Origin of the sequence: Pedobacter sp. MC2016-24 (genome assembly GCF_015223055.1) — a bacterium.
In the GTDB taxonomy this organism is placed as follows: domain Bacteria; phylum Bacteroidota; class Bacteroidia; order Sphingobacteriales; family Sphingobacteriaceae; genus Pedobacter.
Genome location: NZ_JADFBX010000010.1, coordinates 57,672 through 115,342, shown reverse-complemented (window position 1 = coordinate 115,342; position 57,671 = coordinate 57,672). Strand labels below are relative to the sequence as shown.

Sequence of the window (57,671 nt, the reverse complement as noted above, 5' to 3'; positions counted from 1 at the left end):
ATAGACGATGCTACTTTTCTTGTCGAGAAGGAAACGCCTGAATCTGTGGTCATCAGTTATAAACAGGATCCGGCTTCTCTGCCTGTCGAGGCGCAGTTTATGAAAGACTGCAGGATACACATGACCGTTAATCTGAATACCAAAAGGATGGAAAAACTGCAGTCGCTCAATGAGAAGCCATTGAAAATTAAAATCTTCAATGCTCAGAAGCTGGACCTGGTGGTTAAATTTACCTGGAATGCGCAGGAACAGCGCTACTTTACCCAAAGTGAGGACATGAACCTGATTGTTAAATTCCTCGGGCAACTTTCGCCGATGGAAACCATTTCAGAATATTCAAACTATAAAAAGATCAGGTAACCTCGATATTCAAGATGATTAATAATCATTAACTTGCAGGCATTACGATCATCGTTATGACGCATTTAAATAAAGGCACCTTTTGGCTTAGGCTAACAGGCAGTCCATCTATTTTTTCTTTAGAAAGCAGAATTTTTCATTCCATCAGTATCGGACTGATGTTTCTGGCTGGCATATACGCTCCATATAACCTTTATGCCGGCCTATATATAGGCGCTGTTTCTGCTTTTGTGCTGTCTTTATTTTTCTTTTACCAGTATTATTATTCCCGGTTTCATCAGCGTCAGCACAACAGCACCACATTTGCCCTGGCTGGTATCCTGATTTTTGGCGTCAATTACTTAGCCAATTCCGGAATAGACGGCTCTACCGACCTGATCTGGCCGACTTACCTCTTGCTTGTATTTACAATTTCGCCCTATAGTCAGCATTTGAAATGGCTGATCCTTTACATCCTTTTCTTTTTCATACTGCACCTGATCGAACATGTCTATCCTGAACTGGTAAAACACCCCTTTATTGCGGGCAAGGGACAGTTCATTGATCGGGTAACTGCGTTCCCTATACCTGCATTTGCCGTCTATATCATCATCAGATATCTGAGAAAAAGTTACGATACGGAGCGGAAAGCTGCAGCAGATAAAACCCTTGCGGTAGAGCTAAGCAGTATGGAAAAAAATAAACTGATGTCCATCCTGTCGCATGATCTGCGCAGTCCCTTGTTAAATGTACAGGGTTATCTGGAGATGTTGAATGACCATCAGATAGATGGTGAAGACAGGCGTATATTGGAAAAAGCATTACTCAATTCAACCAATAATGCAATGGATATGCTTTCTAACTTATTGCATTGGTCAAAATCGCAAATGGACGGCAAGTATGTGCAACTGAGAGCAGTAGACCTGCTTACCTCCCTATCGGCTACTCTGGAAATGGAAAAGTCACATGCGCTTAAGAAAGGCATTTCTTTAAGGCATCAGATCCCACCCAATTTGTTAGTGATTGCTGATGTAGACATGTTACAACTGGTGGTACGAAACCTGATTAGTAATGCGGTCAAATTTACACCAGTTGAGGGAACTATCCAGGTTGATGTGCAACTGCTATCGGGCGAATGTAAAATCACGGTGAGTGATAATGGGACGGGTATTCCGGAAGATAAACAGGCGCAGATTTTCTCGATCAGATCTGAACCTTCCATGGGGACAAACAATGAACGTGGTGTGGGTCTGGGCTTGTTTCTGTGTAAAGAATATATTGAATTGCAGCATGGCAGGATTGGCTTTGAAAGCACTTCTGGTCAAGGTTCCAGCTTTTTTATTTTTATTCCTTTGGCTTAATGGTTAGCATATTTGTCCTGCTGTTCCGGATCTGATCCGCGACAGCAGGACAAATGATTTATTTCTGGGTCTCGATTTCAGGGACGCCAATCCACTGCCATTTCCTTTTGGTAAAGCCGGGAGTCAGGTCGCCGTCAATATTAAATCTTCTTAAATCAATTAAGCGGGTTCCCCTCCAGGATAAGAATATTCTGCGGATCGAAATGATATCGTTCAGGGTAAGTGCAAGCAGGGCCGGATAATTGGAAAGCCCTGAAGCATCGTATTTAACTACAACTGAGTTGACCAGACTGGTTGCATTTCCGCTCAGCAATCCACGGATCACCAGCTCAGCCCTGATCAGCTGCATCTCATCGTAATCACTTACCATCAGCGGATCTCTTTCTTTAAACAAAATCAGTGACCAATGTCCTTTAGTGGCTTTTGTTACCTGGTTTCTGGCTTTATCAGCTGTTGTTCTTAAAGCTGCCACCAGGGTTGGATCTACTGCAGCATCTCTCGAATTGATATTCAGGGCATTAAAAAAACCATTACTTACGGTACCAACAGTATTTAAAAAACTGAAGTTTTCTGTAGCATTGAACGATTGATTGATGTTCAGTACAGCAAGCGGATAATTACCCGTATGAATGCCCAGTTTGGCCAGTAAGGAATGTAACAACCGCTTTTCTATTTCGCTGGCAGTTGGGATGGCCTGCTCCCAGTAAGCTTGTGCTTTCGCATAGGCATCGAGGTGGCTTACCTCTTTATGGTCTGCATATACCGAATGACTGGTATTACTTACACTAAAGTAATCGGCCATCAGCATCCAGGCATAACCTGCATGTAAACGTGCATTGACCAAGGCAGCCTGTTTCACTGCCAGTCCGTCTGCATCTGCCGGACTCAGGGATTCTGCATTTGAAATGGCATCCTCAGCACGGGCACGATAGTTCTGAATGTTGGACCAGACGCTAAATAACGAAGTATTGTCCGGCGTCAATTTATCCTCATCCAGTTCTTTGTAAAAAGGTGAGTTTGGCACTGCTGTAGGTACAATTTCATCAGAAATTGCAGATGAGGAAACTAATAAATCAGAAGCCGATGTGGCACCGGCACGCCATACACCGGCGATTACAGGTCCGTAAATATAGGCACCTTTCTCTATCCGTCCCAGCATGGCAATGCTGTTCAACTGAGATTCATCAATGGTATTGTCGGGTAATTTGGTATCATTTACCCATTTATCACAAGAGCAAAGCATCAGTACTGCCGTACATATCATGCCGGCTTTCCAGAAGTTTTTTATTTGAATTGACATCATTCTATTTTTTTTAGTGCTGTTTCCAGAACAGGTTAAAATCCAATATTTAAACTAAATGCATAAGTACGCGGCGCAGGCACGGCTGTCCAGTCGGAGGAAAGATAACTGATCCCCCTGGAGCGTTTACTTCCGCCCTGCGAGTCAATCTGGGGCTCTATACCACCATAATTGGTTGTCAGCCACAGGTTGTTACCCGTAAGTGATACCGTGCAGTTTTTCAAAACTCCATTGGTTTGTTTTTTTGCCCAGCTGCCCAGATCGTAAGAAATGGTCAGATTGCTCAACCTGATAAAGTCGGCCTTTTCAATAAAATTACCACGCGGGCCAGCATATTTAGACAGTTCGTTTGCTGTAGCGATATAGTCGGCGGCACCTGGTGTCTGGGTAGCAAGCAGGGCTTTAAGATCTTCACTTGCTTTAAAATTGGTACCCTGGCTGGCCACATTCCGGTTAGAGATGTTGTAAACTTTTGCGCCTTGCGAATACGTAAACAAGGATTGTACACGCAGGTTACTGATCAGCTGCAGGTTAAAACCAAATGAACCATTATACGTTGGAAAAGGTTTACCCAATACCTGCGGAGCACTTTCTTTAGCACCAGTATATATACCACTACTGCTGAAAACAGCACCTTCAGAAACACCTGTATAGAAAGAAAAAGCAGGCAATCCTTCACGGATCAGGTTAACGGTATTGATGATATCGCGGCCGCCGGAGTTGATTACCTTGTTAGACTGGTTGTTAAAAATCACAAAAAGATCTAAGCTATTTTTCTGATTGCTACTGGTAAATATTCTGCTGTTGTAAGTTACCTCGATACCCTTACCCCTGATTTTACCCACATTTTCCGGATAGTCACCACTTAAGTTGGATGGCCAGCCCAATGAAGGCAGTAAAGTGGTATATACGATTGCATCACGGGTATTTTGCTGGTAATAGGTAAAGCTTAGACGTTGTTTGGCAAAGCTGAGGTCCGTACCAATTTCAAACTCTCCTGTTCTTTCAGGTTTGATGTCCGGGTTTCCTTTTCTAAGCGGCCTTACTAGAGTACAGAATGATGAATTTTCAACCAGGTAAGCCGTTTGTGCATCATTTGGATAGGGCAAACGACCCGATTCACCGTAAGCAGCCCTGATTTTCCACTCGTCAATTTTACCCTGTAAAAAGTCGAATGGTTTCAGGTTATAAGCCACACTTACTGTAGGGTACCAGATGCTGGCTACATTTCTTCCAATCATGTTAGAAACATCCCTTCTCAATCCCGTATTGATAAAAAGCTGATTGTTATAGCTTAAAAATGCTTCACCATAAATACCATGCGTACGTTTTTCAAAGTCCGTATCGGTAGTACCTAAAATTTCAGCTGCTGAAGAGATGTTGCTGATGCCCGGAACGGCAAAATTACGCACACTGATACCGTTTACACGTTCCGTTGCCTGGGTAAGCTGGGAAAGCAGCGATAAGTCAAGTTTCCATTTCGGATCCAGTGCAAAACTGCGGGAAAGTTTCACATCCCAGTTCATATTCTGGTTGCGCCTGTCGCTGATCTGCTTGGCTCCGGTACTGTTGGTACCTTGTAAATAACCATAAGGCAGGTAGTTTAAACCATCAATATAATTGAGGTCTAAACCCACAAGACTTTCCATTTTAATTGCAAAAGGAAAAGTATAGTTGAGTTTTAAGCTACCGGTAAGGCGGTCGTTGGTATAACTTTTCTCGATGGCACGCCAGGTTTCTTCGGTTAAAAATGGCCATGGGGTCTGGTCACGCATGAGGTTCCAGATGGCGTCATCACGTCCGGATGCCGATTGAGGAATGCTGAGTTTACCCTTTACATACCCTGCAGTGAATGCCAGTTTAAAACGGCCTTTCGTTAAATCATAACCTGCACGAAAAGTTTGTCTGTTGTCCTGATTACCAGGAATGGTACCGGAAGTTTTGTTCGAGTTGGCCGAAAAGAAAAGACTGTTGGACTGATCCAACTGTGCAGATAAATTGGCATAGAACTGATTTTGCGCACCGCGGATGAAGAAGTCGTTTAAGGCACTGTTGTTTACATACTGATCGTATTTATTGGCCAGTTCACTAAAACCACCAGTATATTTTGCGTTGATGGAAATTCCTTTTTGTCCGCTTAAACCACGTTTGGTCTGAATGATCACTACACCATTTGCAGCCTCAGCACCATAAGAGGCAGCCGCAGCAGGACCTTTAATGACATCTATAGAAGCAATATCGTTCATGGGCAAATCATTCAGGGCGCTCATTGCTTCCTGGGATGAGTTCACATCAGCGGTGTTGTTGTTGTTGTAACGCACCCCATCAATAAAAATCAGTGGATCACGCTCCATACTAAAGGTCGCAGCAGAACGGATGTCAAAACGGATGGGCATACCTACTTTACCATTGGTATTGTATACCTGTGCTCCGCTGATCCGGCCGTTCAACAGGTCGGCCAATGAAGAAGGGTTACTTTTGGCCACGATATCTGCGGCGTTGATGTGATCTACATTTGTTCCAATGGCTCTTTTGCTCCTGGAGTTGGCCAAACTTGCAGTAACCATCACTTCGTCCAGCACTACACCTGCTTCAAGTCTGATGTCAATTTGCTGACCCTCATGAACTTTTGGATAATGTTTTTGAAATGGGTTATAACCAATCATTTTAACCACTAAAGTTTCCCCTGAATAGAGAACAAGCGCAAATTTCCCATCCGCATCGGCTGTTGCAACAGTTCCCGGACGTTCTTTAATTAAAATACTAGCCCCGGGTATCCCTGTCCCAGAAGCCTTGTCATACACTGTGCCGCGGATGTTTTGTGCGCGCAAGGCAAAAACAGAGAGCATAGCTATTCCTAAAAAAGTAAAAAATTTATGCATATATTATATTTAAGCCCCTTTTCTTATTTAGTTTGAGTCTAAATAGTAGGTTTCGCGCAAAGGTAATAATATCTTTATATTACACAATATGTTGTTTTGGAACTTTTTGACCATGGCCAGTCCGAATGGAAAAATGAACACGAGCATTCCAGCTCTGATGTTGCCCCTGTAGCCAATTCAATGAAGATGTGAAGTTTGGCAGAAGCCATGGTTGAAGCTGGTTTAGGCGCTGTAGTTGAAGTGGCATGCCAGGTATAAGATCACAATTATTGCTTTATTCTTGACAACTACAAAGAGTCTTCAGATTTTAACTCCATATTTATATTATGAAATTTCTAATTGTTGAAGACGAAGAAGGACTGAGCAAAAGTATCAGTCTGTATCTGACAGGCGAAGGAAACATCTGCGACCATGCTGCTACTTATGAACAAGGCTATCAGAAATTATCCCTCTACGATTACGACTGTGTTTTACTAGACCTAACCCTACCTGATGGGGAAGGGCTTCAACTATTAAAATATCTAAAAAAAATCAATAAAACAGATGGCGTGCTGATCATTTCCGCGCGCAATTCCCTGGACCAGAAAATTGAAGGACTGAGCCTCGGCGCTGACGATTACCTGATCAAACCCTTCCACCTGTCTGAGCTTTATGCCAGAATCCAATCCATCGTAAGGCGTCGGCATTTCAACGGAAACAGCATTATTCATTTTAACGAATTAGAAATTGATACCACTGCAAAGGAAACCAAGGTAAACGGAAAAACTGTACACCTAACCAGGAAAGAATTTGACCTCCTATTGTATTTCATCGTGAATAAAAATAAGGTAATTTCTAAGGCTGCCGCGGTAGAGCACATTTGGGGAGATGATGCAGATATGGCTGACAGCTTTGACTTCATCTATACCCACATTAAAAATGTAAGAAAAAAGCTAACAGATTCCGGCTGTAAAGACTATTTCCAATCGGTTTACGGCGTAGGTTATAAATTTGCAGATGTATGAAATTATTCAGCAGCTATAACAGGATTCTGTCCATCATTACACTCACAGGATTACTGGTCATAGGATTTCTTTTCTATCAAACGCTGGGAGGATATATCAATAAACAGATTGATGATCATCTATTTGAGGAACTACTGGAAGTACAGGACTTTGCGCACGTTAAAAACATCCTTCCCTCACCAGACGGTTTTGATGATGTCGTTGTTGAATATAAAAAAATAAACAAACTACAGGACAAACGTAGATTATTTGCGGATACCAATTTCTATAATCCTAAAAAGAAACATCAAGAATCAGCGAGGTACCTCAAAACAGAACTGATTTTAAATGGACAACCCTACGAGGTTATGATTGTTGCCTCCAAATTTGAACGTCAGGAACAAATCAAAAGCATTATTCTCATTATTTTAATACCCGTGATTGTTTTGTTATTGATTTTATGGCTTGTTAACAGAATCCTAATCAAAAGGATGTGGTTACCATTTCGCCAATTGTTAACCAACATCAAAGCCTTCAACATCAACCAGGAGAAAGTATTTGAGCCCATTCAAACCAACATTGAAGAATTCAAAGCCTTAAATAAGGCAGTTCTGGATGTATCGTTAAAGGTCAAATCAGACTATAAAGAGATTAAACTATTTACCGAAAATGCATCTCATGAAATGATGACACCACTTGCGGTAATTAACTCAAAACTCGACACCTTGCTTCAATCCAACACCCTCGGTAAAGAACAAAGCGAAATTCTGGCGGATCTTTATAAAGCCACTTCAAAACTGACCAAATTAAACCAATCTCTTCTACTTCTGGTGAAGATAGACAACAACCAGCTTCAGGATAAAGAAGAAATAGACCTAAGAGCATTAATAGAGGAGAAGCTCAATTACTTCCAGGAATTCATTCAAAAAAGAAACTTGCAAGTGCAAATTAATTTAGATACATTCTCCATTACAGCTAACCGCTCCTTAATAGAAATATTGATTAACAACCTGCTTAGCAACGCAATCAGACACAATTACGATGGCGGTTCCATCCGGATTACTTTAACTTCGGATAAGCTTGTATTTTGCAACACCGGCACTCAAGGAAAATTACATCCTGCCAAGATCTTTGAAAGGTTTTACAAAGACAATACATCTGAAGGAACGGGTCTTGGGCTTGCCATTTTAAAACAGGTATGTCTGAGGCAAAATTACGAACTGATTTACAATTACCATAGAGATTACCACCAATTCAGTATCAACTTTAACAGTCTCTAAAAATAAAATCTGATGACAATGCTTTAACATTTTTTAACAGAGAACTTCATAATGTCTTCAGAATTCGTATTGATCTTAGATTCATAATTCAATAACAAAGATTATGGACAGAAAAGGTTTTTTAGCCAGCATCGGATTATCAGCAGCTACTTTTGCATTAATCAATTGCATCGGTTGTTCTAAAAGTTCCAGTTCTCCATCAAGTGACACCTCAGGACCAACAGGCGTCGATTTCACATTGGATCTTTCCTCATCCGCGAATGCAGCCTTAGCAAGCAATGGAGGATACCTGGTATCTAATGGTGTTATCATCGCCCGAACTGTATCGGGAACTTACGTCGCTGTTCAAAGATCCTGTACCCATGAAAGCTATAGCCTGATTTATCAGGGAAGCGCCAACAGATTTTACTGTGCCAATCATGGAGCTACATTTTCTGAAAGTGGCACGGTTACAAACGGACCGGCTTCCCGATCTTTAACTACTTACCATACGCAACTAACCGGAACCTCATTAAGAATTTATAGCTAACAAGATGAAATTATTACTGATCACATTCTTATCACTGTTGCCTGGTTCATTGATATGGACGGGCAACTTTACCGAGGCACAACAACAAGCAAAGGTGAGTCATCAACAAATCCTGATCAATTTTTCCGGATCCGATTGGTGTGGCCCATGCATTCGCCTGAAAAAAGAAATCCTTGAATCAGAAGTTTTCGAAACTTACGCCAAAGATCATTTGATTTTGGTACGTGCAGATTTTCCACGTCAAAAGAAAAATCAACTGGCTGCTGATCAAGTTAAACAAAATGAAGCCCTGGCAGAAAAATATAATCCTGATGGAAAATTTCCCTTTACCCTACTGGTTGATGAAAACGGGAAAGTTTTAAAATCATGGGACGGCTATCCCAATGAAAGCCCTGAAAAATTTGTGCTACAAATTACCAATACGGTAGCTGGTAAATAATTTATTGAAATGGCAAACGCAGCTTATAACCGGGTCGTAAAACTCATGGGAAACCGCTTTGAATTCACTGTCATTGCGGAGAATAAAGCTTTAGGGGAAAAAGCCATTGGCGCTGCCATAGCAGAAGTTAAGAGAATCGAAAACTTGCTCAGCACTTTCAAGGACAGCAGTCAAACCAGCCTTATTAACCATAACGCTGGGATAAAAGCAGTAAAGGTTGATTCGGAAGTGATTGAACTTATCCAACGTTCAATAAGGATATCAGACATTACACAAGGCGCCTTTGACATCAGTTACGGCTCTATTGATAAAAGCCTCTGGAACTTTGATGTCAACATGACCTCACTTCCGGATTTTGAAACAGCCCTGCAGTCCGTAAGTCTGATCAACTATCAGCATGTTATGATAAATGCTGAAAAATCTACAGTAATGCTGAAACATACAGGGATGCGCATCGGATTTGGTGGGATCGGAAAGGGATATGCGGCTGACAAAGCCAAGAAAATTTTGCAAAACATGGGTATAAAAGCCGGAATTGTTAACGCAGCGGGAGACCTTATTACCTGGGGAATGCAATCAAACGATAGTCCCTGGACTGTTGGGATTGCCGACCCCGACCAAAGTGACCGACCCTTCTCAGCACTCAACATTAGCAATATGGCGATTGCCACATCTGGCAATTATGAAAAATACGCTACCATCAATGGTCGCAGGTACTCACACACCATTGATCCGAAGACCGGCTTACCAGTTAGTGGAATTAAAAGTGTAACCGTCATTTGTCCCAGTGCTGAACTTGCCGATGCATTGGCGACCCCGGTAATCGTTATGGGTGCCACCGTTGGCCTGGATATGATCAATCAATTGCGTCATGTAGCCTGCATAATCATAGATGACCATGACCTTTTGTATACCTCTAATAATATTAATGTAAAACAATGATATGAAAACGTCAATTCCAATACTGCTAGTCCTGGGTGCCTTTGTCCTCAGCTTACTTGGTGCATGTGCAACAGTTAAACCGTATCAGAAAAACAAGCTCAACGATGCTGAAATGACTTTATCATCCCGAACGGCACAGAAATTTGAACAGAGTTTCCAATTATATCGCGAAGGTGGCTCAGGTGCCAATGGCGGAAAAAGTGGTGGTGGCTGTGGCTGTAATTAACTGAAATCATGAGAAAAATTTATCTGCATGTACTCATGCTGTTCCTTGGTGTTTTAGGTGCCCACGGACAAGTTAAAATTAAATCCAATCCTTCCGATACCAGCAATTATCAAAGTAGAAAGCTGAAAATTGACGAAATCAACCTGGTATCGGCTTATTACCAGCAAACTGGTAACAATTCTGCTGTTACAGGTGGTATCGGTACAGAGAAACTAACAGATTTTGCGAATACGATTGATTTACAGCTGTCTAAGTTCAACAAAGCTGGAAATAAAAACACCTTTTTATTTGAACTGGGTGTAGATCATTATACCTCTGCTTCATCAGATAAAATAGATCCAAGTACAATTTCGTCCGCTTCTATGGCAGATACCCGTGTCTATCCATCACTAAACTGGACACATAGCAATGAAAAAACAGGGAATGCCTTTGGTTTTACGGGGTCCTTTTCAACGGAATATGATTATCAATCCTTAGGTGCAGGATTTAACCTTACCCGTTTATCTAAAGACAAAAACACACAGTTTGACCTTAAGTTACAGGCATTTTTAGATACCTGGAAAGTTATTTTACCTATTGAACTGAGATCAGCGGCAAGTCTGGGTAATGGCCACGAATCCAAAAGTGAGGGCTCCAGTCCAAGAAATTCGTTTAGCGCATCATTCTCCCTTTCACAGGTGATTAATCAGAAATTACAGGCACAACTCATTGTTGAACCCGCTTACCAAAAAGGTTTACTGGCCACCAAATATCAACGCGATTACTTTACAGATGGCTCCTTAAGGGCAGAGACTTTACCTGATCAACGTTACAAATTGCCCATCGCCGCAAGGTTAAATTATTTTGCCGCAGATCAGGTGATCATACGAACTTATTATAGATACTTTATGGATAACTGGGGCATCAGGGCGCATACTGCAGAAATAGAAGTACCAGTAAAACTGACATCTTTTATCTCTCTAAGTCCTTTTTACCGATATAACAAACAGACAGGAACCCGGTATTTTGCGCCTTATAGCCAACATGATCCTTCTGCCCAGTATTTTACCAGTGACTATGATTTGTCTACCTTAAACAGTGATTTTTATGGTGCTGGAATCAGACTGGCTCCACCACACGGTGTATTTGGATGGCAGCACCTCAACATGCTGGAACTGAGATATGGTCACTACAGTAGATCTACGGGACTGGTTTCCAATATTATTACCTTAAATTTGAAAGTAAAATAAAATCCCCAGGATTTGGAATATAAAGTTACAGATACATCTAAGAAAAGATAGCCGGGGTAGTGTATCCAATATGATCAAAGAAGGAAAGCATAGTATGGAATTAGAAGAACATTACACCAATAGAAGTGGCTGGTTAAGAGCTGCAGTTTTAGGTGCCAATGATGGCATTTTGTCTACAACCAGTTTGGCTATTGGTATTGCAGCCGCCAGTAGCACTAGAGAACCAATCGTTTTGGCTGCATTGGCCGGACTAGTTGCCGGCGCTTTATCCATGGCTGCAGGCGAATATGTTTCTGTGAGTTCACAATCAGATATCGAGCATGCCGACTTAAAAAGAGAGAAAAGGGAACTCGAAAACATGCCCGAAATTGAATTGCATGAATTAGCCAAACTTTACCAAAAAAGGGGACTGGATGAAAAACTGGCTATTCAAGTAGCTCAACAGCTTACCGATCATGATGCCTTGGGCGCACATGCAAAAGATGAACTGGGCATCAATGAAATTTCCCAGGCAAAGCCTATGCAAGCTGCTATGGCATCAGCAGCCTCGTTTATCACGGGGGGAATGCTTCCGATGCTGGTTTCCATCTTTGCACCCCTAAACCTCATGGTCATTTACCAATATGGTTTTTCTATTATTTTTTTAGCAATTTCAGCGTTTATTGCTGCAAAAGCAGGTGGTTCAAATATACCTAAAGCGGTAATCAGAATTTGTTTTTGGGGTACTGCAGCCATGTTAGCAACAGCACTTGTCGGCTATTTATTTGGGATTAAAACGACATAAATTAATATATCCGGATTGAAATTAATGTTTAAGTTTTAGATGACCTTAAACACGAGAGCCAACAACTCAAACTACACCTTTCTTTTCATACTCATTTTCACATTCAGGTCTACTGAGTTGTATCGTAATATCTCCACAAAAAAAGTCTGTTCAAAACGAATTGAACAGACTTTTAAATAAAATTATATTTTTTCAAATGTGCTTTTCTGCATCCAAATCCTCTAAAAGCTTTTTGAATGATTCTAGTAAGGTCATATAGCGATCCATCCAAATAAACAGTAATTTTTCATCTTCGGGAAGCATGTTGAGGTTAGATCCCACTTCAATTTTCTCAGCAATATGATCAACTTGTGTAAGTTCATGTGAAAAATCATAGTTTATAGCTATGCCGATACCTAAAATAACATTTCTGGCGAGTTTTTTTTTTGCAAACCAGTTGTATAATGTTCTTCGGTCGACATGCATCTTTCTGGATAATGCACTTATACTAATGTGTTGTCGGCGAATCGCTAATTCAACAACTTCACCGGCATTTTTTCCTGCTAACATAACAATAAACTAAGACTAAGTGTCAATGATGATAATCTTTCAATCCGTGTAATAGCTTTTTATAATCCTTAAGCAACTCCATATATTTTTCCATCCAATAGTAGGTCGAATCCGGAGCATATTTTTCCGCATTCAAGGGTGAATCCATTTGACGAACATCATCGTTATGATATCGATGAATTTTAAGTTCATGATGAAAATCTACTGTGAAATCATAATTAATTACAATCCCTATTCTCTGGATCACATCCTCATCTAATTCTTTCTGTTGAAACCAATTGTATAACGTTCTTCGGTTAACATGCATCCGTCTGGACAATTCACTAATATTGATATTTTGCCTCCTTATGGCCAATTCAACAATTTCTCCTGCATTTACAATTTCCATAGTTGTTATTTTTTAAATACATCAATTATTAATTAGGAATTCACGAGTAGGGAGATTTCATTAGAGTTATTGCGGTGAGGATCGAGTTTCAGATAAAAGGATCATAGTAATAACTTCAATAAGATTTGTATTCAAATATATACTATTAGATTAACGCTTTGAACCTACTGATGTTCAAAAAATTGCTGTTGATGCTCAAATTGTTATTGCATTTTACATACATTTATTCAAAACAGGTTAATCTGCCTTTTTAACAAGATACTTTTTAAAGCAGGAAGTGAAATTTGCCGGGTTAGCAAAACCCAGTATTGATGCGATTTCTTTCTTACTGCAACCATTCGCAATGAGGTTTTGCGCAAATTCCATTTGCAAGTTACGGTAATAGGAATAAGGGTTTGCTTTATAGGTACTTTTAAAGCTACGCATAAGTGTAGAGACCGAGAGGTTATGTTCTTCAGCTAAAAAGTCAATTGAAGGAAAATCGTTCAAAATCTGCGATTTTAGATAATCAGCTACCTGATGAATTCTGTTGTGTTGCTCTATGATGTGCTTAATTACACGGCCTCCTTTCAATCCAATAAGTTTTTGATGCTGAATTTTCTCTTCCAGGTTTTTAAAATTATTAATATGGGCAAAAAAACCGTTTGCCTTACCATTTTCAAGGTCAGGATATAAAGTTACCATAACTTTATATTTTGCCTCTGGGCGCAAACGTATAATCGATTCGTAGTTCTGCGACTGCCCGGCAATAGTTTGCTGAATATATGGATAATGCTCATAGTACCTGCGCCCCAATACATCTTTTAGGTTTAAACGACCGATGAGTTCATCCCGTTTTTTATTTAAGAACTTTAGTAACTCATTATTTGCAAATTGACAGATTAAGTCTTTGTCCCAATAAGAAAGTAAAACAGTCTTATCAGATTCATCAACACTTTCAAAAATTGTAAACCTGGTTGCCATAAATTTAGATATTAAGTTATGTTCAAACAACGGAAGAAGAATTAAATATAATGATAATATAAGACATTATGTGATATAAAATTAAGATTCTAAAAATCAATTTAATTGATTAGACGCATTGACATTTAACTCCATAAAACTAGAATTCATGCTGATGTAATCAGGTAAGATCTGTTTCATTTTTTTAACAATTTCACAGTCAGCACCATAATCAGTTAAAGAGATCAACTCGGCAATTTCATTTTGCACATACTGATGAGGATAATGTATCACCTTAGATATCTTAATTTTTTCGTTATACGTTGGAAGCACCAGTTCGGTTTTATTAAGCAACTCCTCATAAAGCTTTTCTCCGGGCCTCAGACCAGTAAATTCAATATCAATATCCTGGTAAGGTAAAAGTCCAGATAGCTTGATCATCTTTATTGCAAGGTCTAGAATCTTGATTGGATTTCCCATATCAAATATAAAAATCTCCCCACCATTTCCCATAACGGATGCCTCCAGAACAAGTTGAACTGCTTCTGGAATAGTCATAAAATAACGTGTTACATCAGGGTGTGTCACAGTTACCGGACCACCGTTTTCAATCTGAACTTTAAACCGGGGAACAACAGAACCATTTGACCCTAAAACATTTCCAAACCTCGTTGTAATGAACTTTGTAGTTTGAAAAACATCGTCCTGAATGGGATGAAGCGATTGGATGTACAGTTCTGCCAGACGTTTTGAAGCACCCATCACATTTGTTGGGCAAACAGCTTTATCTGTAGAAATCATAATAAATTTCTCAGTCCGGTAAGCAATGGCCAGATCAGCAAGATATTTTGTTCCCTGAACATTTGTCAATATCGCTTCCGAAGGATGGCTTTCCATCATCGGTACATGTTTAAGCGCAGCAGCATGAAAGATGATCTGCGGCTGGAAAGTTTCGAACATATCTTTCAACCTGCCCTGGTTTCTTACGCTTGATAAAAAGATATGGCAGTGTTGGTCAGGATACATTTCTCTAACTTCCAATTGCATTTCATGTAATGGTGTTTCAGCCTGATCGCACAAGATCACAAGCTCAGGATTACAACTTAAAACCTGGCGTACAATTTCAGAGCCAATCGACCCCGCAGCTCCAGTGATTAGTATTCTTTTACCACAGAGTTCAGAAATGATGCTTGCTTTCTCCAGACAGATCGGATCGCGCTGCAACAAATCTTCAATTTTAAGATCTGGTAACCTGTTTAACTCTAGCTTGCCTTTAAGCCAATGCGAGGGTGCAGGAACAGAAGTTACCCGTATGCCAAGTTCCATACACTTTTCTACGGCTAGTTTACGTCCCTCTATATCTAAACACTCTTCCATCACAATCATTTTATCCACGCCAAATTTCGCCTTGATAATGGAAATATCAGAAATGGGAAAAACCCTTTTTTGTTCTATATATTTATTAACCTTTCCAGGGTCGTTATCTATAAATCCAATAATTACAAAATTATTTTCCGGATAAGCATCCAAACCTTGTTTAATTAACAATGCAGACCGATCAGCACCAAAAATAAGCAGCACCTCCTTACCTGTATTTTGCAATGTTTTCAGGTCATGATAAATGAGCTTCACGCCAATACGTAAAACAATCAGCATAGATACGGAGATAAAAAAATCGATGATGAGCATGGTAATCAACCACTGTCCGTTCAGCATCCAGTTGGGCAATTTTGCAACATAGACAATGGCGAAAAATAAAATTCCAGATATAAACACAGCTTTAAAAACTCTAAAAAAATCTTCAACATTAGAATACCTGATGATACCAGTATGAATACGCATCATCGTAAACACAATAACAGATACCACGCTGTAAACAAAAAAATAGGGTAGCATGTGCCTATCGAAAATCTCACCGTAATGCGCTTTACTTACAATGACAAGTGTAATGGCAAGGGCAGTAGTAATGATACATTGATCTATAAATAGAATCACCCATCGGGAATAAACTTTTTCACTAAAAAAGAGCTGTTTCATTGCAGAGTTGTTTAGGTTAATAATTATATGTTTTTTGTTTCCAATCGGTATAATGGAAAAAAGTCGACGTCAAGGTTCCGGTCAATATTTTTTTCGCACATTAAGGCATCGTATTGCACTTGATCGGCTACAAACCGCCAGCTTTTATAATTTAATGTCAAGCTGGAGAAATTTCTCTTCCACCTGAATAAGGAATCCTCTTTAAAGCCCAGACCACTACCCAGATTGTAGTAGCTCATCCCCAATTCTCGTCCAAAAACGGTGACTTCATCAATTAACAACTTTGCAGGTGAATCAGACAAATACTCTGTTCTGGTACCCAGCAAATGAGCCTGCATAATTTTGTTGGTACAAACGATCAAAGCACCACTTACCGGATAATTATTCTTATTATATACAAGGAATAAGCGAGCGTCAAACTCTGTTGAATTCAACAGACTCTGAAAATACTTTACATTAAAAAAATAGGATAAGGAAGCATTCAACCGCAGCATATTAGAATTATAAATCGCCGCAAAGTTTTCGACATCCGCTGACGTTTCAGACTCTTTAACATAATATCCCAATTTCCGGAGTTGCTTGATTTTCCTAAGCATTCGTGAGTTGTAACTGGCCCTTTGATTTTCTATAGAAGTTTTTAAATCAATAACCACCACCTTTCCATTGTCAAATACATTACTAAACTCTGTTATCAATGGCGTTTGGTAAAAAAATGGGTGTAACCTGGAAAAAACAGTAACGATCTTTTCTTTTCTTAAATAGCCCATAAAGGCTCTTTTAAAATTAGCCATAAACTCGCCGGAAATCTCAGAGAAACAAACGTTAGAAATGGGACCACTATAGCCATAAACACAACTACAATCAAACAATGTTGTTTCTGGAATTGCCCGTTTTAGTAAAGGTATAGCAATAAAGGTATCAGTATCGTCGTACACAAATAAGAAGGCTTGCGCATCGTCCGGATCGAGCATATGGTAAGTCCAGGTGTGATAAAAATCGAAGTCCTTCGCCCGATATACGTAATTCATCCATTCATTTTTTTGGCTTAAAGTGAGAATTTGTATCATGCTATGTTTTTCTGAGTTTTTTGATAAACATTTATTGTCAGCCCCAAAACAATATAATTTTTACTATCATCAACAACTTTAAACCCCTGTCTCTTATAAATGGTCATGGCAGCGGCATTGGCTTTATTCACTTCGAGAAATATGCGTTTAAGTTGTAATTTAGCAAATCCATAGGCTAACATGAGCTGTAATGCCTGCTCACCAAATCCTTTTCCCCAACAATCTGTTTCTCCTATAAACAGATGAAAATCAGCTTCTGAATTTCTAATGTTAATGAGTTGAACATTGCCGATATATTGCCCCGAATGTTCAAGACAAATGGCGAAACGGGCTTCATCTTTACGTTTTAAAACATCAGACAACCAGTCATTTTCAATTTCGACTGTAATTGCGCCCTTTGGTACAAATGGCGTGAATTTCCAGATTTCTGGATTGTTCCTCCATTTATAGGAAATATTGGCATCAGTTAAAGTCAGGGGTCTCAAGAAAACATCCATCATAGCAAGGGTTTTAAGACATTTAAAATTCTGCGCATGTCAATATGCGTATAGCGGTGGTCAATTGGGAGTGCCGTCAAGTGATTGGTCAAATAATGTTCAAACATTTTCTTTGTCGTCCAATCCAGCACATTTGGCCAGTATGTGGCCACATATATGCGGTTTTCCAACAGCCGCTGTTTAATTTGCTTCGAAGAGCTTACAAATGGGTAAACCATTGGACCATTTAATGAAGACGCGTCAAAAGAGTAATGGTTGATGTCACCTAATACCTCATGCAGAAACATAAAATTGGAATTCCTTCTATATCTGCAGGTCTTGTAATCTACTCCTGAAAGAATCCGATTAGTCAATAAAGACATACCTCGAATTGGATTATTGGATAATGACACGTTATTTTCCAGATAAGCAGCATAACCGCTTTCAATCCCCTGATCTATACTGGTTATTAAATGAGAAAATCGGCCCAATGAATGGTCTCTTTCCAATTTCAGCCTCATCTGACTATCCATATGCAAATAAGCTCCATCAGGCACACCAAAAAACTTACGACAAGAGTAAAAAGTATCTACCCCAGGTAACGGTTCAGAAAAAAAGGCTTGAGAGTTGTCGACGATTAAATTCTTATATTGCTTACTTAAAAACTTTATGGTATCCCCTTTCAAACCAAAGTAATTGGTATAAAGGAAGCCCACATGATCACCAGGTTCAAAATCGATCACTGGATCCATAGCTTCATTGATGGTGTAAAACTGGTAGGATATCCCCAATTTCCGCAAAGGCTCCAATAATACCTCACAGGTGAAATATGGAATAAAGACAGTTTTATATCCCCTAACTTTTAAAATATACTCGAAGGCATTTCTACCGGTATTTAATTTCAATAAAAGGGGGTAGAATTCAGCCGATTTATTCAACTGTAAATCTAAATAACCGCCGATAGGTTTTACTCTGCTTAAGTTGATTTTTTTCATGAGTCGAAACCATTAACCTTGTCCAGGCTGGTACATTCTTTTCTCTACTGGCTGATAATATTCAAAGAGACTTACAGGAACCCTTGAATTGTATCCGATTATTTGCTTTAAATCGTCGTTGAGATTTTCAGCATAATCATCGCCAAGCATTCTTGCGTAGTCCATTTGTTGTTTAAAAAAGGGCCTTGTAAAAGCCATGGTTAAGGCCCTTCTTGGTCTGTTAGTCTGATTAGTTCCGGCGGCATGCCAAAGGTTAGAATTAAATAAAACAATACTCCCTTTTCTTGCGATCAGCCGCTCAGCGCCTGCGTAAAACTCAGCTTCTTCAGGTTTATGCTCACGACGCTGAGAGCCAGACAGAAAATAAGTAGCTCCATTTTCTGCCGTAAAATCGTCTAATAAAACCATCATTTGAATCATTAGATTAAAATCCGGGCTGTACGTACGGACATCCCGATGGATATTCTGCACATAAGCACCCGAATTTTGCTTATTGATAACTGCTCCCAAAGAATTGAGGATGTAATTACCCCCTAAATAATGTCTGATTACTTCATTGCCATATTTTTGCGACAAAAACCTAAGCGAAAAATTATCTTTTTCAACCAAATGATGAAGTGTTCCACCCATATTCGCTGAAATTCCATTCTGAATCTGGATTTTTCTTCGGATAAAATAAGCTGCATCCAGAGAGTCGTTTATCTGATCTACAAATGCGGGTAACAATGCATTTTCATAGACAATCCATCCACAATTTTTAATTACGGAATCGAATACAGTAGTATTCAATCCTGAATAATCGAATTTATTGTTCATACGTTTTAAAATTTATTGGGGTTAAAAAGTCTGTTGTTTGACTTGACGGTATATTGGAAAATACCGGGACTCTGGATTCAATTCTGCACTCCGTTTTTCAACAAGCTCATTGTATGCTTGGTTGTTCGAGACAAAACACCAAATCTGGTCTCTGATCCTGGTATTTGAAAAATGGCTTTTAAATTTAAAAAGGGAATCTTCTTTTCCTCCAACCCCACCACCCAAATGAAAAATCTTTGCTCCAACCTTTCTTCCGATCAGGCTAATTTCATCAGTCAATAATTTACTAGGAGACTCATTAATGTACTCCTGTGCAGTGGCCGAAAGATGATTTCTAATCAGGTAACTGGAAACCAGCAACAAGGCACCACAAATTAGTTTCTGACCATCGTAAATCAGTATAAGTTTATTATCAAGTTCTTTACTGTTCAGTAATCCCACAAAGTAGTTGTAATCAAAATAATAATTTGGTGCAGCACTTAAGCGTTCCATATTTTTATGATACATCATCGTAAAATCGCGAATCTCAGCTTCTGATTCCGCTTCTTTGATGATGTAATTTTCCGACCGTAACTTACGGATCTGCCTCCAGAGCCTTTTGTCGTAATTTGACCTTTGTATTTCGATCGGCAACGAAAGATCCATATAAATGGTACTTCCATTGTCACATACCCCACCAATCGTACTCAATAGATCATCCTGAGCGATAAAAGGATGCAGCCTGGAAAATACACAGATACATTGCTCCGTGTCCATAAACTCCTGAAATGATTTTTTAAAATTCGCCTTCCTATCATCTGGAATATCTGATAAAGGTAAATTTGAAATGGGTCCTCCATAGCCATAAATTGATGTCACATCAAAAAACTCCGAATTTTCAATTTTACGCTTGATTAAGGGTAAAGCTATGAAATGTGGACCTTCTTCATAAACAAATAAAACAGGCTCTCCTTCGGAATTAAGTGTGTGATAATGCCAGGTATGATAAGCTTCATGAATCAGGGAACGCAGCACAAAAGCGTCCCAATCCGTTTTTGAACGGACAGCAAAATGGTGATATAACATTGGCTTGGTATTAGTTAAGTAAATTCTATTTATCGACCTTCAATAATCTGGACCATTTGCTCATTGACTTTATTCACGTCAAATTTGTCCTGTGCAAACTTTCTGCCGTTACTCCCAAATCTGATGATATCAATGGGATGCTTAATGTAATATTCCATTTTTGAGACGAGAGCCGGCACGTTTTTAACTGGCACCAGAAATCCATTAGCTTTCTTTCTAAGTGTATTGACGGTTTCTCTGCATCCGACTGAGTCGCTTGTAATAACCGCCCTACCGATTGCCATAGCCTCCAGAATGCATCTCGGAATTCCCTCCCCATAATAGGAAGGCAAAACAACAACTGATGACGCCGTAATTTCCGGTCTAACGTCAGCAATTAATCCAGTATATTCAATGATGCCGGATGTCTTGATTTCCTCAAACAAAAGGGGATCAATTGCATCAATATTTTCTTCATATGGACCAATCAACTTAAAGCTAACTTCTGGAAATTGTCCCTTTACCAACTTTGCAGCTTCGTAATATTCCTTGATCCCTTTGGCATTAATTAAACGGGAAATCATAAGGAAGCTGATCCTGGTTATGTCAGGCGAGGAATAACAATAGTAATCCAGGTCAACACCAGAACCATTAACGATAAACACCTGGTTTGCTTTCGTAATGATTTTCTGTTTTAGCAGCGTTTTATAATCGTCCTGATTCTGTAGAATAAGCCGACGCCTTCTATTGGCTTTTAAACTCAGCTTCAATAATTTTTTTGTGATGGTACGAAGCAGATTTTTCCGTTCGTCCGTAAAGTTATAGCCCAGGCCTGTCAACATTGATGTGATACAAGGTACCCGGCAAAAATTGGCTACCAGTGAACCGTAGATCACAGGCTTAAAGGTATAAGGAAAAAATACGTCTGGTTTAATTTTTTTAATTAAGCGATATAAAGTCAGGATATATTCAAAATCGGAAATCACATTTACCGTACTTGGCATCAATTGATTTTCGTAAATATTGACACCCATTTTAACCAGCTTATCCCGAATGGCCTGTTGAGTGATGACCGGTGTAAAAAGCACAACTTCATGTGTTTCTAGAAGCCGCTCCATTAACTTTCCTCTGAAATCTAGTAGAGAACGTGGGGAATCACAGGAGATCAGGATCCTTTTGCTTACTTTTTCCATATGAATTGATTGTTGATTTTATGTATCAAAGGTCAGTCTGACCCTTTCCATCAGACTGACCTTTACACCTAATTTATCCAATCATGGAATGTATGATGGCTTTATAGGATAGCACCAGATCCGGCAACGACCACAGCAGGAACAAGTTCCGCAGCAATCAGTTCTGATTTGTAGTCATAAGCTGGAACCCAGGTTGAAGCTGCAGTCGAAATTCTGTTGTTACCGCTATTTTTATAAATATTTGTAGTGGCACCACTGATGTAGCCAGGCTTTGCATTGTATTCTGTAAAAATAGGGATAGCCTGATTTTCAAAATAGTTATTATCTGTTCTAACCGTTGCCCCCATGGTTGCACCAACGCCATAACCACTGCCATTTGACATGTAGTTATTGAATACGTGCATGTAACCAAACCGAGTACCCGGCTGTCTTTCAGATACATTATAAAAATAATTTTTATATACTGTAACCCTGAGGTGACCAATATCATCCGTATTTTGATCCCCAAAACCAATAAGCATAGGGATATGATTATCATGAAGCCTGTTCCAGGATAAAGTTACGTAATCTGCTCTTCTCCCCACATCAAGTAATCCATCGTAATAGTCCCAACCATGATTTCTGTCTGATGATAAGTCACAATGGTCCACCCATACATGATGTGCTCCCTCTTTAATCACGATATTAGAATAAGTAACTACATTCCTGATCGTCATATTTCGTATAATCACATTGTTGGTTCCATACATCAATAAACCTACCCCCTCTAAACTTGAGCCCTTCTGCCCAAGTATGGTTTTATTGGACTTGACATTTAGAAAACCCGTACCGGTAATCTTACCAGAAACCTGTATGATTAAAGGAGAATTGGATTCCACTGCACTTTTCAATGCAGATAAGGTGCTTACAACTAACGTTTGCCCGCCTGCACCACCAGTAGTAGTTCCGTCAACCATAGCATAGCCGATAATTTTCGATGTAGATTCTGAGGGTGTTGTAGTCGGAGGAGTAACGGTATTCGGTGGTACTTCTACAGATGCACTGCCAAATGTATACGTATATTTTCTTCCGTTTTTTCTAGGATCAGTATTGTCAGAAGAAGAGAAATAGAGATTCCCAGCCCAATGACTGAAAAGACCTTTACCTTTCGCCCTGATATCGGCATGGAGGGCATGTCCCGGCCCAAGTTCTTTACCATTTTCAAAAATTCGTAAAGTGGAAGCCGAAGAATTATTTTCTGAATCACTTGTAGCTCCCAGATCTGAATAAACCTTATAAGCAAAACCACCATCACTGGCAACATTGCTTAGGCTTAGTATTTTTTCAGTTGTGGATGATTGGACAGCGGAAAGGTCTGTCACGATTTGATTGGTTGGAGCATCAATTTTTGCCGCATCCGAGTCTTTTTTACATTTACTAAAAGTAAACAAAACTAAAAGTAACAGGAGACTCATGGGCAGTCGATTTGTTGAATTGTTTTTTCTTACCATATGTTTTTTTGATTTATACAATGGTAACGCTAAAAAACTAGCCCTTATATACTCAAAAAAATACGGAATTAGCTTTGTTTTGGCTAAAGCAAAGGACATTACATCTGCATCAGGAAAATTGACATGTCAAATGCCTTAACTCAAAACATCATAAAAACTGATCTGCATCACATCTATTTTCCCGATATGATAACTGATAAAATTTATAATTAGAAGAAAAAATAAAGTTCGAAATTTTTTAAACCCAGTTTTTTTTACGTAAAACTTCACAAAATGTGTTTTTTTTTATAAAAAGATAAATTGAAGATCATCTGCCGACAAATCGCATTCGCTATTTTGTAATTTTTCTGTCAATTTATAACAGATTAAAAATCTAAAAAAGCAATTAGCTAAAAAAAGTAATGAAAATTCTCTTGTACTAAGCGTTTTCAAACTGCCTGAAGTATCTTCTCTGTGACCGTTTCAATTGGATAAAAATTAGTGTACCAATCCACAAACCGTTCTATGCCTTCAGCAAAAGATGTCTTAGGTTCGTAGCCTGTCAATCTCCTGGTAGCTCTAATATCGGCCCATGTCTCCAATACATCTCCATCTTGCAATGGCATATAATTTTTAATGGCGACACGTTTAGTTAACCGCTCCAGTTCGGTAATAAAATCCATCAAATTTACGGATTCTCCCCGGCCAATGTTAAAAATACGATAGGGTACGTTTGAAGTGGAAGGATCGGGTCTCAAATCATTCCAAAAGCGATTGGCTTTCGCTGGCCGGTCTATAACTTTAGCTATTCCATCCACAATATCATCGATATAGGTAAAATCTCTTTTCATTTCACCATTGTTATAAATATCAATTGGTCTATTTTCCATAATGGCTTTAGTAAATAAATAAAGTGACATATCCGGCCTTCCCCATGGTCCATACACCGTAAAAAACCTTAAACCAGTTGTTGGCATCTGAAACAGATGGCTGTAGGCATGTGCCATCAACTCATTACTTTTTTTAGACGCAGCATATAAAGAAACCGGGTGATCTACACCCTGACCAACTGAAAATGGCATCTTTTTGTTCAATCCATAAACACTGGAAGAACTGGCATACACGAGATGCTTGATGTTATTTACCCGACAGCATTCCAGCACATTCATAAATCCCATAATATTGGAATCAATATATGCTTTGGGGTTTGTGATACTATACCTTACGCCGGCCTGTGCTGCTAAATTACATACAGCATCAAAATGACAGTTCTTAAACACCTTTTTCAGTCGGCAATGATCTGTAATATCTAACTTGATAAATTGATACTTTGGATAGGTATCACTTGCAACTGCTAACCCGTAACTGATTTTCTGTTCATCAATTCCAGTCTCCCTGAGTCTGCCATATTTTAACCTCACGTCGTAATATTCATTTATATTATCAAGGCCAACAACTTCATCGCCCCTATTTAACAAATACAGAGTCAAATGAAACCCAATAAAACCAGCTGCGCCAGTTACCAATACTTTCATAATTTTGAGATTAAATGTGAAAAGAATTTACTGCGGTAAGTTTTTATACCAAACTTCCAGACTAAATACACAGAATAGTATTTTCGCTCTTTTTTCATCAGAAACTTTAATTTTTCTATCAATCAGATCTTTTATAAAATCCTTTCTGATGATTTTTTCATAAATGGTGTGTCTAGACAGCAGATAATGTAGCATAACCGCTTTGAGTTCTTGATCAACCCATTTTTTTAGGGGTATTTCAAATCCCCTTTTGGGTTGATTAACCAAATCGACCGGTAAATATTTTTCAGCAAGCTGCCTTAAAATCACCTTGGTAGTAGCCCCTGTAATCTTATGCCGATCCGAGAGACCGGGGGCAAATTCAAGCAAATCCTTACCTAAAAAAGGACTTCTACCCTCTAATGAATGGGCCATTGTGGCAATATCCATTTTCGGTAGTAACCGGCCAAACAGCATCGATTCAAAATCAATAAGGAGCATCTTTTTAAGTGCTGAAATATCATAACCATTGATGCGCTCGATGTCAGCGCTGATGTTTTCCATCAAGGGATTTTGTAAAAACATATCTTCAAAACCTACCATAATATCGGAAGATGCAGAACAATACATTTGAGTTAAATCATCAAAACCTGCAAACTTCAGCAAACGGTAGAAATACGTATAACTACTCTGTTTATGATTGGCCACGGGTAAAAGATTAGAAATCAATCTGGAACTACTCCTGGTCAGGCTACTTGCATTAAAAAAATCAAATTGCCTAAAAGGAACATACCTCCTGTATCCCCCAAAAAGTTCATCCGCACCATCACCGTTAAGTACCACTGAAATGTGCTTTTTAGCTTCACGTGCTACATAATAACTGGGTATTGCAGAATTGTCCGAATTAGGCTCCCCGTGATTGTTAAGTATTTTTTCAATATGACTACCGAGGTCTGAAAAGCCAATCTCTATTTCTTCATGTTGCGTATCGTATTTCGCTGCAACCTGGGCGGCCAGGACTGACTCATCAAATTCCCCTTCAACTTTCACGGTAAAAGTCCTGAGCTTGTTTACCTGCTGTGCTGCCATGGCAGTAACTAAGCCACTGTCAATACCTCCACTCAGGAAAGATCCAACAGCAAGGTCGGAACTATTAATCCTCCGTTTGACTGAAGTTTGCAATAAGGAGTCAAGCTGAAGTATTGTATCTTGCTGGTTTAGGTCATTTTTAGCCTTGTAATATGTTTCCATCTGGAACCAGCAAATCATTTTAGACTGCAGTGTCTGGGTATCTATTTCCAGATAATATCCATTTTCCAGTTCATCAACCCCTAAATAAGGAGTTGCTTTTCGATGAAAATGGCCCAGATAGAGATAGTCTGCCAGCGCGGCATAATTAATTTGGGGTTGCGCAATCTGATATAGGACATTCAATTCAGAAGAAAAAATGTAACTATTGTCTGAAGTAAGTATATACAAAGGTTTTTTTCCGGCCCGATCCCTGGCGAGATACATTTTTCTGTTTTTAGTATCATAAAGTGAAAATGCAAACATCCCATCAAATTCTTCGAGCATTTCCATTCCCATAAGCTCAAACAGCAATAGTATGGTTAACGTATCGGAATTTGATTCAGCTTTTAGGTTGTATTTTTCACGAAGTTCCATGTGATTGTATATCTCTCCGTTAAACACAATAATCAAGTCCTTGTATTCCATAGGCTGACACCCACTTAAGCTTAAATCCTGAATAGACAACCTCGTGTGATAAAGCTGAACATTATCTTTAGCCTGATAACCATATTGATCTGGACCGCGATGACGCAGCCCTTCAAATACCCGTTGATCTGCAATTGAATTACGATAATTAACTGTTCCAAATATTCCGCACATCTTATGGTTGTTTACAAGTTGTTTCATTGATCAATTGCATCCAGCGTTTCATCACCTGATCTTCGGCAAAATTGGCACAAACATATTCCCTTCCCCTTTCCCCAAGCATGAAGCGTTTTGCGTCAGACATTTCCATGATTTTAAGCATGGCCGTAGCCATCGCATGTTCATTTTCACTTTCACAAAGAAAACCACAGGCGGCTTTAGTCACCAATTCATGATTGCCATCTATATCTGTCACAACCACTGGTTTCGCCAAAGCCATGGCTTCCAGTACGGCGTTGGGCATACCTTCCGAAAATGAGGAAAGGACAAATGCATTTGCATCTTCTAAAAAGGATCTTGGGTCTGATTTGAAACCCAATAAATTTACGTGCGACGATATGCCAAGTGAATTAATCATTTCTTCAGGCCATTGCTCGCCATCAGGTTTACCCAGGATGTTCAGTTGAAAATCATGGTGCTTAATTAGCGCAACCGCCCTAAACAAAGTTTTATAATCTTTATTCCACCTGAAATGTCCAATACAAATCCATTTAAAAGGAAGGTTCGCCAATTGCGCTTTTGGTTTAAAGTTTGAAATGCTGATGCCATTTTTGATAATCCGCCCCCCCCTTACGCACAGGTTTTTCTTTTCAAAATGCTGCTTGGCAGCTAAAGAATTGTAAACGATGACATCATCCAAACCCGATGTCATACGGAAGGGAACATACCATTTGGCTGGTATAACCGATATTCTGATACTTGAAATCAGTTTAAAATTAGTTCTGAGTTTCATCACTCTGGCGGCAATAATCGCCACAAACATGAATGCCAATACCACATCCGGTTTGAAGTTATCAATTGTCCGGCAAAGGGCGTTAACATTTGAAAATGGTTTGCGAATCCAATTGTTTAAAAACAACAGATCACATCCGCATTCCTGTAAAGCACCATCAAACTCATCAATTCCTTTCATGGAAATCAACAGGACTTTATGGTCCTCTGTTTGTAAAAACCGAGCTATTTTAAGCAATTGACTTTCTGCACCACCTTTACTCATCGAAGGTGTCAGAAGTATAATTCGTTTACGTATGTCCATATGACTGAGTTTTAAAAGCTGGCTTTTGAAAGTTCTAGCTGCTCATCTAAATAAGCATTCACCTGTTTATCCTTGATACGGAATACCTCCGCCACATACTTTGCATCCCATGACCTAAACAGTCTGAACTTTTGCTTGTAAAAAGCATAAGCCTGCTTCCCAACATCAATGTTCGGATTGGGCTGGTAAAAAGGACTAACTTCAAGATATAAGGGCACAGTATTGAGGTCATCATTTTCCCAGGCAATATCAAAGGCGCCGGTTGTCATGTTCAGCGAGCGAAAGGTCTTGAGAATGTGCTTCGTCCATTGATCAGGGAAGGACACAAAGTCAACCTGACTACCATAACTCGTTGACGTTGGCCTCCAGTCTTTTTCCAGATTGATGCGCCAATAGTGCAATACAATTTCTTCGTCAACCAGAATCACTCTCAAATCTCTGCGCATGTTAATCAGCTCCTGAACCACAATCTGTGCATTTTGATTTTTAAAATCTGGCTTATCAGCAAGTGCTACAATATCCACCCAGTCCGAAACTTTGTATAAGCCCTCTGAGGCACAAGAATGTTCTGCTTTGATCAAAAAAGGAAATTCAAATGGGTCATCAACCAGTTCATTTAAATTATGGATAATCTTAGTTTTCGGCGTATGTACATCAGCCCGATTAAATACATGGTGCATGTAGGCCTTATTTTCCCATAACCTGGCTTCATTGGATTTAGGAAAAATAACATTATTTTGAAATTCAAGTTGCCGGGTTATATGTGACAATATACTGGTATAGTCGTCGAACTTGTAGATATTATAAACACTGCTCATCGAAAAAAATATCTTCTTATCGTGGTATTTACCGATGCCTTTTCCGAAAAAAATGCAAAAATTTTCACTCCTGCTCAGCAATCCAGAGATGGTTGCCATATCCCAGATGAAAGCATCTGTTCCTAAATACCGGAATGAAAGGCTTGGTATCCACAGCAGAATTTTACTAGTCGAATCATACTGTTTCCAAAACTGCAGCCAGTTGATCAGGGAGATGATCTTAGTAATACGTACGAGTCTTTTAAGAACCTTGGTTATCGCCTTCATAAACTGAATTAATTAAATTGATTTGCTCAACGCCCATATAAGTAATGGGTAATTTATTTAAGCTATAAATAAGGTCACTATAAAATAGCACATTCCCGTGTTCATGATTATAACTCAAATCATCTAAATAGACAACATTAAAACCACCATCTACCAAATCATTAACGTAAGATATTTTTTCAAATGCATTGGAAACGAGTATAAGTTCATCTGCTAAAATCCCGCATGACAAAAGCCATTTTTTGGTGGTATAATACTTAAAATAACTGCGTGCGGACAAAAAAACGACATGTTCATGATTTCTGAGTTTACTCATTACATATTTACGCATACCAATAAAAACTGATAAGGATAGATAACGTTGATGCTCGCTACGATATACATAATTTTGAAGCGATGGCCAGGTATCAGCCAGCGTATTGTCAATATCAACCAGATAAACAGTTCCTCCAGGCTCACTACTCTTCAAAAAACGTTTAAAACGAAACTTAAAGTAGTAATCAAAACCATGGTATATTACCATTCTAATCAACCGTTTCATTGACCAGATAACTTACGGGTTTTTCAAGAATACAAGCACTAATGGAGGCTATGATATACTCATTTTCAGCTTTAGATCTGGATGCAAGCCTGATAAACTCACCTTGAAGCCCTATTTTATCATCGCAGGTGCGAATGTAAATCCCATAACTGATCAGTAACTTCGATACGAAATCTGCTGATTTCATCCCATCCTTCAATTCAATCAATACAAAGTTTGCCATACTGGGGTAGACTTTAATGTGAGGCAGTTCCTTCAATTGTTCAATGAATTCAAGCGTCTCAACGATATATCTTATACGTACGCGATCGTACTTTAAAGCAAAATCTTTATCGGTATACAGCCTGAAGAAATATTCTGCCAGTCCATTAGAATTCCACAAGTATCCATTACTCAGCAGTTGTTCAACATATTTTGCATTCATAATCCCGTAGCCTGCACGTATACCCGCTACACCAAAATCTTTAGACATACTTTTGATCACAATCAGGTTTGGATATTTTTCGACAAGATGAGACAAAGACACCAATTGAAAAGCTTCATTTTCGTAGGCGAAATGAATAAAACTTTCATCAATAATGATATTGGTAACAAAACAGAGTTCTTCTAAAATCATCTGGACATCCGCAATCCGCGTATAACCCCCATTTGGATTGTTCGGATTGATCAATACAATGGTATCCGGACGGTGCAGCTTTACCGAATCGATGTATTCCCGAACATCAAGGTCATAACTATTTCCTTTATCCAGGTTATTGTAAACCACCTCTACTCCAGCCTTTACGTATTCATAATACGAAGAGAAAGTAGGAATATTGATCATGATTTTTCGAATGGTAAAATTGTGAATCACCGCTTGTATAATTTCAATAGCGCCATTCCCGATAAATATATTTAAAGGGTTTATGTTCAAAAAAGCACCCAGCGTTTCAGCAATCACGCTATTTTGCGATGGATAACATTCCAGTAGCTCCCTGATCTTACCATTTCTAAGTATCTCTTTATCAAAATACTCGATAAAGAGATCGGTGGCATACGGATTGGATAAAAAACAGGCATCTACCTTAATTTTAATTTCAGGTAGCTTCTGTTTAAACGTAATGATACTAGGCGAATGTGATCCGGCTTGTGCTTTAAGAAGCTCAAGTTTCTTCGCTATTTTCAGTTCAGAACTGGTGAAGTTTATCATGTGAATCTTGATTTATAAATAATTTTAACGAGATATCCGTATTCCCGGCACTATTGAGCATTTTCACGTAAGTGTTCAAATGGTTTTCTGCTGAAATCCCAATGTGGTATTTCTCATAAAACTCCAACACAATTCTTTTTTGAATGTCTTGCTTGCAGGCACTATACAGCGCCCTTTTCAACGTTGCCAAAAAGCAAGCTACACTAAGGTCTTGGCTGATAAATCCGGTCACACCATCTTCAATCATTTCAACCATTCCGCCAACCGGAGTACAAATCGGAATGCAACCCAATGCCATAGCCTCAATGATGGAGATTGGCATCCCTTCAAAAGCGCTTGACAAACAGAAGGCATCTGCAATACACAAGTAATCTGCTACATTTGACTTACCTCCTAAAAATTCCACATGCTTATCATCCCCGGCAATCCCTCTTAAGGCTTCAAACAATGCCTGATCCTGTACACCTCCAATAATTAACAGCCTGATTTTTACAGCCTCAGTATTATTGAACTGCTGAACGGCCTGCAGCAAGAGCTGCTGGTTCTTCTCTGCCGAGATTCTACCGATGTGAACCAACAAAAATTGCTTCAGATCCTGTTTATAAACAGAAGATATTTCCTGATAATGGTCAGAAACAACAGGCAAAGGCCGGGCATTTTTAATGAGCACGTCATTACTCATGCCATAGTATGACCGGTATGTTTTACTGCCATTTTCTGAAATGGTAATTGGAACCACCCTATTCAGCCAAAAGCAGATCTGCCGGATTGTTTTGATAAGTAAACCCGGGCATTCTTCTCGGGCAACATTGTGCAGTGTATGAAAAAATAAAGCACCTTTATCCTGTAAACGAAATAGAGTAAGATACTCAAAGCTGTTCATGTGACTGTGAACGACATGCGGCGCTAGTGCCTTAAGCCATTTTGTCAATGTGAGTAATGCCTCCAGACTAAACCCTGTAGGTTTGTTCAGTGAGATGTAATTCACTTCCGGATTAATCTCATTAACAAAACTTTCCTCCGGATCATTTTCGCTAAGTGACAGAATGTAAATCTCAAAACGATCATGCCTCGACATTTCATTGCAAATATCTATCACAAAGCGTTCGGCCCCGCCCCTTCCCAATCGGCCAATAACATGTACTATCCTGATCTTAAGCATAGGACGGCAGTATTTCAATGGTGGACTCAAGTACAACATCGCTTTGCATTTTATACAAATGCAGCATGCTGAAATACAGAAAAACTGTAGGCCCATCTGCACTGATCAGCCAAGGATTGTGAGAAAGTGCATTTATAGAAATACCCATAAACGCAAAACTTAAGCAAACCAGCATTCCATTCTCTGGTCTGCGGATGAAGCATACAATATTGGCGAATATTAAACTAACTTTATAATAGATAGCTCCTAGTAAACTCAATCCCAGGAAGGGTCCCAGGTAGGTAAAAAACATCAAATATGCATTGTGAGAAGTAATGCCTGAAGAAAACACATAATCTCTATAAATTACATCGCCCCAGTTTTTACCGTAAAAGATCAAGCCATACGGGTAATCCATATAAATGCGTAGGTTTTCCTCCGCAAGGCCAGCTCTATTGTACTGTGCGTCATTGTGGTCATTTTTCGTCATGATGTTGTCTACAACATCCAAATGTTCTTTCAGTAGAAAGTTGTAGAAAAGCAATCCCGTACCTACCAATAACAGCATCACGACTATCGATTTGAGACGGTAATACAAAATCACAAAAACGAATGCCGTAACTACAAAAGCAACAAATACCGAGCGCTGCATACCCAGAAATAAGAAAATCAGACAAACAATCAACACCAACAACCTGATCAGCAAAGCTTTTTTAAATACACATGTATAGACAAATGCGAAAGGACATAAAGCAGCCAGATGGTATCCAAAACCAAATTGTGTAAGTGATATTCCAGCTGGAGTCTGAATTACTTTATCCCCAAGAATAAACTCCCGGATCTCATTGGTTTCGGCCACATAAAAATGATTGAATACCATCACCAGACCAGAAAAACTCAGGAGTATGAAAAAGATCAGGATCGATAACTTAAAACGCATCGGACTTTTACCAACAAAAAAATTAAAAAAACCGGCACAAAACACAATAACCATCAAATTGGCAGCAAAGCCCGAGAAATCTGAAAGCCCAACTACATAGTATAAAAAAATAGCTACGCTCAACAAGATCAGTTCACGCGTGTACATAAAAGGGCCATCATATCTGGTTTTAAAAAAGAATATCAGCGGACATACAAATAAAAGCGGGGCCGGAATCCGGAAAGTCCCCGTCATGAAAATACCATATGATAAAGTAGATAAATACAATATCATCAAACAGATAACAATGATCTTCATAGCGAATCAGTTAAATCTATATTTCTTTTTAAAGCTTCAACAAAGCCTTGTCCATCCAGCATCATTCTTTGATAATATTCCTGGCCGCATTGGCCAATATGTCTAAGACTTTTATAATTGTCAATCAGGTATTCTAAAACCTGTTTTAACTCGGTCATTTCCCAGGAAAGTGGCACATAGGTCTGCCCCGGCAAAAACACATTCGGAAAAGTCTGCAAATGATCCATACTGGGTTTGACTAAAATTGATCCCGAAATCATACTTTCAAAATCACGATAACAGATCTCCCCCCAGCCATAAGGACTCACACTAATTTTAGAAGCCCGCAACTCCTTCCAATACTGCTTTTTACTCACATTTACCCCTGTGGCGATATTTAACTCAAGCTCTTTAAAACTGTTCAAAAGATGTGTTCTTTGCGCAAAAACGCCCTTCTGCCCGGTATCAGTGGCATGAATGGTACCATGAAAAGCTAAATCATACTTTCTCTCGCTGATTACCGGCGAATATTTAAGCGGATAAATCTGATAATTCAGATAATTGCTTAAACGGCTCATTTTGAAACCAAAGTAGCGATAGTCGTTATAGGCCAGGTTCCATGCCAGTCCTATTTTAGGTAACTGGTTCACCGGACAAGCCTCGAAAACGCTACTTTGGTGCTCCTTTTTGTTCAACCATATCCTAAGGTCATTTCCCTGATTGGCTGAAGTGTAATAGTTTTTATCTTTTAAGATTTGTTTTTTCAGAAATACATCCACGTATGGGATCAACGGAAAATCCTGAGATCCGGAAGAATCTGCTGCGTCGAACCAGATCAGCCTCCCGGTATATCTTTTTACCCGTTTTAAAAAGGTAAACAATTCTGCCTGATTGTGTGTATCTCTCAGTTTGATGTTTTGCCACCCATACTCGAAATACCTGGAATGTAGCATTAAATAATCTCCGCCGTAAAGCCTTTTATCATTAATATCAAAGTAAAACTCCACCTTGATATCATTTTCAATCAATAAAGACCGCCATTTGTAAAGCGGATGCGTCTCACCGTAATACCTTTTTGCCGGCCAGTCTAAGATCTTTAGTACTTTCATTGTAAGTGATGAAGCAATCCTGAGTTTATGTTTAGATGTGCCAGAAAACACACCTAATTGTATTGGAGATAATTCTTAAATCAATCCACAAACTGTGGTGGTCAATGTATTTCAGATTTTGTTCAATTTTAGTTGGTATGATCGTATTGATGTAGAAAATTTCAGGATCTTCAGCAGCGGCAAGCAACTCACTCTCATGCACGTAATTAATTGATGCCCAATCGGTAATCCCTGGCTTCACATCCAACACTCTACGCTGACTTTCATTATACAGGTCTACGTATTTTTGCACTTCTGGCCTGGGGCCTACAAAACTCATGTCTCCTATTAAAATATTAAAGAGTTGCGGCAATTCATCCAGTTTATACTTCCTGAGCAAGTAACCCGCTTTGGTAATGCGGCAATCATGATCGCCAACAGTAAGCAGACCAGACCGGTCTGAGTCCAGGTACATGGTCCTGAATTTATATAAAACAAAGGCTTTGCCATTCATCCCAACACGCAATTGCTTATAACAAACAGGGCCCTTTGAACCCAGTTTCAAAATAGCAGCAATACACAAATAAACAGGGCTCAACATGAGGATACCCATGATGGCTAATAACAGATCGAAAATTCTTTTTGCATTCATCATCGTAACGATTAGATTAATACTTTTAGACCCTTTTCTACATTCAATGCCTGAACAGAGGATTCAACTGCGGCGATGATAAAATCCACTTCCAATTCACTTAACTGTGGATAAATAGGGAGGGAAATTTCACACGCATACTGTTTGTAGCTATTGGGATAATTCTCAATCACATATCCGATACTTTTAAAATATGTCAACATAGGCATCGGAATGAAGTGCACATTAACCACAACTCCCCACTTCACAATATTTTCTATAATCCGGTCTCGTTCAGACTCTGTAATATTTTTTATTCGCAACGGAAAAAGATGATAAGAAGCCTCACGGGTATCGTCTTTCATGGTAGGTGGAATAAACCAATCAAATGATTTGAAGGCCTCACAATACCTTTGGTATATGTTTTTACGTAAAGGCAGTAACTTGTTGGGGTACTGCCTGATCTGGGCTAAACCAATCGCCGCACAGATATCAGGCATATTCATTTTAAATCCTTTAAAAAGGATATCGTATTTCCAGTTTGCACCCATAGACTTGGCAAAAGCATCTTTATTCTGTCCGTTCAGTGAAAAAAGTTTTAAGAAACTATATTCAACCTGGTTATCGAATGGTTCCGGCAGGTTAAGGCAGATGCAACCGCCCTCTGCTGTGGTGATATTTTTCACGGCGTGAAAAGAAAAAATCGTAGCATCACATTGCTGTGCTGCCGGAGCCCCCTTGTAGGTTGCCCCAATAGAATGCGCAGCGTCAGCAATCAGCAGAATTCTGCCCATATCGGCCTGTCTGGAGCTGAAAGGAACAAACATACCTTTAATTTCCGGATCATTGACTACCTCTTTAAGCCTATTGTAGTTGCAAGGTAAACCAGCAATGTCAACCGCAATAATAGCCTTGGTCTTCGCTGTGATTTTTGCCCTTACCAATTCCGGATCGATGGTAAAATCATCCAGAATATCCACCATTACAGGCGTTGCACCACAGTGCAATACACACAAAGCCGTAGCACAATAAGAATACGCAGGCACAATCACCTCATCCCCGTCACCAATACCGAACCACTTGAGCATCATAATAGCCCCAGAGGTCCAGGAGTTGACACAAACCGTGGCTTTTGAACCCGTAAAATTTAACAGTTCGGTTTCCAATGCTTTTACTTTTGGTCCTGAAGTGATCCAGTTATTCCGAAGTGTATCCATCACTTCATCAATAACTGCCTGATCAATAAACGGCGGAGAGAATGAGATGTTCATAATTTTAGCATTTAGTATTTGGCTTGGTTAATCTGGAAAATGGGCCGATTCTTTTAAATGTGGCTTAGAACCAATTGTTCCCATTTGGCAGCGGTATTTTCTGTAGAATTTGTCTGATTGATCCGAATGGCATTTACTGACAATTTTGCCTTTAACGCCGCATCGTATATTAAGCCGTTCATCGCTTTATAAAGTGCATTCACTTCATTCGGTTTCACCAACAATCCGTTTTTTCCGTGGTCTATAATATCCGCCGGACCGAACTCACAATCGGCTGCGATACAAGCACAACCAAGACTCATGGCTTCGACGAGTGCATTTGGATAACCTTCATTTCTGGACGACAGCACAAATATTTCGGCTTGTCTGTAATACGCCGATAAATCTGCCTGAAATCCAATTAATTTTACTTTTCTTTTTAAGTGTAACCTTGCAATCTGCAGCTCCAAATTACAACGTTCGGCACCCTCACCGCAAATCAGGAGATCCAGATCTGCTATATCCATTTTTTTAAAAGCTTTAATCAACAAATCAAATCCCTTCTGAGGATCCAGTCTTCCTACGGCTAAAATAAATTTATTGGGGTATAATATCGACATTTCCGATGATCCAAAACGGTTAACCGGGTTGTTAATCACCTTAAAATTATGGAGCTCTTTAAAAGCGCTATTTTTTTTAAACGCTGCAATCATTCCGGTTGAAGGCACCACTATCGCTTTTGATCGGCCATATAATTTTGCCGCGAGTTTATTTAACATAAAACTAAACCGGTTAACCGTGTAATCTGGTGTGATCCTTTCAGAAACGAAATAGGGTATTTTAATAAAAAGACAACTAAGTCCGGTCCAGATGTTCGCGGAAGTCATGAAAGAAACAATTGCCGCTGGTTTCTCCCGTTTGAGTAGCAAGAATAATTTGAAAAATGTTCGCAAGGCATAATATAACCTGAATCCAAAAAATTGCTTTCTATCTTTATCGATCAGTGAATGTATCTTGATTTTAGGATCAAGAAAATAGGCTGGCTTTGCCTCGTTTAAACAGACCATGGTAACTTCGAAATTCTTTTGACAAAAATGATTGCCTAAATTTGAAATGACCCGTTCGGCTCCGCCACCATTTAAGGTATTGATCATAAAAAAAAGCCTGGATTTATGCTCAGCTACCATAATGCTGTAAGCGTTTGAACGGCACTGTTAAAATTTAAATACCGCATATCAAATAAAAAGTACTGTTTCAGGTATATCTTCAGCAGGGCTCTTTTCTGCACAGAAGAGTATTTGAAATTTCTTATGGTTAAATTGAAATCACTAAGCATCCGCGTTTTTCTCAGTTTTGGATTAATCATACTCCATATCCCTCCGGTGTGTAAACGATAACACGCCATCACTTCCGGCATTACGTATATTTTTTTTCCGGTACTGGCCAACGCATACAGTTTTAAAAGGGTATCGGTTCCATGAGTTTCGAAATACCAGTGGTGTTTAGTTACGCCCATTATTGCTTCAATATTCCTCATCATTAGTGAACATATTCTCGTTTCTTCCCTTTTCCCAAGTAAAACATCTTTATAATCAAACTCCAGGCTTACCGGATCCTTTTTTTCATATACCGTGTTGTCATTATCATCAATTACCCTGGTATGGTGGCAACACAATACATAATCCGCATGACCATCTAAAAATTCCGCTTGCTTTTGCAGTTTCGTTTTATCCGTCCAGAAATCGTCACCATCGCACATGGCGATATAGCGACCAGATGCGCGCTTCAGGATATCGACCTGATTATTGATGGCACCGATATTTGGATTGTGACTAATCAATTGTATACGTCCCGGGTATTTCCGGCAATACCCTTCAATTATCTCCCGGGTTCCATCTGTTGAGCCATCATCCCCAACAATAATTTCATAATCAAAATCGGTTTCCTGCATCAGAAAACTGTCTAGGGCCTGTGTGATGTACAGGTGATGATTATAGGTAATGCAACAAACTGATACCCTCATTTCCCGAACTAAGCTTTTCATGCCAACTGGTTATTATTTACCATCATCAAATCCTGTTTAACGTCATTAACCGGATTGTCATAGTTCTGAACCCGTAATATTACCCTGGTAATCAGATCAAGGTCGCTACAGGTTAAAGTATGATAAAGCGGCAAGCAAAGTATCCGTTTCGATATCGAATCACAAACCGGCAAATGGGTTGCCGTTACATAAGGCAGTTTTGCAAGCGAAGGATAGAAATACCGCCTGCAGTATACCTTTTCATTTTCCAATGCCTTTAAACAACGCAACATAAGTTCTTCGCTGTTAAAGAGCACCGGAAAATAGGCATAATTGTAATCGAGACTATCATTCAATTTTGGATACTTAGCTTCCAGATTGCTAAGTGCCCGCCAGTAATAGAAGGACAATAAACGCCTTTTATCTAAAATTTCATTGACCTGTTTTAGATTACAAAGTCCCATTGCGGCATGAAATTCACAGTTTTTCCCATTAATACCGAGCTCAGAAAACTCATCCGGTCCGTCGTGTCCAAAATTCCGCATCAAGGCCATCTTTTTCAACAAGTCAGGACATTGGGTAAATACAGCACCACCTTCTATTGTATGAAAAAGTTTAGTGGCATGAAAACTGGTTGTGCTGATGTCACCATATTCAAAAACCGATTTGTTTTTGTACTTGGTACCAAAGCAGTGTGCAGCATCGTAAATTACTTTTAGTCCGTAGCGGTCGGCAATTTCCTGTATGGCATCAATATCGCAGGGGTTGCCGTATACATGAGTGGCCAGAATACCAGTCGTATCCGGGGTTATAGCGGCCTCAATTTTTTTTGGATCAATATTGAAGGTTTCCCCGTCAATATCTACAAACACAGGTTTACATCCTTCCCATACAATACTATTTGTGGTTGCCACAAAAGAAAAAGGAGTAGTAATAATTTCACCCTTTAACCCCAATGCCTTAATTGCTATTTGCAAAGCTATTGTACCGTTAGCTACATAAAGCAAGTGCTTTACATCCAGGTAACGCTTTAAATTTAATTCCAGTTCGTTTACCAAAGGGCCATTATTAGTTAGCCATTGCCGTTCCCATATTGCACTCATGTATTCTCCAAATTCTTGAATTTTTGGAAGAAAAGGTTTAGTTACAGGTATCATCTTTTTAGGATTAATTGTTTAAAATCAGCTATAGGTGTTAGTTTTAGAATGGTACTGAGGATCGCATAACTCAGAAAATACACGGTTCCATTGAATAGCATCCTGACGATATCATTTAGATAAAGGGGAATGATGCAGAAGTGATCAAATAAATAACCACAAGCGCCTGCCATAAATGCAACTGCAATGAGGGGTAGCAGATCCCGTATCTGCTCAGTCATCGGATATTTGATGAGTTTACCGCTATACACCGAGTTTATGGCATAACCAATAAAATTGAACAAGAGTTGGAAATAAAGCAGCCCATAAATACCGAAGGGGATAACGGCCAGAATGCCCATTACACAAATTCCTTTTTTTAGCAGCTCCAACTTTAAAATCAGATCACTCCGGCCCTTTACCTTCAGGATATTCAAATTGTAGGCGTGCAATGGGTACATAATTCCTGCAAAACAGAGAATTTGAAAATAGGGAACCGCAGGCAACCATTTGCTGGTTAGCATACACCTAAACAATGGCTCAGCAACGATAGCCAGAAAAACCAATATGGGTGCATTCCAAAAGACAACCTGTTTCATGATTTTCTGGTATACCATTTTAAGCTTATCATCATCCTCTGTGATTTTTGCAAACATGGGGTAAGTAACCTTATTTACAATAGCAGATAAATTACTTACCGGCAACTGGCTTAAGGAATCAGCCCTTGAGTAAAAACCAAGTTGAGTAGCCGAGTAGTATTTTCCTATGATCAGGATGTAAATGTTGCGGTATAAAATATCTAATAAGCCTGTTAGTGTCATTTTGTATCCAAAGTGAAAATGTCTTTTAAAACATGCCCGGTCAAAAGCCAGTATGGGCAGCCAATCAGAAAAAATCCAATGCATCACAGTAGAGATTAAAGATTGAAACAGATGCATCCAAACCAGGCTCCAGACACCATAACCATGTAAGGCTAAAACAATTCCCAATAATCCGCCAATAAGTACAGCTGGAATCTGAATCGTCATCTGCAATCTGAAATTCATATCACGAGTCAGCTTTGCGTTCTGAATTCCGAAAAAAGCATTGATAATAAAATCAAGTGCATATATTCTGAGCACGAGTGTCAATGCCGCCTGCTGGTAAAATTCAGCAATAAATGGCGCTACAAGATACACCACGATATAGATCAACACACTTCCCCCAAGATTAAAAAAGAAAACAGTGGCATAGTCTTTTTCTTCCAGATCTGGGGTACGGATGATCGACGAAGAAAGACCACCTTCGAGCAATGAATTTCCAACAGCAATAAAAACAGTAAGCATCGCAATCAGGCCAAATTCTGCTGGTGTCAGCAGTCTGGCCAGAATTATGGTAATTATAAATCCGATTCCCTGAACACCAAACTGTTGTATAAACGCCCAGATCAAACCGGATACCGTTTTTTCTTTTAAGTCCATTAAAATATAAGGTTACAGGTTTAGGTACTGTTTACGGAGTGGATGGTAATTTCGCAAAAAGTGCAGAATAGGTTTCTCAATAAAATGCGTAACAATCCAGGCTAAAAACACCATAGAACTGAAAGTAATCAGTATAACCAAATATTCATTTGAGATGATCCGGTTAAGTTTCAAAATCAAAACATAACCAATATTCTGATGCAACAAATACAAAGGATAAGAGATATATCCTAAAAACAGGAATGGCTTAAACGTAAAAGCTTTCAGCAAGCCATAGGTAAAAAGATAAAACAGTAAAAAAATGAGCGAAAATACATACAGACATATTGTGGATGGACTTTGCATCAGCGCGGTAAGCCAGCAAATTGCAATCAGCACATGCTCATGCCAGTCTCCATTTTTCACCTTCAGGTTATAAAAAAGCATCCCCGAAAGGAAGAACATCCCATATTTCAAATTGAGCAAATAAGCACCAAAAGAAAATACAAATATTTGGTTACCTATGATCAACGCCAACCAAATCAGGGCTACTACCCGTATTTTAGTTAACAAACCGAGTTTGAACAATACGCCCATCAGGCAATAAAACAGCAGTTCCGGAACCAGCGACCAGTATGCACCGTCTATATTTTTAACATTAAACTGTCCCTGAACCATAGTCAGGTTGCCCAAAAGCACTAAAAAACTGCTAGTCCCAGCCTGCGGTTCATTGGACAGGTTTACAACAGCGAATGTAACACACGCACAAATCCAATAGCTCGGATATAATCTGGAAAACCTTTTGTAGGCAAAAGATTCTAATGTTGTATCACCCTGTAAGGACATGAAAATTACAAACCCGCTGATCATAAAAAATAACTGCACGCCATACTGCCCTATATTCCAGCTGTATCCCTCCATGAAATCTGCATTAAAATTGACTTTAAACCTGGATAAATAGTGGAATAACAGCACATTGAATGCAGCTACCCCCCTTAATACATCCAGTTCTTTTAGGCGTGTCATCTGTAAATATTTTAATTTACCGGAACCAGATTGCCGACAGCTACCGTAGTAATCATCATGCAGTTCAAACTTTCAATCAGCATCAATACATTTTTACCCTGAATTTTAACCACCTGCCCTTCTTTCTCCCTCATCAAACCATCTTTAATACGAACCAGGTCACCTACCGCAATACCCCGCATATTTAAAATTTCTGCTTGTGGAAAAACCAGGATGATATTTTTAATATTCTCAATGACAGACTCCCTGATTATCGCGGGCTTTCCCATGTAGTAAACAAAATTGATAAAACCATTGGTCATTCGTACTTTAAGTTCTTCCCAGGGATCTACGTAAACAAAAATATAGGAGTTAAACAAAGGAGTTTCGATTTCCTTCACACGATCTGCCCATTGGTGTTTTTCTTTTCTTAATGGACAATAGGAAATAATTCCCTGCATTTTGAGTGTTTGATCTACTTTTTTCTCCCATCTTGGACGGGTGTAGATTACTAACCATTTGCGCTGAGGCATTGGTTTGGAGGCATTTAGAATTTCCATATCAAATAAAAAATAGTGATTTTAACATTTTATATCCGCCGGATACAGCTTCGCTACCTCAGTTACATGAGTAGTTTTAATATTTTGATCGCAACACTTGATTTTGTGCAGCCTGTTTTCAACTGCGGTATTATTAGACAATTCTCTTCTTTTGCAACATGCAGACATCAAAGTAACACTGCAAAGTAACCGTTACACTTCAATACAACTCACTTATGCAGGATATGCATATCTTCCATATCTATGGACATTTCTATTTCCTTTTTTAGCATCATTAAAAACCAGCATCGGATTTTTGAGCCGGTTATTTTCACAGATGTCCTCGAATATGCCAAGTTCACGCTTATCTGTGTAGTTATACCTTACCAGGTAGATGCTGGCATCAGAAAATGGTGCCAGACTAAATGCATCAGCTACATACCCTACCGGCGATGTATCCAGAATAATGTAGTCAAATCTGGTTCTCAACTCTTCAAATAAAATATTCAACCGGTCACTCATCAATAGTTCAGATGGATTGTGCGGAATTTTACCACAACCAATCACATATAAACTATCGGCCGCGTTGGATTGGACAATGATGTCGTCCAGTTTCAATTTATCATCTGCCAGGTATTCCGACAGACCCGGGCCAGGGCTCATTTTCAAACTATTCACCAAATCGGGTTTACGAAGATCAAATTCAAGCAATACCACCTTTTTATCAATTAAAGAAAGTGTTATTCCGAGATTAGCGCAAAAGAACGTCTTACCTTCACCTTTAGTGCTGGAAGTAACCAGAAAAACTTTGTTGTTTTTATCAGCATCCATAAAATGTAGATTGGAGCGAATATATCTGAACAGTTCAGAAATGGTTGTACTTTTATCTTTGTGAACAACAATAGACTCACCAATTTTTTTATGACTCAATTCACCCAGAATCCTGATGTTTCCGTTTAAGTACTCCACATCCAGTATATCGTTTACTTTAGCATTTAGTTTATCCCTTCCATAAATCACAGAAGCAGGAATTACCAAACCAAATATGATACTCAACATATAAATCAACTGTACTTTAGGCTTAGCTGGAACACCATTATAAGCCGGTTTGTCTATCATTAAAGAACTCGGTATGGTAGCAGAGAGGGAGAGTTCCGTTTCTTCTCTTTTTTGAAGCAAATATTGGTAAAGTGTAGTACGAACCCCTTGCTCACGTCCACGCTCAATTAGCCCACGTTCTATCACAGGAACATTTCTCAATTTAGATTCATACAACTGAGATTTGTTGTTCAGACTGTTTTTTTCTACAACCAGTCCCTTTTTAATCATGCTTAGGTTTTCGAGTAAATTTGATTTTAAACTTTGCAATTGCGCTGTAATATTTTGAACCAATGGATTATTAACATTAGTTGTTCTAAGCAGCCTTTCCCGCTCCAATTGTAGGCTGTTATAACGTTCAGTTAAGCCTTGAAGCGTAGGGTCTTTCAAGCCTAGTGTGGTAGGTACCATGTCAAAAGTGCTTCCCGAGCCGTTCAAATAGCCGGTGATGGACTCAACCAGGCTTAGCTGAACTTCACTTGCTGCGAGTTGCTGGTTATAGGCACCTGAACTCTGCAAACTCATTTGTGCATCGGTTGCCAGTTCGGTAACGCTGTTGTTTTGTTTATAATTCTGAACTTCCTGCTCTACGCCAGACAAATCCTTAGTCAAGTATCTTAATTTATTGTCTATAAACTTAATGGTATTCAGCGCCATGATATTTTTACTCCTTACATTTTCCATATTGTAAGTATTGATCAGTGTATTTAGCAGCTGAATGCCACGATCCGGAATTGGGTCCAGAAGACTTAAAACGATAGTATTGGCATCTTTTATCACTGGCAAAATAGTTAAACCAGTCATGCTATAGGCTTCAGCTGCACGATACAAATTGACAAACCTGATTTGCACCGGCTCGTCAGCTATTTCAAATGCTGGCCCCTTAGTTACCACAATCTGATAACCTTTACCGAAAACGTTTTGGTTAAAATTATATCTTTTAGACACAACCCCGTCGGTGAGCAGGAACTCCTGATCGTTAATGATGCTCAAAGCAATTTTACTTTGATAGCCTTGAGGGCTCATCCTGACAACCTTAACCTTCAGTGGCAAGTTATTTCCATACAGTTCTTCATTCCTGAATATATTTTTGTAGTAGTACCTGGTTTCAAAACCAAGTTTAGCCAGCACATTGTAAATCAAATCCCTTGACCTCAGCACCTCCATTTCATTTTCTACTGTTTTGGATGTTTTGAACATATTTAAATCACTAAATGCAGTACCTTTAAACAGGCCATCACCTTTGGTATCTTCCTGAATTTGGAGTGTGCTGGTCACTTTATACAAGGGAACAGTACATTCCAGGTATAAATAAGCGCCCCCAACACTCATCGCCAACACAATTACGAATAAGTACCAGTTTCTTACATATTTCATCATATGTGACATTAGCTCTTGTTTATTTTCGTTAGGTTTTGCTTGTGAGACCATGATCAGCTGTATTTAGAAATTCACAATAAATTTTATTTTAATAATGTTGTTGCCAAAACTGCTACTGCCGAGATGGAGGCTACAATAAGTGGCATCAGCCTATTGCTATGGCTATACTCAACCGACTTGGTTTTATGTGGCTCGATATAAATCACATCGTTTTGTTTCAGGTAGAAATAAGGAGAATTAATTACATCTTTGTCATTAAGGTTTACACGTGCCATAACACGTTTACCCTCAGTTTCCCTAATCAGCAAAACGTTTTCTCTCTTACCATAAGGAGTTAAATCTCCGGCCATACCTAATGCTTCCAACATGTTGATGTGTTCATCATTTACAGTGAATGTCGATGGATGGTTGACTTCTCCGATAACGGTTACTTTGAAATTCTGATAACTGACATTTACAATTGAATTTTTAAGAATTCCTACAAGTTGCTTTTCAATCACTTTCTGCGCATCGTCTAAAGTTAAACCCTTAAGTTTAAGTTCACCCAGAACTGGAAAATTAATAAAGCCATTACTGTTTACCCGATACCCCTCTTTTTCGTAAACACCACCAGGGCCAATATTAGCAGGCATTGATGCAAATAATAAATTAGACTCCGGACTTGTGCTGTTTACGGAAATTCGTAAAATATCATTCACCAGAATCCGCGGTTCTGTATCTTGCATCACCGTGGTGTAACTTTGTGTTGTCGAACTCAAGTTACTAAAATATACAAGGTTTCTTCTACTTGAACAACTGCTTAAGAATAGGAAAATGGGCAGGCAACAAATGTATTTTAATTTCATTTTGATTACTTTAGATAAAACTCAATAAATAACCTGTTAATTTCAATACTTAAATCTATGGCGATATTATGTTATAATCTAGTGATTTAATCAGTTGTAAAGTATATTGTAAAATTTCACACTTCATTTCTCACTTGTTGTATAACCCGTTACACACTTTTGCCTATCAGAAAAAGTTCATAGTTTGTGAAAGTTGCTTGGGTAGGTTATGTAAGGTTCTTTAAGATAATGAGTTGAGCGTTATTGTTATTTGTTGTTCTCGTCCTGGTACTCAGGTTTTCCTGAGTTCATTTCAGGATCTCCTCACGTAAGTTTTTCCGGCCTGCCCCAGAATGGCGTTCAGTTGAATTCATACCCAAGGCTTCTGCCCAGGCCAGTTAATAATTAGTTTACACTGGATTCAAAAAAGGTGAATAATATTTATCAAAAAAATCCAGGTAGTTAACTACCCTTAGGAGGTATCTGTTAAGACACCTCCGCTTAGCATAAATCAACTGAGAATCGTTTAATTTATAAGTATTTCTACCAGTTCAATTGAACTAGTCCAATCGCATTATAGTTACAGGCTATACCCAACTCCAATGTATACCAATAATCAGTATAAAGTCCGGTATTACCAGTTCCGCTTCCAAAATTATAGAAATGAACGGTCGATCCACCGTGTTTAAGATAAGCAGAACCTACAGGAGGACTTGCAATTCCTGCATTGGTATATGAACAGCTGAAATAAACCTGACAATACGAATTGATATTGATATATTCAGATTTTTGCGCGGGATATCCCATACCGGATTCTGGAGAGGCCGCCATAATCCCGACCCCATTGTTATACGCAAAGCTGCTGGTAACGCCAGTAAAAAGCGCTACGACAATTAAGATGATTTTTTTCATGTTTTGAGTTTTAATAGGTTAATAAAATGTTGATCAGATGCTTTAGGGTTTTCTTATAGCTCAAGCACGCGAGACTTAAAGTTTGAGTTTACTATCCAATGCACTTTGGACAGTATTAATAAATTGAATTTAAAACAATACAAGCTAATGGGTTCGAATGATCTAATATTTTCCTATTGATTTTAAATTTGCCCCCAGTTTAAGACCACTGTTCCGCTGGAATTCCAGCACTCCATATAAACAGTTAATGATTGCCGGTAAGATGCGGTTGTCGGATTAACAATCCAGTGGGTGTAACTTGAAGGGCTACTTACATAATCGTATAAAATTGTATTACCATTTTCAACAACACCAATATCCAGATATCCGCCAGGTTGATGGTTACTCATATTATATGAAAGTGAAATCCAATCCACATAAGTATTGATATTTGCATATAGTGTTTTATTATTTACCTGGGCGGCGCCATACTCATCAAATCCATGAAAATTCCATGATTCAAAGCTTTGCCAGCCGGCAAAACTGCTCGAAGCAGTCAAAAATAAAAGGGTAAGAATTAAAATAGTTTTTTTCATAATTTTAGTTTTTAGTAATGTAATTAGCTTGTATTGTAATTTTTTAAGTCGGTTATTTCAGACTCGTTATTTTCTTAGCTTCGACAAATAAGCTTTTAACCCATTATTTTCTATCGGATATTGCTCTTTAAGCTCATTCTGCAGACTTAGGTGCTTACTTTCGGGAGTAACAGTGTTGGGAAAAACATGGCTCCTTCTAAAGTGTTCAATAAAAATATTTTCCTGGTAAGCCTTTCTGAACCTCAGGTAGTCCTCATCGGTTTCTACGTTCAGTTGCTTCGCCAAGGCAAATAAATATTGTGTTATGATTACAGATTGAAGCATTTTCTTCACATCTGAGGGATTAGTCAGCGATCCCATAAACACCGGCTCATTGTCAACAAATTCTTTAAAATCCGAGGCCAGATAGGCCAAACGTTTTCCAGAGACAGTATATTCCATCAGCTTCAGTTTAGGATTTATACTTGGCCAGCTCTTATTCGCCACGTCAAATCCGGAAACGAGCGCCACAATTGCACGATCATAAAACATGGGCTTAGCTTTGTAAAAAAGTTGCTTTTGGTTCTCCAAAATGTATTTTTGAGTCAATGCAAAAAGAAGTTCTTTCCTAACATCCGCCTTTTCATCCTGGTAAGCTTTTTGAATAAATGGTTTAACGGATTGTACATGTGAGTATATGTATCCGTTTTCAGTTTCACCAGACCCAACAACATCTCCTGCTTTAAGCGAGTCAGAAATTTTGACATACTTACAAAGTGGGTAAAATGGATATCTTAGTTTCATTGTAAAAACTGTTGCATATTTATCAACAATTGCATTTTTACGAAGCAGATCAAAATCATGCTTCAAAATTTGATACTTTTTTGCAGTACTTGGATCAGACAACCGGATGATTTCGAAAGTGTACACCTGAGCGCGTTTATGATAGCCATCAATAATCGCTTTTTCTGTCAACTGAAGTAGAGGTTTAACTTTTTTATTCCAGACAAAACCGTCTTCCCTTGATACATAAGCACGCGAAGCATAATTTAAAAGCAGGTTTAACTTACCAATTGTATCATATCGATGTTCTATTGCAAATGCAAGTATTCGCCCCTCCTCGATCAGCTTGTTTTCCAGTTCATGATTACTCAGCAATTTATATTTGTTGCTCATTATTTTTACCTTGAGCTGGGCGGTAGTGAGTTTATACCGCCCCAGCTGAAGAACCACTTTTTCACGGTCGCCTGTTTTACATGAAAATATAGTGGATACGAATAACATGACCATCAAGGTTTTTAAATTCATAGAATCGGACATAGACCAATGAAAGATTACTTCTTTTCTACATCAAAATATTCCGCTTTTATACCTCTGTCGCGTACAATCAATGTATCCTTGGTGACATAACTTATGTTCTGCGGCTTATAGCGTAAATTATAATCCAGGTAAATCGCACTCCGGTCTGATCCACCAATGCTGTTTTTCTCCCCGTTAGAGACAAACTTGCCCGTACCAGAAATATCAAAATCGGTATTTGCGGTACTTACCGTACATGTCCCATTATCCGCAAAAGTCAATAGAAGGTTGACAGTAACATTGTTACCGGCAGTATTTTTAATGGTTAGCGGCAGATTGGCAATTTTCAGAGAACTGGTTGAAATATTCACAACCTGGTTATTTTCAACATAAGGCGTATGACGTAAGGTCGAAGTGACAGTCCCGTTAGCCTGAGTGATCTGATCTATGCCTTTTCTTAGGTAGTTTCCATGCCATGGATTTACATATTTAATCCCATACAATACATAATCTTTAGGTCTTGTCGCCCAGTTTGAATTCACAAAAGGTGATGGATTATTCACAAACGGCTTTCCTCTTAAAATAGAATCAGCTCCGCTCACCTTTGTCATAACCAGGGGGATCACGTAATTTCTGGTTAAAGATTTTGGATCAGCAAAAAAAGCGTCAGTCAATTGTACCACTACACCACCAAGAATGCTTCCTGCCGGGATTGTAATTTGATTGGAAACCAATTGATAGTATTGTGATGGCAGGAGTTCTATTTTGGAGCCGCCGTTACTGTAATAAAGATTATTAAGCATTGTCCCATCAACCGCAACATCGATTACCACATTCTTCTTATTCTCATATACTCCACCCATCGTAGCTTTGATCTCTACCTTTCGCTGGTTATCCAACGTATTATCCACCAGCAGATCCTCTCCCAGTTCCAGTGTCCTTAAAGGATACTGGCTGGCAAAATACACGGTTGAATAATCAAAATCAGGATAAACTACTTCGTTGTTCTTACAGGAAGCCATTAGCCCCGCAACAACCGCAAGTCCCATATATATTTTATTCATTTTCATAATTTACTTTTTTAATGAGTCTAATGTTATTTCCATCCTTTACTTTGCAAAAGCTGGTTATATTTGAGCACTTCTGAATTTGGGATCGGCCCATAATACATATAGTCCTGATAAGAACGTGTCTCCACAACATTAATGGGTGTGTTTACTGCACCATTTACATTAAGCCCCCGGGTTGTTTCATTCAGTTTACTTAAGTCAACTTTCCAACGACGGAGATCCCAGAATCTGAAGCTCTCGAAACACAATTCCAAACGACGCTCATTACGTATCAGGTCCCGCATTTTGTCTTTATCAACTTTACATTCTTCCAGATAAGGATCATTGGTTAGGCCAAGAGCCCTTTTGCGAATAGCCTTAATGACATCGTAAGCTGAATAGGCTCGAGTGCCTGTACCAACCGGTCCAAAAGCTTCATTTGCAGCCTCTGCATAGTCCAGGTACATTTCAGTATATCGGATACGTGGTGTGTAATGGGTATTACCACTGATGGATATGGGATTACGGTTAACATTCATCCTCAACCGCTTCTTCATGTAATAACCAGTACGTGTGGAGGTCGCTCGGACATTGATTCCGTCATCCGATCCAGACGAACTACCCGTCTTAATCACGGTATTAGATACGCCAGCAGTACTTCCGTTATAAATGATATAACTTGTAAGCCTTGGATCCCGGCCAGCATACGGACTTGCGGAATTGAAATTTGCATTTGGATGACCAATGGGGTAGCCGTTAGCCATGGGAAAAGCCTCTACAAGATTTTGGGTTGGGTTCATATTCCCGTTACCAAAAAGCGAAGGTGGAAAATGTGCTGCTTCCTGATCACTGTTATTTTGTTGGATATTTTCTCTCCATATAATTTCAGCTGGATTGGCACCATTACTTGCACCATCCAATTCTGAAGCATTGGCATAATAAGTAATGCCTGTTGCTGGCAAAGCATTTACCCCACCTTTGTAATCAATTACAGCTCCAGCATAATTTGCCGCATCTGCCCAGGTAGCGGTATTGGAACTGTGTTGAAAAGCAGGACTGGCGGCCAGCAATGCAACCCTTGCACGGAATGACTTAGCGATCAAACCATTAAACAACTGTCGTGCAGGAGTTCCCATCACACGGCTATACGTTTCCGGATTTTGCGTAATGTTCCTGAAACGCTCCGGAATCAAAGTTGCGGAATTGATGTCGGCATACTCCAGCGGAAGATAGGCTTCTGCACTATCTAAATCTTTATAAATCTGCTTTACACAAGCTTCAAAACTTGCACGCGGCACATTGAAATTCGATTCGATGGTCTGGTATTCCGTAACGATGGGTACGCCCATCAGCTGACCATCAGCAGTAAACCCGCCATGATTGCGCAGCAGAAAGAACATATACAACGCGCGCAGGCCCAAAGCCTCCCCCCTCATCCTCGTATAAAATAGCTTCGCAGCAGCTGGATCATCAGCCCATTTTACTTTACCCATATTCTCCAGAAAAAGGTTGATGTATTGCGTGGCTTCATACGATTGGTTCCACACGGAAGCCGGATTATTGGACGCAGTCCATGAACCTGTAGCCAATTGAAGATAAGCATGGCTCAGCTGATTTGTAACAGCATCATCCGTAGCGTATTCCGAATTGTCATAATAGGCGGGAATAGTCCTATATGCATTCATTAGAAAACCTTGCGCATAATTCACATCGGTATACATCTGCTCTATGGTCTTCAGGTTTTCCGGCTCAGGGTCTACAATTTTCTTGCAGCTTGCAAAAACAAGAACTGCCAGGCCCATCATTATTAGATTAAATTTCATATCATTTGCTTTTTACATCGTTAATTAAAAAGAAGTCTTTACACCCAGGTTGAAAAAACGGGTTTGAGGGGCTGATCCGATATTGGTCTCCATCAATTTTCGCTCCTTTGATATGACAAGCAGGTTATCTCCCTGCACATAAACACTAAGTCTATGCATAAAGGAATTTTTAAAGATGTTATCGTTAAAATCGTAGGTAAACTGAACCCTGTTCAGGTCAAAGCGATTAATTTTATACATCCAATAGGTCGAGTTCCTGAAATTATTGTTACTGTTGGTGGTTAGACGCGGATAAGTTGCGGTATTTGCTGTAGACTCAGTCCACCGACCCAATACCACATCAGAATATTTGGTAGTACCACCAACCCAATAATATGAACTGTTTTTAAAGCCAATGGCTCCCCAGCTACCTGAACCCATGGCAAAAAATGTAAGGTTTTTCCATTTAAGTGTAAGATTTAATCCCATAGAAAAAGGTGAAGCTGCCCAACCTGTGTGTCCCAGGTCAACCTGATCACGGCCATCGATAATCCCATCACTGTTGATGTCCTGATATTTGATGTCACCAGGCTTCACATTGCCGAAGGTTTGTCTGGCATGATTATCGATTTCTGCCTGGTTCTGGAAAAGCCCTTCGCTGATGTAACCAAAATAAGCATCAAGTGGTTTGCCTGTTCTGGCAAGATAACTTTGTTCCGGGTTTTCATCCCTGCGTAGTACTTCAGAATTGTAAAACATACCGGTAATTCCCAGGGAGTACTGCAGTTCTCCTATCTTTTTATTCAGGTTAACTGAAAAATCAAGACCTGACCGGCGCTCTTTATTATAGTTCAGCCAGGGACGAAAATCACCTGAACCAGCAAAGTATGATGGATAAATCGTTGTTCCGCGTGCCAGCAAGCCATCTGTAGTTTGTGAGAAATAATTGGCATCAAAACCTATTAAATTATTAAAGAGCGCGCCTTCTAAACTTATTCTGAATTCTTTCCGTTTAACAAAGGTAAGGTTCATATTGTCACCCTGACCTGAAACCGTGGTGAAACCACCAGCTGCACCATCGCGCCATGGATACCAGCCACCTAAACCAGAGGTGTTGCTGTAATAACCCTGATATAAATAATAATCGGCAGGATCAGAACTGTTGGCTCTGAAACCTGTAACATCCAGGTCCTGATTAATTAATGCATAAGATGTGGACAGCTTCAGGTTGTCTACAAAAGAAAGGTTGTCTTTCACAAAGCCTTCATCACCAATCTGCCAACCTAGTGTTAAAGTCGGCGATAAAGCATTTCGCTTTCCGGGAGGTAATTTGGCAGAATGGATCAAGGCCGAAGAAAAATCGGCATAATATTTCCTGCGATAATTGTAACCAAGCTGGAACCCCAGATTGGTATTTAAGATCGGCTGGTAGTCGCTGCCTCCATCGTTGTCAATATCACTAGAGAACTGCGTTTTGTACCACCACCCCATTAATGTAGCGGTTAAATTGTGATCCTTAGCAAAAGTACGTTCATAATCAAATTGAGATTTGAAAGACATGGTTTGGATATACATCGACCTACCTACAAACTCGTTGGTTGAATTCTTATCCTCCCCAAACGACTCCAGGGCGGTGATCAACTCCTGACCGTTCACGGTAGACCAGGTCGGTTTGTATGTCCGGTAGCCCAACAGGTAACCCTCAGAATATACCGAGGTATAATCCATGCTGTTCGTAGTTTTAAAAGACAACCCCTCCAAAATGGCAGCTAGATCGGCTTTCGCACTCAGATTGTACATGAAAGTACGATTCCGGTTTTTAATGTAACCAGCAGCCAGCATATCAGAGAACACATTGGTCTGATTGGTGCTTTGACCACCAAGAAGATACTTCCCGTCAATGATGTGATTACTGGTGTTGACAATAGTTTGCAATTGTTTATTGTTCGGATCAAGCATACTGATGGGAATCAGTGGCGAAAATCTATTGAAATTGGGTGCTATAGTGGAGGTCGCACCCCAGAAATTACCGCGGCCTACATAGCTGTTAGAAACAATCGCGACTGCATCCGTTGAGGCGCTCAGCCATTTGGTAATCTTAATGTCTACATTTCCGCGTATGTTTAATCCGAAATCATTATTTTTTGCCTGTTCCCCGTATTTCAGCAAACTATTGTTATAAGTTAAGCCTACATTGGTGTAATACTGTGCATCCTCATTTCCGCCTGAAATTTCGGTGGTAACATCTGATTTCGAATACGCCTTTTTAAGATATTCCGAGCTAAAGAAATCAACATCAGGATATTTGAAAGGATTAGTACCCGCCCTTGTATTGTCAATAACTTCCTGGCTATAACCAGGACCAGATATCGCAATTCCATCGTTGGTTAAAGCCTCATTGTAATAAGTCATATAATCAGCTGCATTCAGATAATTGGGATAAGCTTTTGGGATGTATAGTCCGGTGTTTGCTCTCACATCAATGGTCAGCGGCTTTACACTTCCTCTTTTGGTGGTGATCAATATAGCGCCTTTGGAAGCTCCACTTCCATATAAGACCACAGCACTTGCTCCTTTAAGGACGGTAATGGATTCAATTTCTACCAAACGCACATCTGAAGCGCGGCGTGGTATGCCGTCTACCAGAACCAAAGCACTCTGTCCCCATACATTCCCTGTATACCCGCCTACCAATGCCTGAAGATTATCAAGGCTGTATACACCATAACTCTTTTTTAATAAATCAGGCACGTTCACTGTCGACACACCACCCAGCAGATCCCGCCTGGCAATCTTTTTAAATGCGACATTGACAAGTGAATCTTTTTTAGGAGATGGCGCCGATAAATAGATGACACTATCTACTTTATCCTGAGCTTGTACGCCAGCCAGAGTCATAAAAACAGTGGCAAATAAAGTACAGCAGGCTTTTATATTTTTTCTCTTCATTTTAGTTGAATATTTTTAATTACCACCCAGGATTCTGCTTAAACTCTTTATACATGTTCACATCTTTTTGGCGAAATGGAAACCAGTAATGACGATCTCCCAATTGCCTTTCAACTAAGGTCACTTCTCTCAGGTTACGCACTTTCGCATTTTTGGGATCGGCATATACCTGAGCATTGGTAAGCGCACGGTCGAACTCGACGGCAGTTTTGAGCGTATATGGACGCTGTGTGAGTAGCAACCAACGACGCAGATCGGTAAAGCGCAGCCCTTCAAAAGATAGCTCCACGGCACGTTCACGTCTCAGTTCACCCAAAAAATCAGTAGTTGAGCCAAGAAATTTAGTTGCAACCCCCAACACCCCTGCCCGGCTGCGGATTTTGTTAACCGCATCAACTGCCGTCAGGCTATATCCAGCAGCGCTGCTTTGCGGACTTCCATAACCTACCGCTGTTGCTTCAGCATACATCAGGTATACATCTGCCAAACGCATTAAACTCATCAGTACAATGTTATTTTCCCTGTAGCCATCAAACTCATTAGACAATTTGGCGACATATTTGGAGAGGAGATATCCCGTCCAGACTTTTTTATTGGCATCTGCAGTTCTAAACAATCCGCCAGTATAAAGACTGGCATATTGACGAAATTCATTATTTCCCACAGCCTGACCAGCAACGACTACTTTTTCTCCATCTATAACATAATCGTTATAGAAACGCGGATCACGGTTTTTCCATGGATATTCAGGATCATATCCTGACTCAGCATCAATTTTATCCGGCTCTGCAATCGGCAAACCATTTGCCATGCCATAATAACGGGCATAATTTGCAGTAGGATACACTTTGATTCCAGATCCATTAATTGTATTCGGACGATAGTCATTGACCTGGTTGTTACGCCAGCGTCCAACGTTTGCTTCTGTCAGGTTTTCCAGCAAAATAGATTCTTTCAGTCCGGGTAACCGGCCTCCGGCATTATAGGTCTGAAATATTTCCCTGTACTGTGAAAAAGGGGCCAACTCATATCGCTTGGTGGATTCAACCAGTTTTAATGCCTGAGCAAAAACATCTGCTGCCTTTTTACAATATTCGGTATTATAGCTGCTGTTCCCGGTAGTTTCCCTGTTCATCAGCGGGCTCCCAGCCCATAAGTAATTTTTCCCTAAAAATCCCAGGGCCATGATTTTATTGATCCGTTGGTTATTTTTTCCACTAGTCACAGAACCGGCCACCGTGGCATCCCAGTCTACCGGAAGCAGATCCGCAGCTTTCTGCAAATCCGCGGCAACTTTATCCGCCGTCGCGCCATAACTTAGGCGCTCAAGTTTCAAAACCTCATTGGTTGGTAAAACCTGTTCAATGTAAGGTAAACCTCCCCAGTACTCCATCAGTACAAAATGAAAATATCCCCTAAAAAAATAGAGCTGTCCGGCGATCAGATCCTTTTCTTCCTGAGTAGCATCTACCAGCTTATCAAGATTCGCAATACCAACATTTGCCTTGCGGATGGCATACCAGGACAATTGCCATAATCTACCTTTAGTCATTCGATCGGTAGTAGAGGGATCTCCTCCATCTGCCTTAAATATGTTATATAAGGCGCTCTCCCAGGCACGGTAATCGCCCTGATCTATCGCATATGCGATCACGCGGGTTTCCCCTGCTTCCCAAAACTCCTCTTCACCCAGGTTCCAGCTACTGTGATACTGATTACCCGAAAGCATGGGGATGCAATTGTACATTTCTTCCGTAAATCCCTGGAAGTTTCTAAAATTCTGATAGGGATCTGTTTCCTCAATATCAGCAAGCGGAGACCGCTCCAAATATTTTTTACAGGATCCAAGTGTCAAGACTGCCAGTATGATGGTTAAAGGCAATAATATCTTTTTAATGAAATTTCTCATTTTCAATTCGTTTTATAAGGTGATTTCAAGCCCCAGGTTGAAGCGTCTCATTGTTGGATAAGCACCTCCACTACCATTAGGATCTCCTGGAGTACTGAAATTTGATTCCCGATCATCAGGCAGCTTCGACCACAACCAAAGGTTATTTCCACTGATATAAATCCTGGTGCTTTTTAACCCGATCTTGTTTACATAATTTCGGGGTAGTTTATAACCAACTTCCACATTCTTCAACCGTACGTATGAACCATCGTAAAGGAAACGGGTTCCACGTGCACCGTCAGGGTCGTTGGTTGTAAACCGCGACAATGGAATTTCGCCCTGGGCACTTGCTACGTTCCAAGAAGGTCTCTCCACAAAAACCACATTACTTTTTGCCTGGAAATTCAGGAAGGTCACCTCTCTCGTTACGTTATTTACGCCATAGAATTGTACAAATAAGCTTAGACCTTTCCAATCTAACCCGAGACTGGCATTGTACGTATTTTGAGGGTTAGATGTGTAGCCGTAAGGCGCCGGATCGTTAGCGTCGATAATCCCATCACCATTAAAATCAAGAATATTATAATCACCAGGCAACTTGCTTCCGTTGTTAGATGCCCGCGTGGTACTTCCGTAAACATCATCCCAGCTTTGGATAAATCCATGATCGATGTAAGTCTTGACCTGTCCGATGGCATAACCGGCCTGTTTCTGGTAAGCTGGAGTAAGCTCCGGGTCGTCGCGGAAATTTGTAATATTTTGGGCATGTGTTACACTGGTATTGGCCCAAAAGCGCAGATTCTCATTGAACGAATGATTTATGCGGAGTTCCAGTTCATAACCCTTACTCGTTACCTTTCCACTGTTCACTCTGGCGGCAGTTCCACCAAAACCATAAAAAGAGGGTATGGCACGACTTTCACCACCGATGACGATGTCGCTCCGTTTATCTTTAAAAAAATCTACTTTTCCTGAAATCTTACCTTTCAGGAAACTATAGTCGATGGCGAGGTTTCGTTTTTCCACAATTTCCCAACCCAGAATTGGATTTCCCATAGTGGATACGCGGTAAAAAGTATAGGGTGTATTGGAGATCGAATTACCCATTTGTGTATTGCCACCATAAGAATAAGCATCGCGAAATGGCCAGCGTGGGGTATTAAATCCATCATCCCCAATTCTACCCCAGGAACCACGAAGTTTCAATTGATCAATGAAAGTTAATCCTTTCATAAATTGCTCGTTGTTGATCATCCATCCCGCTGAAAAAGAGGGAAAGAAAGCAAAGCGCCTTTTCGGACCAAATTTTTCTGAACCATTATAGGCACCGTTTGCTTCAACGAAATATTTGGATTTATAATTGTACGTTGTCCTATAAACCCAATCCTCCCTAAAAGTTGGAAAATTACCTCCCCTTACATTTCTCTGGCGTTGAAAAACACCCATGGCCGTCACCTCATGATCCCCATATGTCCGTCCGTAATTCAACTGAAACTGGTAGTTTGTGTTCCTGTAAGTCGCTGTTTTATCTACCTCTCCAGTAGCAATCGTCCAGGCAATCCTTTCATTAAAATCAAACTGCGTACCGTCATTACGGGTCAGCTCATAGCTTACTAAACCTGTAATCGGATCAATATATTTTCGCTGCGCAGGGTTATTCTGATCATTAATACCACGTTTTTTTTCCAGAAATGAATTGTCCATAGAAAGGCTTGCCCTAAAGTTAAGTCCATTCGTAATTGCATCTAATTGCTGTTGAAGCACAAAATCAGTAGTCAATTGTGTACTTGTTCTTTTTTCTAAACCAGAATATGCAAGCCAAAACGCAGCATTGGGCTGATCCTGCTTGGAGGTCACATAAAAGCCGTAAGTTCC

50 protein-coding genes (2 of these 50 cut by a window edge) are annotated in these 57,671 nt (G+C 39.6%); 10 read left to right on the top strand and 40 right to left on the bottom strand.

Annotated features, from left to right (window positions below):
* Positions 1-360, top strand: partial view of a hypothetical protein gene (locus IM797_RS20385; RefSeq protein WP_194129027.1) — the 3' portion only. 330 nt of this gene lie to the left of the window's left edge; 360 of the gene's 690 nt are visible here — the last part of the coding sequence; the start codon falls outside the window, past its left edge; the stop codon is at positions 358-360.
* A gap of 56 nt (positions 361-416) precedes the next feature.
* On the top strand, positions 417-1,700 hold the full coding sequence (locus IM797_RS20380) for a sensor histidine kinase KdpD (protein ID WP_194129026.1): 1,284 nt from the start codon (positions 417-419) through the stop codon (positions 1,698-1,700).
* Positions 1,701-1,758: 58 nt separating this feature from the next.
* Here IM797_RS20380 and IM797_RS20375 read toward each other — a convergent pair whose 3' ends face one another.
* Together IM797_RS20375 and IM797_RS20370 are read right to left on the bottom strand one after the other, a co-directional pair.
* Positions 1,759-3,003 (bottom strand): hypothetical protein, encoded by a 1,245-nt coding sequence (locus tag IM797_RS20375; RefSeq protein WP_194129025.1) that lies wholly within the window; start codon positions 3,001-3,003, stop codon positions 1,759-1,761.
* A gap of 32 nt (positions 3,004-3,035) precedes the next feature.
* Positions 3,036-5,882: a TonB-dependent receptor domain-containing protein gene (locus IM797_RS20370; protein WP_194129024.1), complete on the bottom strand. Its 2,847-nt coding sequence runs from the start codon at positions 5,880-5,882 to the stop codon at positions 3,036-3,038.
* A gap of 326 nt (positions 5,883-6,208) precedes the next feature.
* Here IM797_RS20370 and IM797_RS20365 point away from each other — a divergent pair, with 326 nt between their 5' ends.
* The 8 genes from IM797_RS20365 to IM797_RS20330 all read left to right on the top strand — a co-directional run bounded on the left by IM797_RS20365 (position 6,209) and on the right by IM797_RS20330 (position 12,294).
* Positions 6,209-6,886 (top strand): response regulator transcription factor, encoded by a 678-nt coding sequence (locus tag IM797_RS20365; RefSeq protein ID WP_194129023.1) that lies wholly within the window; start codon positions 6,209-6,211, stop codon positions 6,884-6,886.
* Complete coding sequence (locus IM797_RS20360; protein ID WP_228098994.1) at positions 6,883-8,145, top strand: HAMP domain-containing sensor histidine kinase; 1,263 nt, start codon at positions 6,883-6,885, stop codon at positions 8,143-8,145. Before IM797_RS20365 ends, IM797_RS20360 begins: the two co-directional genes overlap by 4 nt.
* 103 nt (positions 8,146-8,248) lie before the next feature.
* Positions 8,249-8,674, top strand: coding sequence for a ubiquinol-cytochrome c reductase iron-sulfur subunit (locus IM797_RS20355; RefSeq protein ID WP_194129022.1), 426 nt, complete (start codon positions 8,249-8,251; stop codon positions 8,672-8,674).
* A gap of 4 nt (positions 8,675-8,678) precedes the next feature.
* Positions 8,679-9,113 (top strand): thioredoxin family protein, encoded by a 435-nt coding sequence (locus tag IM797_RS20350; RefSeq protein WP_194129021.1) that lies wholly within the window; start codon positions 8,679-8,681, stop codon positions 9,111-9,113.
* 9 nt (positions 9,114-9,122) lie between these two features.
* Positions 9,123-10,055 carry an FAD:protein FMN transferase gene (locus IM797_RS20345; RefSeq protein ID WP_228098993.1) on the top strand — a complete coding sequence of 311 codons (933 nt, stop codon included), beginning with the start codon at positions 9,123-9,125 and terminating at the stop codon, positions 10,053-10,055.
* A gap of 1 nt (position 10,056) precedes the next feature.
* The gene (locus IM797_RS20340; RefSeq protein ID WP_194129020.1) at positions 10,057-10,281 is read left to right on the top strand and encodes a DUF4266 domain-containing protein; all 225 of its coding nucleotides are present in this window, start codon (positions 10,057-10,059) and stop codon (positions 10,279-10,281) included.
* An 8-nt stretch (positions 10,282-10,289) separates the two neighbouring features.
* Positions 10,290-11,510, top strand: coding sequence for a DUF3570 domain-containing protein (locus IM797_RS20335; RefSeq protein ID WP_194129019.1), 1,221 nt, complete (start codon positions 10,290-10,292; stop codon positions 11,508-11,510).
* Positions 11,511-11,604: 94 nt separating this feature from the next.
* Positions 11,605-12,294: a VIT family protein gene (locus tag IM797_RS20330; RefSeq protein ID WP_194129018.1), complete on the top strand. Its 690-nt coding sequence runs from the start codon at positions 11,605-11,607 to the stop codon at positions 12,292-12,294.
* A 192-nt stretch (positions 12,295-12,486) separates the two neighbouring features.
* Here the strand turns inward: IM797_RS20330 and IM797_RS20325 are convergent, their stop codons facing one another.
* The 38 genes from IM797_RS20325 to IM797_RS20140 form a co-directional block, all read right to left on the bottom strand.
* The gene (locus IM797_RS20325; protein ID WP_194129017.1) at positions 12,487-12,843 is read right to left on the bottom strand and encodes a hypothetical protein; all 357 of its coding nucleotides are present in this window, start codon (positions 12,841-12,843) and stop codon (positions 12,487-12,489) included.
* Between the two features lie 22 nt (positions 12,844-12,865).
* Complete coding sequence (locus IM797_RS20320; protein WP_194129016.1) at positions 12,866-13,231, bottom strand: helix-turn-helix transcriptional regulator; 366 nt, start codon at positions 13,229-13,231, stop codon at positions 12,866-12,868.
* A 237-nt stretch (positions 13,232-13,468) separates the two neighbouring features.
* Positions 13,469-14,194: an AraC family transcriptional regulator gene (locus IM797_RS20315; protein WP_194129015.1), complete on the bottom strand. Its 726-nt coding sequence runs from the start codon at positions 14,192-14,194 to the stop codon at positions 13,469-13,471.
* A gap of 96 nt (positions 14,195-14,290) precedes the next feature.
* The gene (locus IM797_RS20310) at positions 14,291-16,210 is read right to left on the bottom strand and encodes a nucleoside-diphosphate sugar epimerase/dehydratase (protein ID WP_194129014.1); all 1,920 of its coding nucleotides are present in this window, start codon (positions 16,208-16,210) and stop codon (positions 14,291-14,293) included.
* A 23-nt stretch (positions 16,211-16,233) separates the two neighbouring features.
* Positions 16,234-17,238, bottom strand: a complete 1,005-nt coding sequence (locus IM797_RS20305) for a GNAT family N-acetyltransferase (protein ID WP_228098992.1) — start codon at positions 17,236-17,238, stop codon at positions 16,234-16,236.
* Between the two features lie 35 nt (positions 17,239-17,273).
* Positions 17,274-17,777 (bottom strand): GNAT family N-acetyltransferase, encoded by a 504-nt coding sequence (locus tag IM797_RS20300; RefSeq protein WP_194129012.1) that lies wholly within the window; start codon positions 17,775-17,777, stop codon positions 17,274-17,276.
* Positions 17,774-18,748, bottom strand: a complete 975-nt coding sequence (locus tag IM797_RS20295) for a hypothetical protein (RefSeq protein WP_194129011.1) — start codon at positions 18,746-18,748, stop codon at positions 17,774-17,776. Before IM797_RS20295 ends, IM797_RS20300 begins: the two co-directional genes overlap by 4 nt.
* A 12-nt stretch (positions 18,749-18,760) precedes the next feature.
* Entirely contained in the window at positions 18,761-19,564 is an 804-nt protein-coding gene (locus tag IM797_RS20290) for a phytanoyl-CoA dioxygenase family protein (protein WP_194129010.1), read from the bottom strand.
* 21 nt (positions 19,565-19,585) lie between these two features.
* Positions 19,586-20,629, bottom strand: a complete 1,044-nt coding sequence (locus IM797_RS20285) for a GNAT family N-acetyltransferase (RefSeq protein ID WP_194129009.1) — start codon at positions 20,627-20,629, stop codon at positions 19,586-19,588.
* Positions 20,630-20,658: 29 nt separating this feature from the next.
* Positions 20,659-21,801, bottom strand: coding sequence for a glycosyltransferase family 4 protein (locus tag IM797_RS20280; RefSeq protein WP_194129008.1), 1,143 nt, complete (start codon positions 21,799-21,801; stop codon positions 20,659-20,661).
* Positions 21,802-21,902: 101 nt separating this feature from the next.
* Complete coding sequence (locus IM797_RS20275) at positions 21,903-23,255, bottom strand: polysaccharide lyase family 1 protein (protein ID WP_194129007.1); 1,353 nt, start codon at positions 23,253-23,255, stop codon at positions 21,903-21,905.
* A gap of 464 nt (positions 23,256-23,719) precedes the next feature.
* Positions 23,720-24,805 (bottom strand): NAD-dependent epimerase, encoded by a 1,086-nt coding sequence (locus IM797_RS20270; protein WP_194129006.1) that lies wholly within the window; start codon positions 24,803-24,805, stop codon positions 23,720-23,722.
* 27 nt (positions 24,806-24,832) lie between these two features.
* A complete protein-coding gene (gene asnB, locus IM797_RS20265) occupies positions 24,833-26,701 on the bottom strand; it encodes an asparagine synthase (glutamine-hydrolyzing) (protein WP_228098991.1) in 1,869 nt (622 codons plus the stop codon).
* Entirely contained in the window at positions 26,676-27,755 is a 1,080-nt protein-coding gene (locus tag IM797_RS20260) for a glycosyltransferase (protein WP_194129005.1), read from the bottom strand. Before IM797_RS20260 ends, asnB begins: the two co-directional genes overlap by 26 nt.
* Before the next feature lie 11 nt (positions 27,756-27,766).
* Positions 27,767-28,840, bottom strand: coding sequence for a RimK family alpha-L-glutamate ligase (locus IM797_RS20255; RefSeq protein ID WP_194129004.1), 1,074 nt, complete (start codon positions 28,838-28,840; stop codon positions 27,767-27,769).
* The gene (locus IM797_RS20250; protein ID WP_194129003.1) at positions 28,815-29,309 is read right to left on the bottom strand and encodes a hypothetical protein; all 495 of its coding nucleotides are present in this window, start codon (positions 29,307-29,309) and stop codon (positions 28,815-28,817) included. Before IM797_RS20250 ends, IM797_RS20255 begins: the two co-directional genes overlap by 26 nt.
* 55 nt (positions 29,310-29,364) lie before the next feature.
* Positions 29,365-30,570: a histidinol-phosphate transaminase gene (locus tag IM797_RS20245; protein ID WP_194129002.1), complete on the bottom strand. Its 1,206-nt coding sequence runs from the start codon at positions 30,568-30,570 to the stop codon at positions 29,365-29,367.
* Positions 30,548-31,732: a glycosyltransferase gene (locus IM797_RS20240; protein ID WP_194129001.1), complete on the bottom strand. Its 1,185-nt coding sequence runs from the start codon at positions 31,730-31,732 to the stop codon at positions 30,548-30,550. The genes IM797_RS20245 and IM797_RS20240 overlap by 23 nt, the downstream gene beginning before the upstream one ends.
* Complete coding sequence (locus tag IM797_RS20235) at positions 31,725-32,948, bottom strand: O-antigen ligase family protein (protein WP_194129000.1); 1,224 nt, start codon at positions 32,946-32,948, stop codon at positions 31,725-31,727. The genes IM797_RS20240 and IM797_RS20235 overlap by 8 nt, the downstream gene beginning before the upstream one ends.
* Positions 32,945-34,036: a glycosyltransferase family 1 protein gene (locus tag IM797_RS20230; RefSeq protein WP_194128999.1), complete on the bottom strand. Its 1,092-nt coding sequence runs from the start codon at positions 34,034-34,036 to the stop codon at positions 32,945-32,947. Before IM797_RS20230 ends, IM797_RS20235 begins: the two co-directional genes overlap by 4 nt.
* A 31-nt stretch (positions 34,037-34,067) precedes the next feature.
* Complete coding sequence (locus IM797_RS20225; RefSeq protein ID WP_228098990.1) at positions 34,068-34,670, bottom strand: sugar transferase; 603 nt, start codon at positions 34,668-34,670, stop codon at positions 34,068-34,070.
* 8 nt (positions 34,671-34,678) lie between these two features.
* Entirely contained in the window at positions 34,679-35,917 is a 1,239-nt protein-coding gene (locus IM797_RS20220; protein ID WP_194128998.1) for a DegT/DnrJ/EryC1/StrS aminotransferase family protein, read from the bottom strand.
* Between the two features lie 53 nt (positions 35,918-35,970).
* Complete coding sequence (locus tag IM797_RS20215) at positions 35,971-37,050, bottom strand: glycosyltransferase family 4 protein (RefSeq protein ID WP_228098989.1); 1,080 nt, start codon at positions 37,048-37,050, stop codon at positions 35,971-35,973.
* 26 nt (positions 37,051-37,076) lie between these two features.
* Complete coding sequence (locus IM797_RS20210; protein WP_194128996.1) at positions 37,077-37,940, bottom strand: glycosyltransferase; 864 nt, start codon at positions 37,938-37,940, stop codon at positions 37,077-37,079.
* Positions 37,937-39,076 (bottom strand): DegT/DnrJ/EryC1/StrS aminotransferase family protein, encoded by a 1,140-nt coding sequence (locus IM797_RS20205; protein ID WP_194128995.1) that lies wholly within the window; start codon positions 39,074-39,076, stop codon positions 37,937-37,939. The genes IM797_RS20210 and IM797_RS20205 overlap by 4 nt, the downstream gene beginning before the upstream one ends.
* Entirely contained in the window at positions 39,073-40,515 is a 1,443-nt protein-coding gene (locus IM797_RS20200) for a lipopolysaccharide biosynthesis protein (RefSeq protein ID WP_194128994.1), read from the bottom strand. Before IM797_RS20200 ends, IM797_RS20205 begins: the two co-directional genes overlap by 4 nt.
* A 12-nt stretch (positions 40,516-40,527) precedes the next feature.
* Complete coding sequence (locus IM797_RS20195) at positions 40,528-41,520, bottom strand: acyltransferase (RefSeq protein ID WP_194128993.1); 993 nt, start codon at positions 41,518-41,520, stop codon at positions 40,528-40,530.
* An 11-nt stretch (positions 41,521-41,531) separates the two neighbouring features.
* Positions 41,532-42,059, bottom strand: coding sequence for a UpxY family transcription antiterminator (locus tag IM797_RS20190; protein ID WP_194128992.1), 528 nt, complete (start codon positions 42,057-42,059; stop codon positions 41,532-41,534).
* Between the two features lie 213 nt (positions 42,060-42,272).
* Entirely contained in the window at positions 42,273-44,516 is a 2,244-nt protein-coding gene (locus tag IM797_RS20185; RefSeq protein WP_228098988.1) for a polysaccharide biosynthesis tyrosine autokinase, read from the bottom strand.
* A gap of 83 nt (positions 44,517-44,599) precedes the next feature.
* A complete protein-coding gene (locus tag IM797_RS20180; RefSeq protein WP_228098987.1) occupies positions 44,600-45,241 on the bottom strand; it encodes a polysaccharide biosynthesis/export family protein in 642 nt (213 codons plus the stop codon).
* A 642-nt stretch (positions 45,242-45,883) separates the two neighbouring features.
* A complete protein-coding gene (locus IM797_RS20175; RefSeq protein ID WP_194128989.1) occupies positions 45,884-46,252 on the bottom strand; it encodes a hypothetical protein in 369 nt (122 codons plus the stop codon).
* Positions 46,253-46,434: 182 nt separating this feature from the next.
* Positions 46,435-46,827, bottom strand: a complete 393-nt coding sequence (locus IM797_RS20170) for a hypothetical protein (protein WP_194128988.1) — start codon at positions 46,825-46,827, stop codon at positions 46,435-46,437.
* A 66-nt stretch (positions 46,828-46,893) separates the two neighbouring features.
* Entirely contained in the window at positions 46,894-48,114 is a 1,221-nt protein-coding gene (locus tag IM797_RS20165; RefSeq protein WP_194128987.1) for a hypothetical protein, read from the bottom strand.
* 26 nt (positions 48,115-48,140) lie between these two features.
* Positions 48,141-49,175, bottom strand: coding sequence for a DUF5627 domain-containing protein (locus IM797_RS20160; RefSeq protein ID WP_194128986.1), 1,035 nt, complete (start codon positions 49,173-49,175; stop codon positions 48,141-48,143).
* Between the two features lie 26 nt (positions 49,176-49,201).
* Positions 49,202-50,977, bottom strand: a complete 1,776-nt coding sequence (locus IM797_RS20155; protein WP_194128985.1) for a RagB/SusD family nutrient uptake outer membrane protein — start codon at positions 50,975-50,977, stop codon at positions 49,202-49,204.
* A 24-nt stretch (positions 50,978-51,001) separates the two neighbouring features.
* Complete coding sequence (locus IM797_RS20150) at positions 51,002-53,905, bottom strand: SusC/RagA family TonB-linked outer membrane protein (protein WP_194128984.1); 2,904 nt, start codon at positions 53,903-53,905, stop codon at positions 51,002-51,004.
* 19 nt (positions 53,906-53,924) lie between these two features.
* Entirely contained in the window at positions 53,925-55,814 is a 1,890-nt protein-coding gene (locus tag IM797_RS20145; RefSeq protein WP_194128983.1) for a RagB/SusD family nutrient uptake outer membrane protein, read from the bottom strand.
* Between the two features lie 12 nt (positions 55,815-55,826).
* A protein-coding gene (locus tag IM797_RS20140; RefSeq protein ID WP_194128982.1) for a TonB-dependent receptor crosses the window boundary here: on the bottom strand, positions 55,827-57,671 show its 3' portion. The gene runs 1,332 nt beyond the window's last position; the window shows 1,845 of its 3,177 coding nt (coding positions 1,333-3,177); its start codon lies beyond the right edge, outside the window; its stop codon occupies positions 55,827-55,829.

Excerpts from the sequence above, each read along its gene's own strand:
- IM797_RS20380 (WP_194129026.1), top strand. The coding sequence starts at position 417 with ATGACGCATTTAAATAAAGGCACCTTTTGGCTTAGGCTAACAGGCAGT.
- IM797_RS20375 (WP_194129025.1), bottom strand. The coding sequence starts at position 3,003 with ATGATGTCAATTCAAATAAAAAACTTCTGGAAAGCCGGCATGATATGT.
- IM797_RS20370 (WP_194129024.1), bottom strand. The coding sequence starts at position 5,882 with ATGCATAAATTTTTTACTTTTTTAGGAATAGCTATGCTCTCTGTTTTT.
- IM797_RS20365 (WP_194129023.1), top strand. The coding sequence starts at position 6,209 with ATGAAATTTCTAATTGTTGAAGACGAAGAAGGACTGAGCAAAAGTATC.
- IM797_RS20360 (WP_228098994.1), top strand. The coding sequence starts at position 6,883 with ATGAAATTATTCAGCAGCTATAACAGGATTCTGTCCATCATTACACTC.
- IM797_RS20355 (WP_194129022.1), top strand. The coding sequence starts at position 8,249 with ATGGACAGAAAAGGTTTTTTAGCCAGCATCGGATTATCAGCAGCTACT.
- IM797_RS20350 (WP_194129021.1), top strand. The coding sequence starts at position 8,679 with ATGAAATTATTACTGATCACATTCTTATCACTGTTGCCTGGTTCATTG.
- IM797_RS20345 (WP_228098993.1), top strand. The coding sequence starts at position 9,123 with ATGGCAAACGCAGCTTATAACCGGGTCGTAAAACTCATGGGAAACCGC.
- IM797_RS20340 (WP_194129020.1), top strand. The coding sequence starts at position 10,057 with ATGAAAACGTCAATTCCAATACTGCTAGTCCTGGGTGCCTTTGTCCTC.
- IM797_RS20335 (WP_194129019.1), top strand. The coding sequence starts at position 10,290 with ATGAGAAAAATTTATCTGCATGTACTCATGCTGTTCCTTGGTGTTTTA.
- IM797_RS20330 (WP_194129018.1), top strand. The coding sequence starts at position 11,605 with ATGGAATTAGAAGAACATTACACCAATAGAAGTGGCTGGTTAAGAGCT.
- IM797_RS20325 (WP_194129017.1), bottom strand. The coding sequence starts at position 12,843 with ATGTTAGCAGGAAAAAATGCCGGTGAAGTTGTTGAATTAGCGATTCGC.
- IM797_RS20320 (WP_194129016.1), bottom strand. The coding sequence starts at position 13,231 with ATGGAAATTGTAAATGCAGGAGAAATTGTTGAATTGGCCATAAGGAGG.
- IM797_RS20315 (WP_194129015.1), bottom strand. The coding sequence starts at position 14,194 with ATGGCAACCAGGTTTACAATTTTTGAAAGTGTTGATGAATCTGATAAG.
- IM797_RS20310 (WP_194129014.1), bottom strand. The coding sequence starts at position 16,210 with ATGAAACAGCTCTTTTTTAGTGAAAAAGTTTATTCCCGATGGGTGATT.
- IM797_RS20305 (WP_228098992.1), bottom strand. The coding sequence starts at position 17,238 with ATGAATTACGTATATCGGGCGAAGGACTTCGATTTTTATCACACCTGG.
- IM797_RS20300 (WP_194129012.1), bottom strand. The coding sequence starts at position 17,777 with ATGATGGATGTTTTCTTGAGACCCCTGACTTTAACTGATGCCAATATT.
- IM797_RS20295 (WP_194129011.1), bottom strand. The coding sequence starts at position 18,748 with ATGAAAAAAATCAACTTAAGCAGAGTAAAACCTATCGGCGGTTATTTA.
- IM797_RS20290 (WP_194129010.1), bottom strand. The coding sequence starts at position 19,564 with ATGAACAATAAATTCGATTATTCAGGATTGAATACTACTGTATTCGAT.
- IM797_RS20285 (WP_194129009.1), bottom strand. The coding sequence starts at position 20,629 with ATGTTATATCACCATTTTGCTGTCCGTTCAAAAACGGATTGGGACGCT.
- IM797_RS20280 (WP_194129008.1), bottom strand. The coding sequence starts at position 21,801 with ATGGAAAAAGTAAGCAAAAGGATCCTGATCTCCTGTGATTCCCCACGT.
- IM797_RS20275 (WP_194129007.1), bottom strand. The coding sequence starts at position 23,255 with ATGAGTCTCCTGTTACTTTTAGTTTTGTTTACTTTTAGTAAATGTAAA.
- IM797_RS20270 (WP_194129006.1), bottom strand. The coding sequence starts at position 24,805 with ATGAAAGTATTGGTAACTGGCGCAGCTGGTTTTATTGGGTTTCATTTG.
- asnB (WP_228098991.1), bottom strand. The coding sequence starts at position 26,701 with ATGAAACAACTTGTAAACAACCATAAGATGTGCGGAATATTTGGAACA.
- IM797_RS20260 (WP_194129005.1), bottom strand. The coding sequence starts at position 27,755 with ATGGACATACGTAAACGAATTATACTTCTGACACCTTCGATGAGTAAA.
- IM797_RS20255 (WP_194129004.1), bottom strand. The coding sequence starts at position 28,840 with ATGAAGGCGATAACCAAGGTTCTTAAAAGACTCGTACGTATTACTAAG.
- IM797_RS20245 (WP_194129002.1), bottom strand. The coding sequence starts at position 30,570 with ATGATAAACTTCACCAGTTCTGAACTGAAAATAGCGAAGAAACTTGAG.
- IM797_RS20240 (WP_194129001.1), bottom strand. The coding sequence starts at position 31,732 with ATGCTTAAGATCAGGATAGTACATGTTATTGGCCGATTGGGAAGGGGC.
- IM797_RS20235 (WP_194129000.1), bottom strand. The coding sequence starts at position 32,948 with ATGAAGATCATTGTTATCTGTTTGATGATATTGTATTTATCTACTTTA.
- IM797_RS20230 (WP_194128999.1), bottom strand. The coding sequence starts at position 34,036 with ATGAAAGTACTAAAGATCTTAGACTGGCCGGCAAAAAGGTATTACGGT.
- IM797_RS20225 (WP_228098990.1), bottom strand. The coding sequence starts at position 34,670 with ATGATGAATGCAAAAAGAATTTTCGATCTGTTATTAGCCATCATGGGT.
- IM797_RS20220 (WP_194128998.1), bottom strand. The coding sequence starts at position 35,917 with ATGAACATCTCATTCTCTCCGCCGTTTATTGATCAGGCAGTTATTGAT.
- IM797_RS20215 (WP_228098989.1), bottom strand. The coding sequence starts at position 37,050 with ATGATCAATACCTTAAATGGTGGCGGAGCCGAACGGGTCATTTCAAAT.
- IM797_RS20210 (WP_194128996.1), bottom strand. The coding sequence starts at position 37,940 with ATGAAAAGCTTAGTTCGGGAAATGAGGGTATCAGTTTGTTGCATTACC.
- IM797_RS20205 (WP_194128995.1), bottom strand. The coding sequence starts at position 39,076 with ATGATACCTGTAACTAAACCTTTTCTTCCAAAAATTCAAGAATTTGGA.
- IM797_RS20200 (WP_194128994.1), bottom strand. The coding sequence starts at position 40,515 with ATGGACTTAAAAGAAAAAACGGTATCCGGTTTGATCTGGGCGTTTATA.
- IM797_RS20195 (WP_194128993.1), bottom strand. The coding sequence starts at position 41,520 with ATGACACGCCTAAAAGAACTGGATGTATTAAGGGGGGTAGCTGCATTC.
- IM797_RS20190 (WP_194128992.1), bottom strand. The coding sequence starts at position 42,059 with ATGGAAATTCTAAATGCCTCCAAACCAATGCCTCAGCGCAAATGGTTA.
- IM797_RS20185 (WP_228098988.1), bottom strand. The coding sequence starts at position 44,516 with ATGATGAAATATGTAAGAAACTGGTACTTATTCGTAATTGTGTTGGCG.
- IM797_RS20180 (WP_228098987.1), bottom strand. The coding sequence starts at position 45,241 with ATGCAAGATACAGAACCGCGGATTCTGGTGAATGATATTTTACGAATT.
- IM797_RS20175 (WP_194128989.1), bottom strand. The coding sequence starts at position 46,252 with ATGAAAAAAATCATCTTAATTGTCGTAGCGCTTTTTACTGGCGTTACC.
- IM797_RS20170 (WP_194128988.1), bottom strand. The coding sequence starts at position 46,827 with ATGAAAAAAACTATTTTAATTCTTACCCTTTTATTTTTGACTGCTTCG.
- IM797_RS20165 (WP_194128987.1), bottom strand. The coding sequence starts at position 48,114 with ATGAATTTAAAAACCTTGATGGTCATGTTATTCGTATCCACTATATTT.
- IM797_RS20160 (WP_194128986.1), bottom strand. The coding sequence starts at position 49,175 with ATGAAAATGAATAAAATATATATGGGACTTGCGGTTGTTGCGGGGCTA.
- IM797_RS20155 (WP_194128985.1), bottom strand. The coding sequence starts at position 50,977 with ATGAAATTTAATCTAATAATGATGGGCCTGGCAGTTCTTGTTTTTGCA.
- IM797_RS20150 (WP_194128984.1), bottom strand. The coding sequence starts at position 53,905 with ATGAAGAGAAAAAATATAAAAGCCTGCTGTACTTTATTTGCCACTGTT.
- IM797_RS20145 (WP_194128983.1), bottom strand. The coding sequence starts at position 55,814 with ATGAGAAATTTCATTAAAAAGATATTATTGCCTTTAACCATCATACTG.